Source organism: Phreatobacter sp. GW821-FHT04C01, from assembly GCF_059420385.1.
Genome location: NZ_JBWKTP010000006.1, coordinates 57,672 through 113,953, shown reverse-complemented (window position 1 = coordinate 113,953; position 56,282 = coordinate 57,672). Strand labels below are relative to the sequence as shown.

Annotated in this window: 52 protein-coding genes (2 of these 52 cut by a window edge); 38 read left to right on the top strand and 14 right to left on the bottom strand. The window is 67.0% G+C overall.

All coding sequences use genetic code 11. The features are described 5' to 3' along the window. A protein-coding gene (locus AC07WJ_RS22675; RefSeq protein WP_494936931.1) for a sensor histidine kinase crosses the window boundary here: on the top strand, positions 1-928 show its 3' end. Its footprint begins 1,205 nt before the window's first position; only the last 928 of its 2,133 coding nucleotides appear in the window; its start codon lies off the left edge, out of view; it ends in the stop codon at positions 926-928. A 38-nt stretch (positions 929-966) separates the two neighbouring features. Then, a complete protein-coding gene (locus AC07WJ_RS22670) occupies positions 967-1,371 on the top strand; it encodes a response regulator (protein WP_494936930.1) in 405 nt (134 codons plus the stop codon). A gap of 75 nt (positions 1,372-1,446) precedes the next feature. On the opposite strand, the gene AC07WJ_RS22665 is transcribed toward AC07WJ_RS22670, so the two are convergent. Then, positions 1,447-2,280: an AraC family transcriptional regulator gene (locus tag AC07WJ_RS22665; RefSeq protein ID WP_494936929.1), complete on the bottom strand. Its 834-nt coding sequence runs from the start codon at positions 2,278-2,280 to the stop codon at positions 1,447-1,449. Between the two features lie 222 nt (positions 2,281-2,502). Between AC07WJ_RS22665 and modA the strand changes: the two genes are divergently transcribed. The 3 genes from modA (at position 2,503) to AC07WJ_RS22650 (ending at position 5,630) form a co-directional block, all read left to right on the top strand. After that, positions 2,503-3,291 carry a molybdate ABC transporter substrate-binding protein gene (gene modA, locus AC07WJ_RS22660; RefSeq protein WP_494936928.1) on the top strand — a complete coding sequence of 263 codons (789 nt, stop codon included), beginning with the start codon at positions 2,503-2,505 and terminating at the stop codon, positions 3,289-3,291. A 38-nt stretch (positions 3,292-3,329) separates the two neighbouring features. Beyond that, on the top strand, positions 3,330-4,442 hold the full coding sequence (modC, locus tag AC07WJ_RS22655) for a molybdenum ABC transporter ATP-binding protein (protein WP_494936927.1): 1,113 nt from the start codon (positions 3,330-3,332) through the stop codon (positions 4,440-4,442). Between the two features lie 156 nt (positions 4,443-4,598). Continuing rightward, positions 4,599-5,630, top strand: coding sequence for a hypothetical protein (locus tag AC07WJ_RS22650; RefSeq protein ID WP_494936926.1), 1,032 nt, complete (start codon positions 4,599-4,601; stop codon positions 5,628-5,630). 16 nt (positions 5,631-5,646) lie between these two features. On the opposite strand, the gene AC07WJ_RS22645 is transcribed toward AC07WJ_RS22650, so the two are convergent. Beyond that, a complete protein-coding gene (locus tag AC07WJ_RS22645) occupies positions 5,647-6,060 on the bottom strand; it encodes a winged helix-turn-helix domain-containing protein (RefSeq protein ID WP_494936925.1) in 414 nt (137 codons plus the stop codon). Positions 6,061-6,232: 172 nt separating this feature from the next. On the opposite strand from AC07WJ_RS22645, the gene AC07WJ_RS22640 reads away from it, so the two are divergent. The 4 genes from AC07WJ_RS22640 (at position 6,233) to hemF (ending at position 11,194) form a co-directional block, all read left to right on the top strand. Continuing rightward, positions 6,233-6,598: a DUF2946 family protein gene (locus tag AC07WJ_RS22640; RefSeq protein ID WP_494936924.1), complete on the top strand. Its 366-nt coding sequence runs from the start codon at positions 6,233-6,235 to the stop codon at positions 6,596-6,598. Between the two features lie 74 nt (positions 6,599-6,672). Continuing rightward, the gene (locus AC07WJ_RS22635; protein WP_494936923.1) at positions 6,673-8,760 is read left to right on the top strand and encodes a TonB-dependent receptor family protein; all 2,088 of its coding nucleotides are present in this window, start codon (positions 6,673-6,675) and stop codon (positions 8,758-8,760) included. 423 nt (positions 8,761-9,183) lie between these two features. Continuing rightward, entirely contained in the window at positions 9,184-10,170 is a 987-nt protein-coding gene (locus AC07WJ_RS22630) for a DUF1775 domain-containing protein (RefSeq protein ID WP_494936922.1), read from the top strand. A gap of 106 nt (positions 10,171-10,276) precedes the next feature. After that, on the top strand, positions 10,277-11,194 hold the full coding sequence (hemF, locus tag AC07WJ_RS22625; protein ID WP_494936921.1) for an oxygen-dependent coproporphyrinogen oxidase: 918 nt from the start codon (positions 10,277-10,279) through the stop codon (positions 11,192-11,194). A gap of 20 nt (positions 11,195-11,214) precedes the next feature. Here the strand turns inward: hemF and AC07WJ_RS22620 are convergent, their stop codons facing one another. Next, complete coding sequence (locus AC07WJ_RS22620) at positions 11,215-11,886, bottom strand: FadR/GntR family transcriptional regulator (RefSeq protein ID WP_494936920.1); 672 nt, start codon at positions 11,884-11,886, stop codon at positions 11,215-11,217. Between the two features lie 206 nt (positions 11,887-12,092). Between AC07WJ_RS22620 and AC07WJ_RS22615 the strand changes: the two genes are divergently transcribed. The 16 genes from AC07WJ_RS22615 (at position 12,093) to AC07WJ_RS22540 (ending at position 29,837) form a co-directional block, all read left to right on the top strand. Beyond that, positions 12,093-12,887, top strand: coding sequence for a fumarylacetoacetate hydrolase family protein (locus AC07WJ_RS22615; RefSeq protein ID WP_494936919.1), 795 nt, complete (start codon positions 12,093-12,095; stop codon positions 12,885-12,887). Positions 12,888-13,003: 116 nt separating this feature from the next. Next, positions 13,004-13,978 carry a tripartite tricarboxylate transporter substrate-binding protein gene (locus AC07WJ_RS22610; RefSeq protein WP_494936918.1) on the top strand — a complete coding sequence of 325 codons (975 nt, stop codon included), beginning with the start codon at positions 13,004-13,006 and terminating at the stop codon, positions 13,976-13,978. Positions 13,979-13,990: 12 nt separating this feature from the next. Beyond that, positions 13,991-14,875 (top strand): amidohydrolase family protein, encoded by an 885-nt coding sequence (locus tag AC07WJ_RS22605; protein WP_494936917.1) that lies wholly within the window; start codon positions 13,991-13,993, stop codon positions 14,873-14,875. A gap of 90 nt (positions 14,876-14,965) precedes the next feature. Continuing rightward, on the top strand, positions 14,966-15,880 hold the full coding sequence (locus AC07WJ_RS22600; protein ID WP_494936916.1) for a TAXI family TRAP transporter solute-binding subunit: 915 nt from the start codon (positions 14,966-14,968) through the stop codon (positions 15,878-15,880). Between the two features lie 105 nt (positions 15,881-15,985). After that, the gene (locus AC07WJ_RS22595) at positions 15,986-16,375 is read left to right on the top strand and encodes a 5-carboxymethyl-2-hydroxymuconate Delta-isomerase (RefSeq protein WP_494936915.1); all 390 of its coding nucleotides are present in this window, start codon (positions 15,986-15,988) and stop codon (positions 16,373-16,375) included. A gap of 28 nt (positions 16,376-16,403) precedes the next feature. After that, positions 16,404-17,945, top strand: a complete 1,542-nt coding sequence (hpaE, locus tag AC07WJ_RS22590) for a 5-carboxymethyl-2-hydroxymuconate semialdehyde dehydrogenase (RefSeq protein ID WP_494936914.1) — start codon at positions 16,404-16,406, stop codon at positions 17,943-17,945. A 23-nt stretch (positions 17,946-17,968) separates the two neighbouring features. After that, positions 17,969-18,952: a 3,4-dihydroxyphenylacetate 2,3-dioxygenase gene (gene hpaD / locus AC07WJ_RS22585; protein WP_494936913.1), complete on the top strand. Its 984-nt coding sequence runs from the start codon at positions 17,969-17,971 to the stop codon at positions 18,950-18,952. A gap of 10 nt (positions 18,953-18,962) precedes the next feature. Then, positions 18,963-19,832, top strand: a complete 870-nt coding sequence (locus AC07WJ_RS22580) for a fumarylacetoacetate hydrolase family protein (protein WP_494936912.1) — start codon at positions 18,963-18,965, stop codon at positions 19,830-19,832. Between the two features lie 4 nt (positions 19,833-19,836). After that, positions 19,837-20,661, top strand: coding sequence for a 2-oxo-hept-4-ene-1,7-dioate hydratase (hpaH, locus tag AC07WJ_RS22575; protein WP_494936911.1), 825 nt, complete (start codon positions 19,837-19,839; stop codon positions 20,659-20,661). 7 nt (positions 20,662-20,668) lie between these two features. Beyond that, a complete protein-coding gene (gene hpaR / locus AC07WJ_RS22570) occupies positions 20,669-21,175 on the top strand; it encodes a homoprotocatechuate degradation operon regulator HpaR (RefSeq protein WP_494936910.1) in 507 nt (168 codons plus the stop codon). 61 nt (positions 21,176-21,236) lie between these two features. Then, positions 21,237-22,883 carry a thiamine pyrophosphate-dependent enzyme gene (locus AC07WJ_RS22565; protein WP_494936909.1) on the top strand — a complete coding sequence of 549 codons (1,647 nt, stop codon included), beginning with the start codon at positions 21,237-21,239 and terminating at the stop codon, positions 22,881-22,883. Positions 22,884-22,966: 83 nt separating this feature from the next. Then, the gene (locus AC07WJ_RS22560) at positions 22,967-23,938 is read left to right on the top strand and encodes a tripartite tricarboxylate transporter substrate-binding protein (RefSeq protein WP_494936908.1); all 972 of its coding nucleotides are present in this window, start codon (positions 22,967-22,969) and stop codon (positions 23,936-23,938) included. Positions 23,939-23,942: 4 nt separating this feature from the next. Further along, positions 23,943-25,601, top strand: a complete 1,659-nt coding sequence (locus AC07WJ_RS22555; RefSeq protein WP_494936907.1) for an alkaline phosphatase family protein — start codon at positions 23,943-23,945, stop codon at positions 25,599-25,601. A 124-nt stretch (positions 25,602-25,725) separates the two neighbouring features. Then, the gene (locus AC07WJ_RS22550; RefSeq protein ID WP_494936906.1) at positions 25,726-27,153 is read left to right on the top strand and encodes an amidohydrolase; all 1,428 of its coding nucleotides are present in this window, start codon (positions 25,726-25,728) and stop codon (positions 27,151-27,153) included. Between the two features lie 313 nt (positions 27,154-27,466). After that, positions 27,467-28,783: a DUF3422 family protein gene (locus AC07WJ_RS22545; RefSeq protein ID WP_494936905.1), complete on the top strand. Its 1,317-nt coding sequence runs from the start codon at positions 27,467-27,469 to the stop codon at positions 28,781-28,783. 73 nt (positions 28,784-28,856) lie between these two features. Next, a complete protein-coding gene (locus AC07WJ_RS22540) occupies positions 28,857-29,837 on the top strand; it encodes an aldo/keto reductase (protein WP_494936904.1) in 981 nt (326 codons plus the stop codon). Between the two features lie 33 nt (positions 29,838-29,870). On the opposite strand, the gene AC07WJ_RS22535 is transcribed toward AC07WJ_RS22540, so the two are convergent. From AC07WJ_RS22535 to AC07WJ_RS22520, 4 genes are all read right to left on the bottom strand, one after another. Then, positions 29,871-31,286: a 2-hydroxycarboxylate transporter family protein gene (locus tag AC07WJ_RS22535; protein WP_494936903.1), complete on the bottom strand. Its 1,416-nt coding sequence runs from the start codon at positions 31,284-31,286 to the stop codon at positions 29,871-29,873. Between the two features lie 227 nt (positions 31,287-31,513). Then, on the bottom strand, positions 31,514-31,843 hold the full coding sequence (locus AC07WJ_RS22530; protein WP_494936902.1) for an NIPSNAP family protein: 330 nt from the start codon (positions 31,841-31,843) through the stop codon (positions 31,514-31,516). Then, positions 31,840-32,364, bottom strand: coding sequence for a cupin domain-containing protein (locus AC07WJ_RS22525; protein WP_494936901.1), 525 nt, complete (start codon positions 32,362-32,364; stop codon positions 31,840-31,842). Before AC07WJ_RS22525 ends, AC07WJ_RS22530 begins: the two co-directional genes overlap by 4 nt. 12 nt (positions 32,365-32,376) lie before the next feature. Further along, positions 32,377-33,717 carry an NAD(P)/FAD-dependent oxidoreductase gene (locus tag AC07WJ_RS22520; RefSeq protein WP_494936900.1) on the bottom strand — a complete coding sequence of 447 codons (1,341 nt, stop codon included), beginning with the start codon at positions 33,715-33,717 and terminating at the stop codon, positions 32,377-32,379. Between the two features lie 338 nt (positions 33,718-34,055). Between AC07WJ_RS22520 and AC07WJ_RS22515 the strand changes: the two genes are divergently transcribed. The 5 genes from AC07WJ_RS22515 to AC07WJ_RS22495 all read left to right on the top strand — a co-directional run bounded on the left by AC07WJ_RS22515 (position 34,056) and on the right by AC07WJ_RS22495 (position 40,100). After that, on the top strand, positions 34,056-34,904 hold the full coding sequence (locus tag AC07WJ_RS22515) for a VOC family protein (RefSeq protein ID WP_494936899.1): 849 nt from the start codon (positions 34,056-34,058) through the stop codon (positions 34,902-34,904). Between the two features lie 128 nt (positions 34,905-35,032). After that, positions 35,033-36,634: an ABC transporter substrate-binding protein gene (locus AC07WJ_RS22510; RefSeq protein WP_494936898.1), complete on the top strand. Its 1,602-nt coding sequence runs from the start codon at positions 35,033-35,035 to the stop codon at positions 36,632-36,634. A gap of 34 nt (positions 36,635-36,668) precedes the next feature. Further along, positions 36,669-37,646, top strand: a complete 978-nt coding sequence (locus AC07WJ_RS22505; protein WP_494936897.1) for an ABC transporter permease — start codon at positions 36,669-36,671, stop codon at positions 37,644-37,646. After that, entirely contained in the window at positions 37,609-38,481 is an 873-nt protein-coding gene (locus AC07WJ_RS22500) for an ABC transporter permease (protein ID WP_494936896.1), read from the top strand. The genes AC07WJ_RS22505 and AC07WJ_RS22500 overlap by 38 nt, the downstream gene beginning before the upstream one ends. Next, on the top strand, positions 38,478-40,100 hold the full coding sequence (locus AC07WJ_RS22495; RefSeq protein ID WP_494936895.1) for an ABC transporter ATP-binding protein: 1,623 nt from the start codon (positions 38,478-38,480) through the stop codon (positions 40,098-40,100). Before AC07WJ_RS22500 ends, AC07WJ_RS22495 begins: the two co-directional genes overlap by 4 nt. Before the next feature lie 36 nt (positions 40,101-40,136). Here AC07WJ_RS22495 and AC07WJ_RS22490 read toward each other — a convergent pair whose 3' ends face one another. From AC07WJ_RS22490 to AC07WJ_RS22480, 3 genes are read right to left on the bottom strand one after another with little or no spacing between them, the layout of a single operon-like run. Beyond that, entirely contained in the window at positions 40,137-41,639 is a 1,503-nt protein-coding gene (locus AC07WJ_RS22490) for a tripartite tricarboxylate transporter permease (RefSeq protein ID WP_494936894.1), read from the bottom strand. A 13-nt stretch (positions 41,640-41,652) separates the two neighbouring features. After that, positions 41,653-42,108, bottom strand: a complete 456-nt coding sequence (locus AC07WJ_RS22485) for a tripartite tricarboxylate transporter TctB family protein (RefSeq protein ID WP_494936893.1) — start codon at positions 42,106-42,108, stop codon at positions 41,653-41,655. Between the two features lie 27 nt (positions 42,109-42,135). Continuing rightward, positions 42,136-43,113 (bottom strand): Bug family tripartite tricarboxylate transporter substrate binding protein, encoded by a 978-nt coding sequence (locus AC07WJ_RS22480; RefSeq protein WP_494936892.1) that lies wholly within the window; start codon positions 43,111-43,113, stop codon positions 42,136-42,138. 205 nt (positions 43,114-43,318) lie between these two features. On the opposite strand from AC07WJ_RS22480, the gene modB reads away from it, so the two are divergent. The 3 genes from modB to AC07WJ_RS22465 all read left to right on the top strand — a co-directional run bounded on the left by modB (position 43,319) and on the right by AC07WJ_RS22465 (position 46,097). Continuing rightward, positions 43,319-44,014 (top strand): molybdate ABC transporter permease subunit, encoded by a 696-nt coding sequence (modB, locus tag AC07WJ_RS22475; RefSeq protein WP_494936891.1) that lies wholly within the window; start codon positions 43,319-43,321, stop codon positions 44,012-44,014. Between the two features lie 130 nt (positions 44,015-44,144). After that, positions 44,145-45,461 (top strand): nicotinate phosphoribosyltransferase, encoded by a 1,317-nt coding sequence (gene pncB / locus AC07WJ_RS22470; RefSeq protein WP_494936890.1) that lies wholly within the window; start codon positions 44,145-44,147, stop codon positions 45,459-45,461. Between the two features lie 135 nt (positions 45,462-45,596). Next, complete coding sequence (locus AC07WJ_RS22465) at positions 45,597-46,097, top strand: Uma2 family endonuclease (protein ID WP_494936889.1); 501 nt, start codon at positions 45,597-45,599, stop codon at positions 46,095-46,097. Here AC07WJ_RS22465 and AC07WJ_RS22460 read toward each other — a convergent pair whose 3' ends face one another. After that, positions 46,098-48,431 carry a bifunctional salicylyl-CoA 5-hydroxylase/oxidoreductase gene (locus tag AC07WJ_RS22460; RefSeq protein WP_494936888.1) on the bottom strand — a complete coding sequence of 778 codons (2,334 nt, stop codon included), beginning with the start codon at positions 48,429-48,431 and terminating at the stop codon, positions 46,098-46,100. Between the two features lie 260 nt (positions 48,432-48,691). Here AC07WJ_RS22460 and AC07WJ_RS22455 point away from each other — a divergent pair, with 260 nt between their 5' ends. Genes AC07WJ_RS22455 through AC07WJ_RS22435 form a run of 5 tightly spaced genes read left to right on the top strand, consistent with a single transcriptional unit; the run spans position 48,692 to position 53,588 of the window. Beyond that, positions 48,692-49,444: an SDR family NAD(P)-dependent oxidoreductase gene (locus tag AC07WJ_RS22455; RefSeq protein WP_494936887.1), complete on the top strand. Its 753-nt coding sequence runs from the start codon at positions 48,692-48,694 to the stop codon at positions 49,442-49,444. A gap of 10 nt (positions 49,445-49,454) precedes the next feature. Further along, on the top strand, positions 49,455-50,285 hold the full coding sequence (locus AC07WJ_RS22450; protein WP_494936886.1) for an enoyl-CoA hydratase family protein: 831 nt from the start codon (positions 49,455-49,457) through the stop codon (positions 50,283-50,285). Between the two features lie 3 nt (positions 50,286-50,288). Continuing rightward, the gene (locus AC07WJ_RS22445) at positions 50,289-51,485 is read left to right on the top strand and encodes an acyl-CoA dehydrogenase family protein (protein WP_494936885.1); all 1,197 of its coding nucleotides are present in this window, start codon (positions 50,289-50,291) and stop codon (positions 51,483-51,485) included. Positions 51,486-51,496: 11 nt separating this feature from the next. Next, a complete protein-coding gene (locus AC07WJ_RS22440; RefSeq protein ID WP_494936884.1) occupies positions 51,497-53,137 on the top strand; it encodes a benzoate-CoA ligase family protein in 1,641 nt (546 codons plus the stop codon). Between the two features lie 4 nt (positions 53,138-53,141). Continuing rightward, complete coding sequence (locus AC07WJ_RS22435; RefSeq protein ID WP_494936883.1) at positions 53,142-53,588, top strand: RidA family protein; 447 nt, start codon at positions 53,142-53,144, stop codon at positions 53,586-53,588. Between the two features lie 333 nt (positions 53,589-53,921). Here AC07WJ_RS22435 and AC07WJ_RS22430 read toward each other — a convergent pair whose 3' ends face one another. The 3 genes from AC07WJ_RS22430 to AC07WJ_RS22420 form a co-directional block, all read right to left on the bottom strand. Next, the gene (locus tag AC07WJ_RS22430; protein ID WP_494936882.1) at positions 53,922-55,103 is read right to left on the bottom strand and encodes an aminotransferase class V-fold PLP-dependent enzyme; all 1,182 of its coding nucleotides are present in this window, start codon (positions 55,101-55,103) and stop codon (positions 53,922-53,924) included. After that, positions 55,100-56,170, bottom strand: coding sequence for a tryptophan 2,3-dioxygenase family protein (locus AC07WJ_RS22425; protein WP_494936881.1), 1,071 nt, complete (start codon positions 56,168-56,170; stop codon positions 55,100-55,102). The genes AC07WJ_RS22430 and AC07WJ_RS22425 overlap by 4 nt, the downstream gene beginning before the upstream one ends. Positions 56,171-56,240: 70 nt before the next feature. Further along, positions 56,241-56,282 carry the end of a RidA family protein gene (locus tag AC07WJ_RS22420; protein WP_494936880.1) on the bottom strand. Its footprint extends 420 nt past the window's final position, so only the last 42 of its 462 coding nucleotides appear in the window; its start codon lies beyond the right edge, outside the window — the gene reads right to left on this strand; the stop codon is at positions 56,241-56,243.

The following is a 56,282-nucleotide window of genomic DNA, read 5'->3' as shown; positions in this document are numbered from 1 at the left end:
GGAGATGCGCAGGCTGTCGCCCGACGACCTGATCCATCCCGACGACCTGGCCCGGGTCCAGGCGCTCACCCATGCGATCGGGCCGGCCAATCCGTCGGCATCGAGCATCCATCGCCTGCGCCACAAGGATGGCCACTGGGTCTGGGTCCAGAGCAATTACAGCTTCATGGCGCAGGTCGGCCCGGGCGAGCCGAACATCATGGCGGTGGTGCGCGACGATACCGAACGGCAGTCGCGTGAACTCAAGCTGCGCCATTCCAACGAAGCGCTGCAGCAGTTCTCGGCGATCGTCTCGCATGACCTGCAGGCGCCGCTGCGCCATATCAACATGTTCTCGGACCTGCTGCAGGCGCGCGTCGGCGATCTGGACGCCGAGACCACCAGCTATGCCCGGCGCATCATGGCGAGCGCCGAGCGCATGCAGCGCCAGATCCGCAGCCTGTTGCTCTACACGCAGGTCGCCTATGCAACGGTAAAATCGGAAGCCGTGTCGCTGGAGCGCGTGGTTGCCGAGGCGACGGCCTTGCTCGACACGCAAGTCCAGGAGACCGGGGCCAGGATCGAGGTCGTCGACCATCCGGTGATCTGGGGCGATGCCGATCTCCTGGTCACGCTGTTTCAGAACCTGATCGCCAATGCGCTCAAATATCGCAGCGACGCCGCGCCCGAGATCACCTTCTCGGCGCAGCCGTCAGGACAGCAATGGGAGATCGCGGTCCAGGACAATGGCCTCGGCATCGACCCGCAATATAGCGAGCGCATCTTCGAAATCTTCCGGCGCCTGCACCGGGACGAAAGCCGCTATCCCGGCATGGGCCTCGGCCTGGCACTCTGCCGGCGCATCGTCGAGAGCCACGACGGCCAGATCTGGCTGGATACTGGCTATTCTCAAGGTGCGCGATTCCTGCTTACACTCCCGCGCCGTTGATATCAGAGGTCGCATGTCCGGCGCGGCCGGGAGCAGTGATGGATCTTCACAAGAGACGTCTTCTCATTGTGGATGACGATGCCGACGAGGTGTTCTTCGTCGAAAACGCATTCAAGGGAGCTTCGACTCCCGTGGAAATACGACATGCCGAGAGCGGCGAAGCGGCGCTCGCGGAAATCAAGAGCTTCAATCCCGGCCTTATCCTGCTCGACCTGAACATGCCCGGCATGAACGGTCACGATGTGCTGCGCGCGATCAAGCAGGATGACGATACCTGTGGGCTTGCCACCGTCATCTTCAGCTCGTCGGAACGGCGCTCCGACATCGACGCCTGCTACCGCAACAATGCCAACGCCTATGTGGTCAAGCCACGCTCGTCCGACGGCTACCGCGAGCTCGCCGAGAACATCAGCAAATTCTGGTTCGAAACCGCCCGCCTTTGAGGTTGGGCGGTCTCGTGCCGGGGGCTCTTCACCGCGGGGCGGCGCCAGGTCGGGCGCCGTCGTTTGCTCCGCCGATCAGGTCTTGATCGGAATCCAGATCTCCAGCCCGCCCATGCCGGTGCGCGGGTCGAACGTCTCGCCGTAACGTTCGAAATCCGCCGCATCGGCGGCCTCGTGACCGGATTCCGGCAGCCATTTGCTCCAGATCGTGTGAACGGTCCGGCGTATGGTCGAGATGTGGTCGCGGTGCGCGAACACGGCATAACGCTGCGCCGGCACTCGCACCCGCTCGAAATCCCCGGGCAGGCTCGAGAAATCGGTGACTTCGACGCCGCAGAGATAGTCGAAATTGCCGTCTTCGTCGCTGTTGTGGCAGACCCCGTAGCAGATCTGTCCGATCTGGCCCGGGACGTGGCCGATATGCGGCCCGAAGCGTTGCCACTGGCTGGGAATGGCCTTGCTGCTGTCGCAGCTGTAGCGCGCGCCGAGGCCGGCGATGAGCATCGGCCTGCCGTCCTCGATGCGCGGCGGTTCGAGATGGGTGAGGAGGGTCTCGTTCATTTTGATCGGCTCCACCAGAGGGATGTCGTCGAGATGGCGTCGGCCGCGGACCAGTTCCGGGGTTGTTCCGAACTGGTCGCGAAACGCCCGCGTGAAGGCTTCGTGAGAGCCGTAGCCGGCGTCGAGGGCCACCGTGAGGATATCGGGCGCACCCGCGGCGAGAGACCGGGCCGCCTCGCTCAGGCGGCGGGCGCGCAGGTAGCGCACCGCCGATTGGCCGGTTGCGGCGACGAAAGCGCGGGTCAGGTGGAAGCGCGAAACCCCACCCACGTCCGCGATGTCGTCAAGCCCGATATCGTCCGAGAAATGGCCTTCGATGAACCAGAGGGCTTTTTCGACGGGGGTCATGGCAACTCTCATGCGAAGCACGCTGCCGGTGATAGGCGCATCGGACGGGGCTGGTTTGATCGTTCTTGCGCAGGCCGGGGCGGACGCATTGAAACCCGCCGTCAGGCCTGCGCCAAGACCGGCGCGCCTGCGTCGATGCGCGCCTGGGTCGATCGAACGGATCGGCTCGACCGTCGCGCTATATTCTATTAGCTATAGCGCGGATCACCAATGGAGCCCTTCATGCCGCATCGTCCTGGCCGCCGCGCCGTCTTCGCCTTGCTTGCTGCCCTTGCTCTCGTCTGCGCCCGGCCGGCCTCGGCCCAGGAAGCGCGGCCGGTCCTGGTCTTCGCCGCCGCCAGCCTGCAGACCGCGCTCAATGCCATCGCGACCGAATGGCAGAAGGAAACGGGCAAGCGCGCCACCTTTTCCTACGCCGCATCCTCCGCGCTGGCCCGGCAGATGGAGCAGGGCGCACCGGCCGATCTCTTCGCCTCGGCCGACCTGGAATGGATGGATTGGGTGCAGCAGCGCAACCTGATCCGGCCGGCCACCCGGCAAACATTGCTCGCCAACACCCTGGTGCTGATCGCGCCGGCCACCACCACGACCGACCTGAAGATCGCGCCGAACTTCCCGCTCGCCGCCGCGATCGGCGATTCGCGCCTGGCCACCGGCGATCCGCGTGCTGTCCCGGTCGGTCGTTATGCCCAGGCGGCGCTGACCGCACTCGGCGTCTGGAACGACGTGCAGCCGCGCATCGCCGGTGCCGACAATGTCCGGGCGGCGCTGGCGCTGGTGGCGCGCGGCGAGGCCCGTTTCGGCATCGTCTACGCGACCGATGCCAAGACCGAGCCGCGGGTGAAGGTGGTCGACACCTTTCCCGCCGGCAGCCATCCGCCGGTGCTCTATCCCTTCGCCCTGACCGCGTCCTCGGCCCATCCGGATGCCAGCGCCTTCATGACCTACTTGCGTTCTCCGGCCGCGATCAGGATCTTCGAGGCTGAAGGGTTCTCGATCGTCAGGAACTGACGGGGAGCCGGCGTGACTGGGATCGGAATGGCAACCGCATGATCGACTTCGATTGCCGGCTCGACCGTTCCGATTTCCATTTCGCCGCGGCTTTCGCGGGCGACCGCGGCATCACGGCCCTGTTCGGCCCCTCCGGCTCGGGCAAGTCGACCGCCATTCGCCTGATCGCCGGCCTGGAGCGGCCGACGAGCGGGCGCATCGTGGTCGATGGTACCGTGCTGGTCGATACCGCGCGCGGCGTCGCCATGCCGCCGCATGCCCGCCGGGTCGGCCTGGTTTTTCAGGATGCGCTGCTGTTTCCGCATCTCTCGGTCCGGTCGAACCTGACTTATGGCCGCTGGTTCACCGCCAAGGCGGAACGCAAGATCGCGTTGGAACCGGTGGTCGAGGTGCTCGGCATCGGTCATCTGCTGGACCGCCGGCCGGGCACGCTGTCGGGCGGCGAGCGGCAACGGGTGGCGATCGGCCGGGCGTTGCTGACCTCGCCCCGCCTGCTGCTGATGGACGAGCCGCTCGCCTCGCTCGACACCGGCCGCAAACTGGAAATTCTTCCCTTCATCGAGCGGTTGCGCGACGAGTTCGCCATTCCGATCGTCTATGTCAGCCACGCGGTCGAGGAGGTTGCGCGGCTTGCGTCCAAGGTGGTCAAGCTCGATCGCGGCCAGGTCGTCGGCGCCGGCAGCCCGGCCGAGGTGCTGGCGCCGACCTCGCTCGCCGATACCGCCGCACGCTTCGACGCGGTGTCCTTCGTGACCGGAACCGTGCTGCGCCAGCTGCGCGATTTCGGCGTCACCGTCCTCGGTCATCCCGCCGGCGAGATCACCGTACCGGGGCTGATCGAGCCGGGCGCCGCGCCGGTGCGCGTCGCCATCCGCGCCACCAATGTGACGCTCGCGGTCGGACGGCCCGGGCAGGTCAGCGTGCGCACCATGCTCGCCGGCCGGATCGTCAAGATGGAGATCGATGACGGCCCCTTCGCGCTGGCCACCATCGCCTTGACCGGTGGTGAGCAGCTGATCGCCTATGCGACGCGGCTGGCCATGGACGACCTCGGCCTCGATGTCGGTGACGACGTCACCGCCCTGGTCAAGGCGGTGGGGATCGACGAACGCAGCGTGCCCGGGCTGAAGCTGGTCGGCCACCCCGAATAGCCCAGGGCCCGATGCCGTCTGTCGGCGGGGCCACGCGCCTGCGACATGCCAGCATCTGCATTCGCGCTGGCTCATGGTTAACCGATCGTCAATGCTTGCCCGCTCTGATGGCTGGCATTGGCCGATTCAACCTCTTGGCGCGGAAGGCCCGAGGCCGTGGCGAACATCATTTCAAAGAGCTTTTATAGCGCCGCGTTCAGCCGCGGCCCGACCGGTGCCGCGGCCGAAGCCGGTGCCAAGGCCGCCGGCAAGGCCGGCGCCAAGCCGGCGACAGGCGGCGGCCAGGATGCTTCGGTGCTTCTGCTGGGCTCGGCAGATACGGAGCGGCAGGCCGGGGCCTATTCCCTGTTCGGGTCGTCGAAGGCCTTGTCGGAAGCGCAGAAGTCGTCGCGCGATCTGCTGGCCAAGCTCGACCAGATGCGGACGTCTGCGGTCAGCGATCGCAAGGCCGCGGCCCAGCAGAAGCTGGAGCTGGCGCGCCAGAAGCTGCAGATGCTGCGCATGATGGGTGGCGATCCCAAGACGATCGCGCGGCAGGCCAAACAGATCGCCCAGGAGATCAGGGAAGCGGCCAGGGAATATGGTGCCGCGGTCCAGTCCGGCGGCGCCGCCGCCCTTGGGACGGGGGCCTCGGAGGCCCCGCCGGCACCTGCCGAGGCGGCGGCGGCCAAGGGCAGCGAGGCGGCGGCCGGCGCCACCGATCAGGCCACCGGCGCCGAAGGCCAGGCGCAGACGGCGAAGCCGGCCGAGACGGCGCAGGCCGGCCAGGCCGAGACGGGACAGCCGGACCAGGGGGCGGCCGACAAGGGCGCAGCCGACAAAGGCCCGGTCGACAAGGCGACCGCTCGCGAGGAGGCGGCCAAGGCCTATCAGGACATGGCCGCGAAGCTCGGCCAGAAGGGCGCCGCCAGCACGGCGGAGCGCGAGGTTCTCGACAAATTCAAGCAGGCGGCCGCCGAGGCCAAGCGGCTGATCGAGGACGCGGTGCGCAAGCTGCGCGCCCGCAACGCCAACGATCCCGACGCGCGCGAGGCCGAGAAAGCCAAGAACGCCATGCTGAAGCAGGTCGATGAGCTCGGTGATACCATGCGCGCGGCCGAAACCGGGGCCGATGCGGCGGCGCCGACGACCGCCGGAGTGGGCGCTGATGCCGCGATCGCCGCCCCGGTGATCAATATCCTGGTCTGAGGCGCTTCCCGCCGGATCAATCCAGCACGATATCTGCGTCGAACGGCGCCATCTCCTCCTGGATGGCTGCGAGCGTCCTTGCCTCGATCCGGCGATAGGCGGTGACCAGGGCACGGCCGAAGGTGGTGAGCTGTGCGCCACCGCCCTGTGCGCCGCCGGCGGCCGTCGTGACCACGGGCTGGGTGAACATCTTGTTGACCGCGTCGACCAGGACCCAGGCGCGCCGGTAGGACATGCCGAGCTCGCGGCCGGCCGCCGAGATCGAGCCGGTCCGTCCGATCGCCTCCAGCAGGTCGATCTTGCCGGGCCCGAGCCGCAGGGCCTCGCCGAACACGATACGCAGGCGCGGCGTGAGCTGTGCGACGACCGCCCCGTCGGCGGGCTGCCGCTTCGGCTTGATCGGCACGATGGTGTCCCGCTTCGCGCGCATCTCCCGCTCCTCCTGTCGCTGGTGCCCGGGCAAGACCATCATAGCTGCGACAATGCGCCCGCGGCGATGGACTTTCCACGGACCTCGCCGGCGATTGACTCGCCTCGGCAAGCGGCGCTACTCGTCGCTTATGGGTTTTCTTCGGGGCGATCGATTTCGGGTCGGCCGCAACATGCTTGTTGCGGCGCTGACCTATTTGATCGCGGCGACCGGTTTCCTCGGCGCCATCAACCGGACGGCCCATGCGATGGAGGCCAGCCAGGCCGGCTTCGTCATCATCTGCACCATGGACGGTATGAGCTTCGTGCCCGGCGATGGTCCCGACGGCGGCAAGCGCGTCCATCAGTTCCAGCATTGCGTGCTCTGCAGCACGGCGATCCCCGCGACGGTGACGATCGCCGACGCGGTCGTCACCGATGTCGCCGAACCCGTGACGGTTCGCGCGCCGGTCCGTGTCTATGAGCCGGCCTTGCCGGCCTATGCCTTTATCGGCTGGACCGGCACGAGACCGCCACGCGCCCCACCTGTCGTCGCCTGATCACTTCGTCGTCGCGTTCGCCCGGCCAGGCCGATCGAACGCCGTGATCCCATCAGCGTCGAACAGTTCATATCATGTCCAGGTCTTCCAGGGCGGCCGTCGCGGCCATTGTCCTTTTGCAGTCCCACCAAGCCTTTGCGCAAGGTTCGGCCAATATCACCGAGCTGCCGGTCATCAATGTCGAGGCGGCCAGGACCGGTGAAGGCGGTTCGCTCACCGCGCCCGCCGTTACCGAGCAGCGCCGGCGGTTGAACGAGACGGCCGGTTCGGTCGGTTTCGTCGATGCCGAGAGCTACAAGAACAGCTATGCCGCGACCATCAGGGACGCGCTGAACCAGACGCCTGGCGTCTTCGCGCAGAGCCGCTACAGCCAGGAAATCCGCCTCTCCATTCGCGGCTCCGGCATTGCGCGGGCTTTTCACACGCGCGGCGTCGAGATCCTCCAGGACGGCGTGCCGACCAATCTGGCCGATGGTTCCGGCGACTTCTACCAGATCGATCCGCTGGCCCTGCGTTCGGTCGAGGTGTTCCGCGGCGGCAATGCCCTGCCGTTCGGCGCCTCGACGCTCGGCGGCGCGATCAATTTCGTGACGCCTTCAGCCTATACCGCCACCGCCCCGAACAGCTTCCGCGTCGATGGCGGCAGTTTCGGCACGGTGCGGGCGCATGGCGAGATATCCAGGGTGATCGGCCCCTGGGACTTCGCGGTCAGCGGCACCTACACCCATTCCGACGGCTGGCGTCAGCACGAGCAGCAGAACCTCGGCCATTTCAATGCCAATGTCGGCTATCGCTTCTCCGAGCGGGTCGAGACGCGGTTCTATTTCGGCGCCTATTACACCGACGTGAAGCTGCCGGGCTCGCTGACCTACGGCCAGGCGATCTCCAGCCCGCGCATGGCCAATGCCAGCGCCGTCTCGGGCGACCAAGCGCGCAACACCTATGTTCAGCGGCTGGCCAATGTCACCACGATCCGGCTCGATGTCGGCCAGATCGACATCACCAGCTGGGCCATCCACAAGCAGCTCAACCATCCGATCTTCCAGGTGCTCGACCAGGACGGCTGGACCTACGGCATTTCACCGCGCTTCACCGGTTCGTTCAGCATCGGCGGCTTCCGCAACGACCTGGTGGTCGGCGCGCGCATCTTCGCCGGCAACAACGCGGTTCAGCAGTTCCAGAACATCGGCGGCCAGCGCGGCGCGCTGACGGTCAATGGCCGGCAGGTCGCGTCCAATTACGAAAGCTGGTTCGAGAACCGCTTCTTCTTCCTGCCGCAGCTGGCCCTGACCTTCGGCGCCAAGGCCTTCTCGTCGGAGCGCAGCTACACCGCCCAGGGCGGCCTGCCGGGCAATCCGACGGCGGTGAACGCCTCGATGACCTATGGCGGCATCAATCCGCGCATCGGCCTGCTCTATGAATGGGCCAGGGACATCCAGGTCTTCGCCAATGTCACGCGCAGTGCCGACGTGCCCGATTTCACCGATCTGACCCAGACGGTCGGCGCGACCAATGCCTTCGTGCCTTTGAAGGCGCAGACGGCGACGACCTTCGAGATCGGCACGCGCGGCACCTATGACCGCTTCTCCTGGGACGTCACGGCCTACCGCTCGGATGTCCGCAATCAGATGCTGCAGTTCAACACCGGCTCGGGCATCCCGGCTTCGACCTTCAACGCCCCGCAGACCCTTCTGCAGGGCATCGAGTTCGGCGCCAGTGTCGATCTGGTGCGCAACCTGACCGGCAATGACGACAAGCTGACGCTGCGCCAGATCTGGAACTATTCGGATTTCCGCTTCGTCAACGACCCGGTCTACGGCAATAACCGCATTCCCGGTGTGCCGCAGCATGTGCTGCGCACGGCGCTCACCTATAGCCATCCGGCCGGCTTCACCGTCACCCCGACGGTGGATATCGTGCCGGAAGGTGCTTTCGTCGACTATCGCAATACGTTCAAGGTCGCTGGCTACGCTCTGCTCGGCCTGCAGGCCACCGCCAGGCTGGCAAACGGCGCCAACCTGTTCCTGGATCTGCGCAACCTGACCGACAAGCGCTACGTCAGCGATTTCGGTCCGGTGGTTCAATACAATGCCGCGACGACCGCCGCCTTCTATCCCGGCAGCGGCCGGAGCATCTATGGCGGGGTGCGCTACCAGTTCTGACGATGTAATAACAGTCATGTCTGCCGGGCGGTATCATCCGTGCCGGCAGGCCCCATCATCGAAGCGAAACCGACGCGATGCGGCAGTCCAGCACCAGTGAACTCGAACGGGTCGGCCTCGACGAACGGCCGATTCGTCGTCTGGCGTCGCCGTTCCGGCTGCGCCTCATCCGATCGCACGGGCGATCGAGGTCGATGGGCCGGCCCTACGGCCAGCCGTCCCGCCAGGCTTCGTCTCCGGTCGGAACGGCCGGCGGTCCGAGTTCGTCCACAAATCCCACGGGGCGGACCTGGCCGACTGACCGCCGATCAGGCCGCTTTGGCCATACCACACCGTTGCCACCCCATTTCGCAAGGTTCGGCCCGGGCGTCATGACGCTCGCCGCACGAGCCCGTTTTTCGCTTCGTTGAAGAGGATGATCCCATGACGATCGCTCTGTTGTCGCCCCGCCCGCTCAGGATGCTGGCATTGATCGGCCTCGGCCTCGCCGGCCTGGTTTCGGCGGCGCAAGCCCATGTCACGCTGGAGCGCCGCGAGGCGACGGCGGGCACCAGCTATCGCGGCATTCTCGCCGTGCCGCATGGCTGCGGCCGCGAGGCGACGACCGCCATTCGCGTGCAGATCCCGGAGGGCCTGTTTTCGGTGAAGCCCATGCCGAAGCCCGGCTGGACGGTCGCGACCACGGTGAAGCCCTACGCCAAGGCCTATTCCTCCCATGGCCGCGAGATCCGCGAGGGCGTCAGCGAGATCCTCTGGTCCGGCAACGCGCTGCCCAATGATTTCTTCGACGAATTCGTCTTTGTCGGCCAGGTCGATCCGGCGGTCGCCGGCGGCACCACGCTCTATTTTCCTGTCATCCAGACCTGCGCCAATGGCGAGGAGCGCTGGATCGAGACGCCGACGGCCGAGCGCACCGCGGCGAACCTGCGCGCGCCGGCCCCGGCCTTGCGCGTCCTGGCGGCGGCAGCGGCGCCGGCAGCGGCCCAGGCCGCGCCGGTCTTCGAGCGGGCGGGCCTGCGCATCGAGGCGCCCTGGTCGCGGGCCACCCCCGGCGCGGTGCGCGTCGGCGCCGGCTATCTCAGGGTGACCAATACGGGCACGACGCCGGACCGGCTGCTCGGCGGCAGCACCAGCGTGTCCGACCGCCTCGAGGTTCACGAGATGAGCACGGCCAACGGCGTCATGAGCATGCGCAAGCTCCAGGACGGCCTGGTCATCGAGCCGGGCAAGACCGTCGAACTGCGCCCCGGCGGCTTGCACATGATGTTTATCGGCCTGCATCGGGCGCTCGCCGAGGGCGAGACCTTCAAGGCGACCCTGACCTTCGAGAAGGCCGGCACGGTCGAGATCGAATTCCGCGTCGGCGGCATCGGCGCGGCGGGTCCGGCCGACGAGCATCGCCATCACTGAGACGGCCACAACTGTTTCTCGGCACGCCTGTCCCGCTTGGGGCAGGCGTTTCGGCGAGACCTCTTGACCTCTTGAAGATCGCCGGGCCGAGGACTAGACCCCGGGCATGAACAGCGCACGCCCCGATCCCTCGCCCTTGCCCGCCGATCTCGAAGACCGCAAGGCCCGCTCGAAAGCCTGGTTCGAAGCCTTGCGCGACGACATCATCGGCGCCTTCGAGGCGATCGAGGACGACCTGCCGGCCGATGTCGCCCATGCCGATATGGCGCCCGGGCGCTTCCTCCGGAGACCTTGGAACCGTACCGACCATTCCGGCAAGCCCGGTGGCGGTGGCGTCATGGCCATGATGACCGGCCGTGTCTTCGAGAAGGTCGGTGTCCATGTCTCGACGGTTCATGGCGAATTCGCACCGGAATTCCGCGGCCAGATCCCCGGCGCCGCGGAGGATCCGCGCTTCTGGGCCTCGGGCATTTCGCTGATCGCCCATTTGCGCAATCCGCACGTGCCGGCGGTGCATATGAACACCCGCATGGTGGCGACCACGCGCGCCTGGTTCGGTGGCGGCGCGGATCTGACGCCGGTGCTCGATCGCCGCCGCAACCAGCAGGATCCGGACACCGTCGCCTTCCATGCCGCGCTGGAAGCGGCCTGCGCGCCTCATCCGGTGGCGGACTATCCCCGCTACAAGGCCTGGTGCGACGACTATTTCCACCTGAAGCACCGCAACGAGCCGCGCGGCGTCGGCGGCATTTTTTTCGACTATCTCGATTCCGGCGACCGCGACGCCGACTTCGCCTTCACCCGGGATATCGGCCGCGCCTTCCTGAGCGTCTATCCGGCCTTGGTGCGGGCGAATTTCACCACCGCCTGGACGGAGGCGGACCGCGAGGAGCAGCTGATCCGGCGCGGCCGCTATGTCGAGTTCAACCTGCTTTATGATCGCGGCACGATTTTCGGGCTGAAGACCGGCGGCAATGTCGAGAGCATCCTCTCGTCCATGCCGCCCATGGTGAAGTGGCCATGAGAGCCGGCGGGCCGGCCTGATCAGCCGCCGCTCAATTGCCGCTCGACGCTGGCGAGATGAACCTGCATGGCCCTCGCCGCATCATGGGGTTGGCGCGTCTCGATCGCGGTCAGCAAGGCATCGTGCTCGGCGAAGGAGTGGTGGTCGGGGGGAGGGCCCTCGACCCGCGGCCTGAGCCTGGTCCAGGTCACCGCCCGCCTGATATCGCTGATCAGGTCGTAGACCGCCAGCAGCACGGCATTGCCGGCGGCTTCGGCGATCCGCCGATGGAAGCGCGCGTCGGCAAGCTCATATTGCCGCCAGGAATGGGCGGCGCGGCCGGCCAGGATGAAACCGCGGAGGTCGTCGATCTCGGCGGCGCTCGCGTGCAGCGCGGCAAGCCGCGCCAGTTCCGGCTCGACGGCAAGCCGCGCCCGCATCACCTCGACCGGATTGGTGATCCGCGCCAGCGTGGCGACATGGTCCATGGCCGAGCGCGGCCGCTCGCCGAGAAAGGTCCCCTTGCCGACATGGCGCCAGAGCTGGCCTTCGGCCTCCAGCGCGGCAAGCGCCTTGCGCAGCTCGGCGCGCGAGACGTCGAGCACGGCGGCAAGGTCGCGCTCGGGCGGCAGCCGGCCCTGCGGCCCCATCTCGGTCTGGGCGAGATAGGCGCGAAGCTGGGTGAGTATGCCCCGTTCGACGGCTTGGCTCATGGCTCGGGTCCGTTGGCGACCAATGGCGTGTCGCAACCAATAGCAAATTGGTCTAACCATCACCAGCTGCGTCCGAGACCGTCCTGGTTGCGCTGAGGTGGCTTGCCGGCATCGCCGCGCAGCGCACCAATCGAGTAATTGGTTGAACGCAACCGATTGTCGTGATTGACTGCGCGCCAATCAACACGCCAGGGAGGAAAAGCGTCATGGCCTCGTCACGCCGCACATTCGTCACCGGTTCAGCCGCCGCCGCCGCGGGGCTCGCGGCCGGCGCGACCGCGCCCGCCGCGGCGCAAGGGGCGGCCGCCAAACCGGCTTTTCCCGTCGCCGTCACCACCATTCCGATCGTCGGCTCGGCCGAGGTCTTCCCGGTGCGCCGGATCTATTGCATCGGACGCAACTATGCCGCCCATGCTCGCGAAATGGGGTCGGATCCCAGTCGCGAGCCGCCGTTCTTCTTTCAGAAGCCGACCGACGCCATCCAGCTGGTGCCGGCCAATGGCGTCGTCGATCATCCCTATCCGACCCTCACGCGCAATTATCACTACGAGGTCGAGCTGGTCGCGGCGCTGAAATCGGGCGGTCGCGATATCCCGATCGACAGGGCGCTGGAACATGTCTTCGGTTACGCGGTCGGCCTCGACATGACCCGGCGCGACCTGCAGCGCGCCATGGGCGACGAAAAGAAGCCCTGGGAGATCGGCAAGAGCTTCGACCGCTCGGCGCCGATCGGGCCGATCCATCCAGCGGCCCAGATCGGCCATTTCACCGATGGCGCCATCTCGCTCAGCGTCAACGGCACGGTGAAGCAGAACGCCACGCTGAAACATATGATCTGGTCGGTGGCCGAGCAGATCTCTCGGCTGTCGGCGGCCAACGAGCTGTTCGCCGGCGACATCATCTATTCGGGCACGCCGGAAAATGTCGGCCCCGTGGTCAAGGGCGACGTCATCCTCTGCAAGATCGAGCGTCTGCCCGACTTGTCGATCAGGATCGTCTGACCGGCACCTCCGGGCGCCGGGGCGACAAGCACGATCCGACCGGCGGGGCACGTATCCTGCCGGCGGAGGAGGAAACAGCGCGGCGGCTCGGCCGCCATTGCATTTGGGGGGAGTTCATGCCGCTTCGTCATTTGGCCGCCGGCTTGGTGGTCCTCTGGGCCACCATGGTTTCGGCTTTCGCCCAGACGTTTCCATCCCGGCCGGTGACCCTGATCGTGGTCTTCGCCGCGGGCGGCCCGACCGACGTGCTCGCGCGCATCGTGGCCGAGCATATGAGCCGCACGCTCGGCCAGTCGGTGGTGATCGAAAATGCCGCCGGCGCCGGAGGGACGCTCGGCGGCGCGCGTGGCGCCCGGGCGGCGCCCGACGGCTATACGCTGACCGTCGGCAGCCTCGGCAGCCATGCCGCCGCGCCGGCGCTCTACAAGGCCATGCCATATGACCCGCGCGAACTGGAACCGATCGGCGTCATCGCCGGCACGCCCGGTTATGTCGTCGTGCGGCGCGAGTTTCCGGCACGGACCTTCCAGGAGTTCCTGGCCTATCTCAGGGCCAATCCGGGCAAGGTGACCTCGGGCCATGCCGGTGTCGGCTCGACCCCGCATCTGGGCTGCCTGTTCCTGGAATATCTGACCAAGGAAAAGACCTTGGCCACGCCTTATCGCGGCTCGGGGCCGGCGATGAACGACCTGGTCGCCGGCCATATCGACGCCATGTGCGACCTGGCGCCGACCGTGGTGCCGCAGATCCAGGCCGGCACCATCAGGGGCCTGCTGGTGGCCCAGCCGGAACGCCTCGCCGTGACGCCCGACGTGCCGACCTCGCGCGAGGCCGGGCTCGAGCCCTATCTGTTCACCGGCTGGAACGCCATCTTCGCGCCGAAGGACACGCCGAAACCGGCGCTCGATGTGCTGTCGCGCGCGCTGATGGCGGCCCTGGCGGACGAGGACGTTCGCCGGCGCATCCAGGAGATCGGCTCCTTGCCGCCGAAACCGGAGGAGCGGACGCCTGACTATCTGCGCAATCTCGTGCGCACCGAAGTCGACCGCTGGGCGGCGGTGATCAAGGCCGCCGGCGTCGAGCCGCAGTAGATGGATCCCGTGATGAGCGACACCGAGATTCCGGTCTGCGCGGCCTATGATCCCTCGCCGCATCAGCCGAAATGGCCGGCGCCCGCCAAGGCCTGCGATACCCACGCCCATGTCTTCGGGCCGGTGGAGCGCTACGCCTATTCGCCGAGGCGCGGCTACACGCCGCCCGACGCGCGCCTTGCGGCCTACCAGCACCTCCACGCCGTGCTCGGCATCGAGCGGGCGGTGCTGACCCAGCCGAGCGTCTATGGAATCGACAACCGGGCGATCCTCGATGTCGTCGCGAGCGATCCGAAACGCTATCGCGCGGTGGTGGCGGTCGGGCGCGAGGTCACCGACGCCGAGCTGAAGGCTTTCGCCCGGGCCGGCGCGACCGGCATCCGCATCAATCTGGTCGACAAGGGCGGCATGCCCTTCGACAGCTGGAGCGATTTCGAGGCGGTGGCGAAACGCATCGCCGATCTCGGCTGGCATGTCGAGTTCCTCGTCCATGTCCATTCGTTCGACGATCTGGTGCCGAGGCTGAAGCGCCTGCCGGTCGACAGCGTCATTGGCCATATGGGCTACATGCCGACGCGCGAAGGCCCGGCCAATCCGGCCTGGCAACGCTTCGTCGACCATGTCGCGGACGGCCGCTGCTGGGTGAAGCTGACCGGGCCCTATCGCATCACCGGCCTGGCCGAGACGCCTTATGCCGACGTTGTGCCCTTCGCCCGGGCCCTGGTCGCGGCCCGGCCCGACCGCATCGTCTGGGGGACCGATTGGCCGCATCCGGCGGCCAAGGTCGCCATGCCCAATGATACCGACCTGTTCGATGCCCTGCTCGACTGGGTGCCGGATGCGGCCGAACGGCATGCCGTGCTCGTCGACAATCCTGCCAGGCTCTATGGTTTCTGAGCCGATGCCGGCCGCGCAAGAGGAGGCCTCGCCATGCCGAGACGACCGACATCCCGCCGCGTCTTCACGTTTGGCACTCTCGGAGCGGCCATGATGGCCGGGCGCGCCGATGCCCAGACCGGCCAGGCCCGGCTGGTGCTCGGCACGGCGACACCCGGCGGCGGCTTTCCGCTGTTCGGCGCCGCGGTCCAGGCTGCCGTCATGGCGGCCGATCCGGGGCTGACCATCGAGACCATCAACACCAAGGGCAGCACGGAGAACGTGCCCTTGCTGGAGGCCGGCCGCATCGACCTCGGCCTGGTCACCGGCGAGGTGGCCTATGAAGCCATGGCCGGCATCGGCCGCGCTCCGGCGGCCGTCAAGGTCGCCGCGGCGATGTATCCGACGGCCGGCATGTTCATTGCCCGTGGCGACACGCCGGTCGCCGCGATCCGCGATCTCGTCGGCAAGCGTGTCGTTTTTGGCGCCCGAGGCTCCGGCCTGGTCGTGCTGGCGCGCTATGTCCTTGATGGCCTCGGCCTTGATCCCGATCGCGATTTCGACCCGGTTTATCTGGAGCGCGCCGGCGACGGTCCGGCCATGGTGCTGCAGGGCCAGGCGCAGGCGCTCTGGGGCGGCGGCATCGGCTGGCCGGGGTTCGAGGCGGTGGCCAAGGGACCGAAGGGCGCTCGCTTCATCGTGCCCGACCGCCTGGAGATCGATCGGATCGTGGCCAGGCACGCCTTCCTGAAACGCCTTTCCATGCCGGCGGGCGCCTATCCCGGCATCACCACGGCTCTGCCGTCGGTCGGTTCCTGGAGCGTCATCCTGGCGCGTGCCGATCTCGACGAGGCCCTGGCCTTTCGTTTCGCCAAGGCGCTGCATCAGGCCGAGCCGGCGCTCGGCGCCCGCCTTGCCCAGGCGCGGGAGACGCGGGCGGCGAATACGGTCGCCGCCGCGCCCCGTCCGGACATGATTCATCCGGGCGTCGCACGCTACCTCCGCGAGACCGGGTTGGCGGGCTGAGCGAAGCCGCCGCGCAAGGGCGCGCCGATCAGCCGGCGGGGGACTTGCGACAAACAATTTAACACGTTAATGATGCCGGCAAGGAAGAGCTCTGGGAGGAGCGCCATGCCGCATGTCGTGATCGAATATTCGGCCAATCTCGACGGCCTCGTCGATTTCGAGGCGCTGATCGAGGCGGTGCGTGTGGCGGCGGTCGAAACCGGCGTCTTCCCGCTCGGCGGCATCCGGGTGCGCACCCATCGGGCCGTCCATGCGGTGATCGCCGACGGCAATCCGGCCCATGCATTTCTCGATGCGACCTTGAAGATGGGCGCCGGGCGCGACCTCGAGACCCGGAAGCGGGCGGGCGCCCATGTCTTCCAGGCCTTGTCGAAGGCGCTGGATCCGGCCTTCGCGAAAACCACCGTGGCGCTGTCCTGCGAGATCCGCGAGATCGATCCGGATCTCAACTGGAAGCGCAACACGATCCATGACGCGCTGAAGAAGAGCGCCTGATCCCAGACGTCCGAACGAGGAACGCACGATGGCTGCTCCGGTCGCCGATCCCAAGGCCGCATTCGCCGCGCATCAGGCGCGCGCCGAGACCCTGCTTGCGCGCGTGAAGGCCGAAGGCATCGGCCACCACATCGCCGGCAAGCGGGTCGAGTCCATCTCGGGGAAGACTTTCACGACCACGTCGCCCATCGATCGTTCTGATCTGGCCGAGGTCGCGCGCGGCGACGCCGCCGATATCGACAAGGCGGCGGACGCCGCCGCCAAGGCCTTCAGGTCGTGGCGCAATCTCGATCCGGACAAGCGCCGCTCCATCCTGCACAAGGTGGCCGACGTGATCGAGGCCCATGCCGACGACATCGCGCTGCTCGAATGCGTCGATACCGGCCAGGCCCATCGTTTCATGGCCAAGGCGGCGGTGCGCGGCGCCGAGAATTTCCGCTTCTTCGCCGATCGGGCGCCGCAGGCGCGTGACGGCCTGAATCTGCCGACCAAGGACCATTGGAACGTCACGACCCGCGTGCCGATCGGCCCGGTCGGGGTGATCACGCCCTGGAACACGCCGTTCATGCTGTCGACCTGGAAGATCGCGCCGGCGCTCGCGGCCGGCTGCACGGTCGTCCACAAGCCGGCGGAATGGTCGCCGGTGACCGCCGATCTCTTGCCACGCCTGCTGCTCGAGGCGGGTGTGCCCGAGGGCGTTCTCAACACCGTCCATGGTTTCGGTGAGGACGCCGGCAAGGCGCTGACCCAGCATCCGGCGATCAAGGCCATCGGTTTCGTCGGTGAGAGTTCGACCGGTTCGGCGATCATGGCGCAGGGTTCGGCGACGCTGAAGCGTGTCCATTTCGAGCTTGGCGGCAAGAACCCGGTCATCGTCTTCGACGATGCCGACATGGAGCGGGCGCTCGATGCCGCCGTCTTCATGATCTATTCGCTCAACGGCGAGCGCTGCACCTCCTCGAGCCGCCTGCTGGTCCAGGAGCGCATCGCGGCGGAGTTCTCCGCGCGCATTGCTGAACGTGTTAAGAAATTGAAGGTCGGCCATCCCCTGGATCCGATGACCGAGATCGGGCCGCTGATCCACGAGCGGCATTATTCCAAGGTCTGTTCCTATTTCGATATCGCCCGGCAGGACGGCGCGACGATTGCCGCCGGCGGCAAGCCGTTCTCCGGTCCCGGCGGCGGCTTTTACGTTGAGCCGACCCTGGTGGTCGGTGCGACCAACGCCATGCGGGTCGCCCAGGAAGAGATCTTCGGCCCCTATCTGACGGTGGTGCCGTTCAAGGACGAGCAGGAGGCGATCGCCATTGCCAATGACGTCAATTACGGCCTGACCGGCTATGTCTGGACCCGCGACATGGAGCGCGCGCTGCGCGTCGCCGACGAGCTCGATGCCGGCATGATCTGGCTCAACTCGGAAAACGTCCGCCATTTGCCGACGCCGTTCGGCGGCATGAAATCATCGGGCATCGGCCGCGACGGCGGCGACTACTCCTTCGATTTCTACATGGAAACCAAGAACATCTGCCTCGCCAAGGGCAGCCACAAGGTGCCGCGCCTGGGGGCGTGAGAAAACCTGGAGGAGGATACGTCATGCCCGTGCCGACCCACATTTTCGATCCGCCCTTCAACATCGTGCGCGCCAGCCACGTGGTGCTCGACGTCACCGACCTCACCAGGAGCCGCGCCTTCTACGAAAACGCCATCGGCCTGCATGTCGAGGATGCCGACGACGCTGCCGTCTATCTGCGCGGCGTCGAGGAGCGCCAGCATCACTCGCTGGTGCTGCGCAAGGCCGCCGAAGCGAGCTGCCGGCGCATGGGCTTCAAGCTCGGCACCGAAGCCGACCTCGACAAGGCGGCCGCCTATTTCGACAAACTCGGGCTGAAGCACGACTTCGTCACGGCGCCCTATCAGGGCCGAACCCTGCATGTCACCGATCCCGCCGGCATGCCGCTGGAATTCGTCGCCACCATGGAGAAGCGCGACATCCTGTTGCAGCAATATGACCGCTATCGCGGGGTCAGGCCGCAGCGGCTCGACCATTTCAATGTCTTCGCGCCGGAGATCCAGTCTTCGCTCGACTTCTATGCCGCGCTCGGCTTCCGCCTGACCGAATATGCGGAGGAGGATGGGCCGAACGGACGCATCGCCGCCGGCTGGATGCACCGCAAGGGCAATGTCCACGACCTCGCCTTCACCAATGGCGCGGGTCCCCGTCTGCACCACTTCTGCTACTGGACGCCCACCGCGCTCGACATCATCCATCTCTGCGACGTCATGGCGACCACGGGCTACCTGCCCAATATGGAGCGCGGGCCCGGCCGGCACGGCATTTCCAATGCCTTTTTCCTCTATGTCCGCGATCCCGATGGCCATCGCCTCGAGCTCTATACCAGCGACTATCAGACCATGGATCCGGATCATGAGCCGATCCGCTGGTCGCTGCGCGATCCGCGCCGCCAGACGCTGTGGGGCGCGCCGGCACCGCGCTCCTGGTTCGAGGAGGGCACCTTGTTCCATGGCACTGGGCTGCGTGACGCCGCTTTCGCCGCCAATGTCGTGATCGCGAGCTGAGGAGACGGTGATGACCGAACGCGGACGGCTGGTGAGCTTCAGCGTCGACGGCAAGGTCCGTTTCGGCGCGGTCACCAACAAGGGCGTCGTCGATCTGACCGAGCGGGCAGGGGAATATCGCGACCTCCGCCAGGCGATCGAGGAGGGGGCGCTTCGCCGCCTCGCCGATATCGGCGAGCGCCATGTGGCCGATCACGCGCTGGAGGCAGTGACCTTGCTGCCGCCGGTCCCCAATCCCGAAAAGATCATTTGCGTCGGGGTCAACTATCCCGACCGCAACGCCGAATATAAGGACGGCCAGGAGGCACCGCCCTTCCCGAGCCTGTTCCCGCGCTTCGCCCGCTCGTTTACCGGCCACGGCCGGCCGCTGGTACGGCCCAAGGCTTCCGACAAGCTCGACTACGAAGGCGAGGTGACCATCGTCATCGGCAAGGCCGGCCGCCACATCGCCGAGCGTGACGCGCTCTCGCATATCGCCGCAGTGACGCTCGCCAATGAAGGCACGCTGCGCGACTGGGTGCGCCACGCCAAGTTCAACGTCACACAGGGCAAGAATTTCGACAGCTCGGGAGCCATCGGTCCATGGATCGTGCCCTTCGCCGATCCGGCCCAGATCGCCGATATCGGGCTGACCACCCGGGTGAACGGCGAATTGCGCCAGGATGACCGGACCAGCCGGATGATTTTTTCGTTCAGCTATCTCATCGCCTATATCTCGACCTTCACCACGCTGGTTCCCGGCGACGTCATCCTGACCGGCACCCCGACCGGGGCCGGCGCGCGCTTTGATCCGCCGCGCTACCTGAAGCCCGGCGACCACATCGAGGTGACGGCTGAGGGCGTCGGCACATTGTCCAACACCGTCGTCGACGAGGCCTGAGCCGATGCCCGCGATCCAAGCCCCCGTTTTGAATGCCGAGCAGATCAGGTCGGCCGCGCTCAGCCTCGACGAGGCCGAGCGCTCGCGCCGCCAGATCCGCCAGCTCTCCCAGCAATATCCCGAGATCACGCTGGCCGATGCCTATGCCATCCAGGACGCCTGGGTCGACAAGAAGCTCAATGACGGCCGTTCGGTGATCGGCCACAAGATCGGCCTGACCTCCAAGGCCATGCAGGCCGCACTCGGCATCGATACGCCGGATTCGGGCTACCTGCTCGACGACATGCTGTTCGCCGATGGTGGCGAAGTGCCGACCGACCGTTTCATCGCCACCCGTATCGAAGTGGAGCTCGCCTTCGTCATGAAGGTGCGGCTGGCCGGGCCGAACTGCTCGCTGTTCGATGTGATGAACGCCACCGACTATGTTGTGCCAGCATTGGAAATTCTCGACACCCGCATCGAGCGCGTCGATCCCGTCACCAAGGCCACCCGCAAGATCGCCGACACCGTCGCCGACAACGCGGCCAATGCCGGGATCGTGGTCGGCGGCCGGCCGTTCCGGCCCAATGACGCCGATCTGCGCTGGGTTTCGGCGATCCTGACCAAGAATGCCGCGGTCGAGGAAACCGGCGTCGCGGCCGGCGTGCTCAACCATCCCGCCCATGGCGTCGCCTGGCTGGTCCGCAAGTTGCACCAACACGAGCGGTGTCTCGAACCGGGACAGGTTGTCCTGTCCGGATCTTTCGTTCGCCCCGTCGAGGCCCGCAAGGGCGATACATTCCAGGCCGATTTCGGGCCGTTCGGCACGGTCGGCTGCTACTTCGCGTGAGGCGCCGATGAATGATCATGTCATCCCTCCAGCCGCAACCCGGGTACGCCTGCGCGGCTTTTCGCGCTCGCTGCCCATGTCGCTGCTGCGGGCCCGCGAGGCGGTGATGCGTCATTTCCGCGTGTCGCTGCGCGGCTACGGGGTGACCGAGCAGCAATGGCGCGTGCTGCGCGCGCTGTCCTCGGTCGGCGAGATCGAGATCAGCGATCTCGTGCGCTCGACCTTCCTGCTGGCGCCGAGCCTGTCGCGCATTCTCAGGGATCTGGAAGCACGCCAGCTGATCATCCGGCGGACGCCGGCGAGCGACCTCCGGCGCAGCCTGATTTCGATGGCGCCGGCCGGCATCGCGCTGATGGAAGTGGTCGCCCCGCATTCCGAGGCGATCTATGCCGAGATCACCCGCCGCTTCGGGGCCGAGCGGCTCGCGCTGCTGCAGGACATGCTGCGTGATCTGGAGGACGAAATGACCGCCTTCGGTCCGCTCGACGCGGATCTGGACGACGCCGAGCATTGACGACGCGCCGCTGAGACAAGGCCGCTGATGGCCGCGCCGACGGCCAGCCGAGGAGCATTGCATGACACGCCGCATGACAGGGGGCGAGGCGATCGTCTCGGGCCTGATCGCCAATGGCGTCGACACCGTTTTCGGTCTGCCTGGCGCGCAGATGTATCCGCTGTTCGACGCCTTGATCCAGGCCGGCGACCAGATCCGCACCGTCGGCGCGCGCCACGAACAGGCCTGCGGCTACATGGCTTTCGGTTATGGCCGCTCCACCGGCAAGCCTGGGGTCTATTCGGTGGTGCCGGGCCCGGGCGTGCTCAACACGACGGCGGCGCTCGCCACCGCCTGGGGTTGCTGCACGCCGGTCGTTTGCCTGACCGGCCAGATTCCCTCGGCCTTCATCGGCAAGCGTCGCGGCCACCTGCACGAGATCGCCGACCAGCTCGGCACGCTGAAGTCGGTGGTCAAATGGGCGGCGCGCATCGAGCGCGCGGCCGATGCGCCGGAGATGGTGGCTGAGGCCTTCCGTCAGGCGCAATCGGGCCGGCCCGGTCCGGTCGCGCTCGAAATGGCCTGGGACGTGATGGCCGGGACCGGGGACGTGCCCGCGGCAAAGGCCGCCGTCATCGACATCGATCCGGCCCCCAACGCCTCCGAGATCGAACGGGCGGTGGCGCTGATCCGCGCCGCGCGTTTCCCCATGATCATGACCGGCAGTGGCGCCCAGCACGCCTCCGCTGAAATCGGCAGGCTGGCCGCCGCCATCGGCGCGCCGGTCGCCGCCTTCCGCGGCGGCCGGGGCGTGGTCGACGAGGCGGGCGACCATGGCATCTCGTCTTATGCCGCCTTCAAGCTCTATCCCGAATGCGACGTGCTGATCGGCATCGGCACCCGGCTGGAAATGCCCACCATGCGCTGGGGCAACATGATGCAGGTGATCGACCGGCCGGCTCCGCCGCCGCATGTCATCCGCATCGATATCGACCCCGAGGAGATGACCCGCCTGGTGCCGCATGCCGGCATCGTCGCCGATGCCGCGGATGCTGCGGCGGCCTTGGTCGCGGCCCTCGCCGGCCATCGCGCGGTCGACAACGGCGTGCGCATCGCCAAGGCCAGGGCCGAGGCCGCCGCCGAGACCGCGGTGGTCCAGCCGCAGATGGATTATCTCGCCGTCATCCGCGACGTGCTGCCCGCCGACGGTCTGCTGGTCGAGGAGCTCTGCCAGGCCGGTTTCACCAGCTATTTCGGTTATCCCGTGCGGACCCCGCGCAGCTATGTCTCGACCGGCTTCCAGGGGACGCTCGGCTTCGGTTTCCAGACCGCGCTCGGCGTCAAGGTCGCCCATCCCGACAAGCCGGTGGTTTCGATCACTGGCGACGGTGGTTTTCTGTTCGGCGTCCAGGAACTGGCGACCGCGGTTCAATATGGCATCGGCCTCGTCACCGTGCTGTTCAACAACGAGGCCTATGGCAATGTCCGGCGCGACCAGGAGCAGCGGTTCGGCAACCGGCTGATCGGCGCCGACCTGGACAATCCGGATTTCCTGACGCTGGCCAAGGCGTTCCGGTTGGACGGTCACCGCGTCCATTCGCCGGCCGAGCTGAAGCCGGTGCTTCAGGCCGCGATCGCCTCCGGCCGGCCGGCCTTGATCGAGGTGGTCGTGCCGCGCGGCAGCGAGGCCTCGCCCTGGCCGTTCATCCATCCGGTCCGGTCCTACTAGCCCGATCCGTGCTTGCGCCCGGCCGCCAGGTGAGGGAGGTTTCCCATCGGGCCGAAGCGGGGAACACCGCGACAGGGGGGGCGATGACCGGACCGCTTGACCGTCTGAGCCGGCGCGCCGCGCTTGGCCTCGCCGCCGCAAGCCTCACCGCCGGGCCGCTGCGCGCCCAGTCGCCGGTGCGCATCATCTCAGGCTTCGCCGCCGGCGGCTCGCAGGACGTGCTGGCGCGCATCCTGGCGGAGGAGTTCCAGCAGGCGCTGGGTGTCGGCGTGGTGGTGGAAAACCGCACCGGTGCGGCCGGCACCATTGCCGGCGAGGTGGTCAAGGCGGCCGCGCCCGACGGCGGCACTATCCTGGTCGCCAATATCGTCACCATGTCGCTGGCGCCCTTCTCCTTTCCCGGCCTGAAATACGACCCGGTGAAGGATTTTGCGGCGCTCGCCAAGACCACCGAATTCCCGATCGCGCTGGCGACCGGCGCGATGACAGCCACGACCAGCTTCGCCGACCTCTTCGCCTGGGCCCGCGCCAATCCCGAGCGCGGCAATATTGGCGTGCCGGCGGCCGGCAGCCTGCCGCATCTCTTCGCGGTCCGGCTCGCCGAGACCACCGGCCTGAAGCTGACCGTCGTGCCTTATCGTGGCGGCGCGCCGATCGCCCAGGACCTGATGGGCGGCCAGCTCGCCATGGGCTTCGGCGCGGCGGCGGATTTCTCCGAACTGCACCAGGCCCGACGGATCACCATTGTCGCGACCTCCGGCACGGCCCGGCACCCTTCGCTCGCCGAGGTCCCGACATTCGCCGAGAGCGGCGTGAGCGGGCTCGATTCCAATGGCTGGAACGGCCTGTTCCTGCCGGCCGGCACGCCGCCGGCACTGGTCGAGCGCTATCACGGCATCGTCGCCGCGGCGCTCGCCAAGCCCGCCGTGCGCGATCGCCTGATCCGGCTGGGCTTCCTGGTCACGCCCTCGACGCCGCAGGCCATGGCGCACCAGATGGCCGAGGAAATGCGTGTCTGGGGCCCGACCATGACCGAACTGATGAAGCCACGCTGACCTCATGTCCCAATCTGATCCAGCCGAGCCGGGCGCGCCGGCAGCGAAAAACGTTCTGTTCATCATGTGCGACCAGCTCCGGTTCGATTACCTGAGCTGCGCCGGCCATCCGACCCTGGCGACGCCGCATATCGACGCCCTGGCGCGCCGCGGGGTCCGGTTCACCCGGGCCTATGTCCAGTCGCCGGTCTGCGGGCCGTCGCGCATGAGTTTCTATACCGGCCGCTACATGCGTTCGCATGGCTCGAACTGGAACAACTTCCCCTTGCGGGTCGGCGAGCCGACGCTCGGCGAGCACCTGAAGCGCCTCGGCGTGCGCAACGTTCTCGTCGGCAAGACCCATATGAAAGCCGATGACGAGGGCATGGCCCGGCTCGGCATCGACCCGAATTCGGTAATCGGGGTCGAGGCGGCCCAATGCGGTTTCGAACCCTATGAGCGGGACGACGGGCTGCATCCGACCCGTCCGGGAGCCGAAAGGCCACGCTATGACAGCTATCTCGAAGCCCAGGGTTTCCCGGCGCGCAACCCCTGGGAGGATTGGGCCAATTCCGGGGAGAGCGCCGACGGCGACAAGCAGAATGGCTGGCTGCTCGCCCATGGCGACAAGCAGGCACGGGTGCCGGACGAGCATTCCGAGACGCCCTACATGACCCGCCGCGCAATGGATTTCATGCGCGAGGCGAAAGCCGACGGTCGGTCCTGGTGCCTGCATCTCTCCTATATCAAGCCGCACTGGCCCTATATCGCGCCGGCGCCCTATCACGACATGTATGCGGCCGGCGACGTCCAGCCGGCGATCCGGTCGGATGGCGAAAAGCAGAACCCGCACCCGGTCTACGGCGCCTTCATGGACATGCGGGTGTCGCGCAATTTCGCGCGCGACGAGGTCCGTCGCCGCGTCATCCCCGCCTATATGGGTCTGATCAAGCAGATCGATGATCAACTGGGCCTGCTGTTCCGTTTCCTCGACGACGAAGGCCTGACCGACAGCACCATGATCGTCTTCACCGCCGATCACGGCGACTATCTCGGCGATCACTGGCTCGGCGAGAAGGATCTGTTCCACGAGATGAGCGTCAAGGTGCCGCTGATCGTGGTCGATCCCGCGCCCGAGGCCGACGCCACCCGCGGCAGCGTCAGCGAGGCCTTGGTCGAAGCGATCGACCTCGCGCCGACCTTCATCGATTATTTCGGCGGCACGGTGCCCCGGCACATTGTCGAGGGCCGCTCGCTGATGCCGCTTCTGCTGGGGCAACCGGTCGCCGGCTGGCGCAAATTCGTCATCTCGGAATATGATTATTCCATGCAGGACGTGCGCCGGACGCTGGGCCGGAACGCTTCCGAATGCCGGTTGTTCATGCTGTTCGACGGCCGTTTCAAATATGTTCACGCCCCGGGCTTCCGGCCGATGCTTTATGACCTGGCGGCCGACCCGAACGAGTTTCGCGATCTTGGCGACGATCCGGATTTCGAGGCCGAGCGTGTCCGGCTGAAGGAGTGGCTGCTCGGCTGGGCGCTGACCGACCACAACCGCATCACCATGCCGGACGGCAGGATCGAGGCCTATAGCCCGGCGGCCCAGCTCAAGTCCGGCATTCTGATCGGCTATTGGGACGAGGCCGAGCTGGCCGCCGCCCGCAAGGATTTCGGCCTCGGCTAAATTCGCCGGGCTAGCGGAAAATCCGGATGCGCGGGCGGCAAGCCTGCGCGAGCCTTGCCGGTCTGCGAGGGGCTTGATCCGGTCCGACGGGATCGAACGAGGCTCCGATCACCGGGAGGCCGCCATGGCTCGTTTCCTCTGGAAGCCGACACCTCAGCAGCAGCGCTTCGTCTCCGAGGCGGTCGATCCCACGGTGATGAGCCGCCGCAGCCTGCTGGCGGGCACCTGCGCCTGCTGCGCGGCCTTGGCGGCAGGAACGGGTGCCGGTCCCGCCTTGGCGCAGGCCCCGGCGCTCCAGGCGGGGGCTGTCAGGCCGATCCATGGCCGGCTCGACCAGGCCGCCGGCGCCATCGAGGCCAGGATGATCGCCTGGCGCCGCGACATTCATGCCAATCCGGAGCTCGGCAATCAGGAGGTCCGCACCGCGGCCCTGGTCGCCAAACATCTCAAGGAGCTCGGCTACGAGGTGCGCGAGGGCGTCGCCAAGACCGGCATCGTGGCGCTGCTGCGCGGCGGCGCCGGTGACGGACCGGTGGTGGCGCTGCGCGCCGACATGGACGCGCTGCCGGTGGCCGAAGAGGTCGACCTGCCCTTCGCCTCCAAGCTGCGCACCCAATGGGGCGGCGAGGAGGTCGGCGTCATGCATGCCTGCGGCCATGACTGCCACGTCGCCATTCTGATGGCGGCCGCGGAGGTGCTCGCCGGCATGAAGAGCGAGCTGCGCGGCACCATCAAGCTCCTGTTTCAGCCGGCCGAGGAGGGTCTGCCGAATTTCGAGGTGGGCGGCGCCCGCGTCATGGTCGACCAGGGTGCCATGGCCGATCCGAAACCCGACGTGGTGTTCGGCCTGCACGTCTCCAGCGCCATGCCGGTCGGCATGATCGGGTTCCGGCCCGGCGCCACCATGGCGAGCTCCGACAGTTTCCGCATCCAGGTGTCCGGCCGCCAGACCCATGGCGCCATCCCCTGGGCCGGCGTTGACCCGATCGTCATCGGCTCGGCCATCGTGTCGAACCTGCAGACGGTGGTCAGCCGCGAAACCAATATCTTCACCGATCCGGCGGTGCTCACCGTCGGCGTGTTCAAGGGCGGCGTCCGGCGCAACATCGTACCCGACCGGGCCGAGATAGAGGGCACGCTGCGCACCTTCAACGCCGAGCAGCGGCTGACCATCATGCGTCGGGTCAAGGAGATCGCCGAACATACCGCCGAGGGCATGCGCGGCAAGGCCGAGGTGATCTGGGACCCGACCGGCTATCCGCCGCTGATCAACAACGTTGCCCTGACCCAGGCCTCGGCGCCGACGCTTGCCCGCGTCACCGGCGGCAAGGCGATCCAGGTGGAACGGATCAGCGCCAGCGAGGATTTCCCGTTCTTCGCCAATGTCGCGCCGGGCTTCTTCTATTTCGTCGGCGTGACCGGTCCGGACGTGCCGCTGGCCCAGGCCGCGCCCAATCATTCGCCGCGCTTCCGGGTCGACGAGAAGGGCCTTCTCACCGGCCTGCGCGCGACGCTGCACCTGGTCGCCGACTATACCAGGATGGATACCTGAGCCGAGTGGTTCGGTGGAGGCTCTCGGCTTTGCGCATGCCGGGCTTCGAGGTTCGGGCGTGAACCACCACTCTTCACCTCTCGCCGGCGGGGAGAGGTGAGGGCGGTGGTTCAAGCGCCGCCTGCATAGGATGACCAGCGGCGTGCGATTTCATTCGGCATTCCGACCTCAGCTCATCGCGCTCCAAGGTTATCGGCATGCACGTCTCGCGGCCTGCCGCTCCGTCATCCCTCCGTGATGCACCGGAGGGCCATTCGTCACGCCGGCTGGATAGTCTTGAGGCCCTGATCGCAGCCAACCGGTGATGAGCCCCGTGACCTTGGCATTGCCCGAGATCGAACAGCACCCGCTTCGCCGCCAGGTCCTGGACGAGTTGCACGCCCGTCCGTTCCAGACGATCGACACGCCACGCCGCCTGTTTCATCAGGCCTTCGCCACGCGCGCCATGCCGGTGGCCGACGAGCGCGCGGCATTGGCTGCCTGGTGCGAGGCCACCGGCACGGCAGCCCCGCTGCCCGACGCCAATTTTCACCGCGCGAACCTTGCCGCGGGGCGGCTCCGCTGGGAGCGTCACAGCGAGTTTTCCACCTATGGCTGGGATATCGCCCAGATCGGGTCCGAGCCGTTTTCCTGGCCGGTCGGCGAAGCCTCGCCGCTCGGCGCGGCACTCGCGGCTCCCGGCCCGTTGCTGGTCGCGATCGACCTCGCTGTCGTCAAGGGCGATAGTCTCGCGCCCGAATGGGCCGCGCTGTTCGATCCGGTCTCGCTCTGTGTCTCCGCGGTGCATGACGGCGCCGCGCTGATCGTCACCGACTTTCGCCAGGACGCTCGCGGCGCCACCCGCATCCTGGTGATCGATCGTGCGCTCAATCCGTCGCTCGCCGGCGCGCTGGTCCAGCGCTTGCTGGAGGTCGAGACCTATCGCTGCTTCGCCTTGCTCGGCCTGCCGGAGGCGCAGCGTGCCGCGCCGATCGTCGGCCGCATCGAACAGGAACTGGTGCGTGTCGCCCTGCGCATGACCACCACCACCGGGCTCGACAGCAATGCGGCGCTGCTCGAAACCCTGGTCGCCCAGGCCGCGGAACTGGAGGCCGAAGCGGCGGTGTCGAGCTTCCGCTTCGGTGCCACGCGCGCTTATGACGCCCTGGTCCGGGCCCGGCTCGGCGTCATCGGCGAGATGCCGGTCGACAGCTTCTCGACCTGGATCGGCTTTCTCGACCGCCGGCTCGCGCCGGCGGTGCGCACCTGCCAGACGGTCGCGGAGCGCCAGGCCGAGCTGTCCACCAAGCTGGCGCGTGCCTCCAATCTGCTGCGCACCCGGGTCGATATCGAGATGGAGCAGCAGAACAAGGCACTGCTGCAATCCATGGCCGATCGCGGCCGCATGCAATTGCGCCTGCAGCAGACGGTGGAGGGGCTCTCGGTCGCCGCCGTTTCCTACTACGTGCTCGGGCTGCTCGGTTATCTCTTCAAGGGGGCCAAGGACGCGCATCTGGTCACCCTCGATCCGACCGTTGCCACCGCCGCGGCCTTGCCGCTGGTGGTGCTGGCCGTGGCCTGGCTGGTTCGCCGCATTCGCCGCTCGCATGGCGATCCGGACGGCGCGGGCGAAGCGGGCAAGCATTCCTGACCGCTGCCCGCGGGCGTTCTCCCGCGCCGCGGCCTCGGCTATTGCTGAGCACGTTGAGATGAGGAGCACTGCCATGGACTATGTGAAGCTCGGCCGCACCGGCCTCGACGTGTCCCGCCTCTGCCTCGGCTGCATGAGCTATGGCGCGCCTGAGCGCGGCAGCCATCCCTGGTCGATGAACGAGGAGGCGAGCCGCCCCTTCATCCGCAAGGCGCTCGACCTCGGTTTCAATTTCTTCGACACCGCCAATGTCTATTCCGACGGCTCGAGCGAAGAGATCGTCGGCCGCGCACTGAAGGATTTCGCCCGGCGCGAAGAGGTCGTCATCGCGACCAAGGTGTTCAACCGCATGCATGCCGGTCCGAACGGCGCGGGCCTGTCGCGCAAGGCGATCATGACCGAGATCGACGCGAGCCTGCGCCGCCTCGGCACCGACTATGTCGATCTCTATCAGATCCACCGGTTCGACTATCATACGCCGATCGAGGAGACGCTGGAGGCGCTGCACGACGTCGTGAAAGCGGGCAAGGCGCGCTATATCGGCGCTTCCTCCATGCATGCGTGGCAATTCGCCAAGGCGCTCTACGTTTCCAGGCTCAACGGCTGGACACGCTTCTCGACCATGCAGAACTATCTGAACCTGCTCTATCGCGAGGAGGAGCGCGAAATGCTGCCGCTCTGCCGCGAAGAGGGCATCGGCGTCATCCCGTGGAGCCCGCTCGCCCGCGGCCGGCTGACCCGCGACTGGGACGAGGCGAGCGCCCGCTCCGAGACCGATGAATTCGGCAAGACGCTTTATGCCGCGACCGCCGAGGCCGACCGGAAGGTGGTGGAGGCGGTGACCCGGCTCGCCCAGGCGCGCGGCCTGCCGCGGGCCCAGGTCGCGCTCGCCTGGGTGCTGCACAAATCAGGCGTCACCGCGCCGATCGTCGGCGCCACCAAGCCGCATCATCTCGACGATGCCGCGGCGGCGCTGGCGGTGAAGCTCAGCCCGGAAGAGGTTGCCGATCTCGAAAGCGCCTATGTGCCGCATGCGGTGACGGGCTTCAAATGAGGCCAGCCGGGCAGGGCGGCCCGGCCGCCCGGCTCATTTGAGATAGCCGAGGATCAGCAGCACGGTGGTGACCGTGATGGCGCCGCCGATCCGGGTGGCGATCTGGGCGAAGGGCATCAGCTGCATGCGGTTGGCGGCCGTCAGGATCGCCACGTCGCCGGTGCCGCCCTGGCCGCTGTGGCAAGCGTTCACGATGGCGGTTTCGATCGGGTACATGTTCATCGCGCGGCCGACGAAAAAGCCGGTCGCCATGAGCGTGACGACGGTCGATGCGATGGTGATGACATTGGAGAGGTGGAAAGCCGCCACCAGCTTGTCCCAGGGCGTCAGCGACACGCCGATGGCGAACAGCAACGGATAGGTCATCGTCGTCTGGACGAAGCGGAAGACGATCAGGCCGCCCTGCTGCAGATGCGGCGAGACCGCGCTGGTGAGTTTCGCCGCGACCGCCAGGAACAGCATGGCGACCGGCGCCGGCAGGCCGAACAGGTGATTGCACAGCACGCCGAGCAGGTAGAGCGTGATCGCGGTCAGCCCCGCCGCGGCGATGGTGCCGACATCGATGCTGCTGCCGATGCCATGTTCGCCTTCGACCCGGTCCTGTGCCGCGCTCAGGTCCATGTCGTCATGTTCGCTCGGCTGCAGGCGTCCTTCGCCGGTCAGGTGCGGGTATTTCTTGCCGACGAAATTGAGCGTGCCGGCGAGCAGGATGGCGGTCAGGCTGCCGAGCATGACCGGCGGCAGGACCTGCGCGAAGACCTCGCCCTGGGGAATGTTCAGGATGGTGGCATAACCGATCGACAGCGGGATCGCGCCTTCGCCGACGCCGCCGGCCATGATCGGCACCACGACATAGAAGAACGTGTGATAGGTGCCGAGGCCGAGCAACGTCCCGACCGTCGTGCCGACGATGGCCGCGGCGATCGAGCCGAGGCCGAGCGGGATGAAGATCTTCAGGAAGCCCTTGATCAGCACCTGCCGGTCCATGCCGAGAATGCTGCCGACGATGATGCAGGCGATGAAGATATAGAGAAAATTGGTCGCCTTGGTGAACTCGATGATCGAGCTTTCGATCTTCGGCGGGATCAGGTGGTAATAGGCCAGCGCCGAGGGGATGAAGGTGGCGAAGATCGCTCCTGCCCCGATGCTGCGCAGGATCGGCAGCCGCTTGCCGATCTCGGCGCAGGTGAAGCCGCCCAGCACCAGCACCACGATCATCGTCGGCCCGTCGGATTTGATCTCGCCGGTATAGGTGAGCGCGGCGATGATCCCGAGCAGGAGAATGTAGATGGGAAGGGGGATGATCCCGATGCGGAAGTCGACGATCCGCCACCAGCCTTCCGGCCAGAACCTTGCCTGGGCCGCGTGTTCCTGCAGATTTCCGCTCTGAAGCGCCGGTCGTGGAGCGCTCACCGGCTCATGGCTCACGCCTGGATTGTTCGCCAGCATCCCTGCCTCCCGGCTGCATTCTTGGCCTTGGGCGGCATTCGGCATTGACTGCTGCCGACGCGGGATGTGCGAGGTCAGCAGGATTTGCGCGTGCCGTCGTCTTTCGCGCTGATGGTATGGCCCCGAAGCTGACAATAGGCTGTCAGATGGGTGGTATTAGCCGGCACCCGCTTTTGTGGCATTGAGGGGCCGCCGCCAGCGCCGGGCGCGATGGCGGCAGCCGGACCTCACCGGATCGGCGAAAACCGCGTCGGCCGGAGGAAGCGGTTCTGCTGGGTGTCGATCAGGCCGTCGACGCGCTTCAGGTAATCCTTCCAGCGCGGGTCGGCCATCATCCGGTCGCGCCGCGCCTGGCGGTCGTCGAGGCTCTGGTAGGACCAGAGCGCCACGACATGGTTGAGCTCGCCGACCTCGGAGATGAAATAGCCGTGGAAGGTACCGAGCAGCTCGAGCTGGATCGGCAGGCCGTGCTCCTCGTAGAGCGCGACGAATTCGGCGGTTCGGCCGGCTTTGATCCGGTAGTCGCGCTCTTCGACGATCATGCCTTGGACAATCATGGCTTGGCTCCGGGATTATGGCTGGCGTCGGTCCAGCCGAACACCGTGCGCCGCTCGATCTCGGCGACATTGTCGGGACGCGGGAAGGGCTCGGGCGCATGTTCGCCCGGCGTCCGCGGCCGGCCGATCTGAGCGAAGAAATCCTCCAGCCCGCCCGGCATCATGAACCAGACGAAGGTAAGTGGTTCGGCCTCCGGATTGACGAAGCCATGCTTGCGGTCGAAGCCGATGAACACCGTCGAGCCGGTTTCGATCGGCTGGTCGACGCCATCGATGCGCGCGAAGCCGCGGCCGGCGGTGACATGGATCACCTCCTCGTGCCGGTCATGGGTGTGCTCGCGGATATGGCTGCGCGGCGCCACCGTCTGGGTGCCCATGGCGAAGCGCGCCGCGCTCTCGATGGTCTGCGGGTTGAGGATGCACTGGACGAAGCCGTTGGCCGGCACCGGCTGCCAATAGCTGGGCGCGGCATCCGGGCCGAAGACCTTGACCTCGCCGGGTGGGTTGCTGGTTTCCGTCATGGCGGAGTTCCCTCAAATCTCTTTGGCGTCGAGGTGACGATAGAGCGGCAGGGCGAAGGGCGCGATACGCCGGATGATCGCCTGGAACGGCTGGGGTTTCGGTTCCGACAGCGGCAGGCCGAGCTTGTCGATCGCCACCGCCTGGGTGGCGCGGGCCAGTTCCCGGCCGAGCGAGATGGACAGGGCGACCGCCCGGCCGTTGCAGCCGGCCCAGGCATAACCGTTGGGGCCGAGCCGGTGCACGCGCGGGAAGCCCGGCACCTGCGGCTGCAGCAGGTTGTCCGGGGTCATGCCGACATAGCCGGACCAGACGAAATCGAACTCGACGTCGCCGAGCTGCGGCCAGAGCTTCTTCAGGCGCTGGGCGACCTGCGGGCGGAGATTGGCGCCGCCTGGCCCCGGCAGCATGGAGGCGCCGCCGGTGACCAGCCGGTTGCGCGCGTCCCAGCGGGCGAAATAGAGCTCGCGATGGGTGTCCGACATGGCCTGCCGGTCCGGGATGACGGTCTTGGCGATATTGTCGCTGACCGGCCGGGTCGCCATTTGCCAGGATAGCACCGGGATCACCTCCTGGGCGATCTCGGGCGCCAGGTTCTGCTCGAACTCGCCGGTATAGGCATTGGTGGCGAGCACCAGGGCACGCGCCGTCACCGTGCCCTTGGCGGTCTTCACGATCCAGCGGTCATTGGCATAGGTCATCGCGGCGGCCGGCGAGCGGGCATAGATCGTCGCGCCGAGCTTCAACGCCACCTCGGCGAGACCGCGGGCCAGCGCCAGCGGATTGACGTGGCCGCCGGTGCGGTTCCAGAAGCCTCCGAACCAGGCGTCCGAACCGAGCATCCTGGCGGTCGCGTCCCGGTCGAGCAGCTCGACCGGCGCGCCGATGTCGGACCATTCGCGCACCCGCTTCTCGGCGATCTTCATGCGGCCCGGCGAATGCACCGGCTGCACCCAGCCGGCCTGTTCCGCCTCGGCCGGGATCTCGTATTTGCGCACGACGTCGAACAGATACTGGGCGCTGTCGCGCAGCACCGCGTTGAACCGCTCGCCGGCCTCGCCGTGGCGTTTGACCATGGCCGAGGGGTCATGGCCCGAGAGCGTCGGGATCACCTGGCCGTTGTTGCGGCCCGAGGCGCCCCAGCCCGGCTCGGCGGCTTCCAGCACCGTCACCTCGACGCCCATTTCACGCAGGTGAATGGCGGTCGACAGGCCGGTGAAACCAGCGCCGATCACCACAACATCCGTGCTGATATCGCCGTCGAGCGCGGCGAGCACCGGGCCGGGCGGGGCGGTCGCGGCCCACAGCGAGGGCGGCCAGCTGACGGAGGGCGTGGCGGGCGGGGACTGAGGCATGGAAGTTCTTCCGTTCTTATGACTATGATGCATGAAAGCCGCAGGCGGGTCTGGCCACAAGACCGCCGGCTGCATGGCGGGTTCCGGTCGGCCGCAGCGCGGAAGCGCCTATCACTGGAAATCACGATAACAGGATATATATTCTACATTTTGGCCTATATGTAGAATATTTTGAACTATTTGTTCTATCTGAATGACCACTATTGAAATAAAACACTCCTGCGAGCTATGTCTGTGATGCGGTGGTGATCGCGCGGCTTTGCCGTGCAGGTGCCGTTGCGCATTGGGGTGGCTTCGGTTGAACTTGCCCCGTCAGTTCATTGAGGAGAGGGCGAGCCATGCCGCTCAAGCATATTCTCGGCGCCGACCATGTGGTCATCACGGTCCGCGATCTCGACGCGTCGGCGGCGCAGTGGAAACGCCTCGGTTTCACTGTCTCGCCGCGCGGCACCCATTCGCCGCAGATGGGGTCGGGCAATTACACCATCATGTTCGGCGTGGACTATCTGGAGCTGCTCGGCATCCTGGCGGAAACCGACCAGAACAAGCCGACGCGCGAGTTCCTGGCCAAGCGCGAGGGCATCGAGCGCACCGCTTTCACCACCGATGACGCCGCTGCCGGCGCGGCCGAGCTGAAGAGCCGCGGCCTCGAGCCGCTCGGCCCGGTGCATTTCGGCCGCCCGGTCGAGCTGCCCGGCGGCGGTACCGGCGAAGCCCGGTTCAACGTGTTCCGCTGGCCGCTGCTCGAGAACCCCGGCGGCATGCGCATCTTCGCCTGCCAGCATCTGACCCGCGAGACGGTCTGGATTCCCGAGCTGCAGAAACACGCCAATGGCGCGACCCGCATCGTCCGGGTCGAGATCCTGAGCGCCGATCCGAAGGCCGCGGCCGAGCACCTGAGCCGCCTGATCGACGAGCCGGTCAAGGCCGAGGCCGACGGCGTCTATCGCGTGCCGTCGGGCGGCAAACGCGCCGACTTCCTGTTCTACACTCAGGCGACGCTTGCCAAGCGCTATCCGGAAGCGGTGCGAGAGGGCGCGACCTCGGAAAGCGCGGTGGCCATCGTGCTCGGCACCGACGATCTCGCCAAGGCGAAGGCGGTGCCTGGCGCCGTCGCCCATGACGGCGCGGTCAGCATTCCCGCCCATGCCGCCAATGGCGTGATCGTCAGCTTCGTCGCCGGTTGAGCCGCCGATTCCAAGGGCATCGTGCCGCAATGCGCGGCACGATGCGGATGTGAGCAAATCCTCGATTGACGGGCCCCCGCCCGTCTCGCATCGTTGACCCTGATACCGCCTGTTGCAGGAGACCGTTCATGGACTTCACCCGCCGCGCCGCGCTGATGACCAGCGCCGCCATCGCCTCCAGCGTGCTGTTTCCGGAGCGCTCCTTCGCGCAGGAGACGCCGCGCAAGGGTGGGGTCTTCTCGGTTCACTACGCCGCCGAGCAGCGCATGCTGAACCCGAGCCTGCAGGCCTCGACCGGCGTCTACATCATCGGCGGCAAGATCCAGGAGGCGCTGGTCGATCTGGATGCCCAGGGCCAGACGGTCGGCGTGCTCGCCGAGAGCTGGGAATCCTCCCCTGATGGCCGGACCATCACCTTCAAGCTGCGCAAGGGCGTCACCTGGCACGACGGCAAGCCGTTCACTTCGGCCGACGTCCAGTTCACCGCCATGGAGATGTGGAAGAAGATCCTCAACTACGGCTCGACGCTGCAGCTCTTCCTGACCGCCGTCGACACGCCGGATGCCTCGACCGCGGTGTTCCGCTACGAGCGGCCAATGCCGCTCAACCTGCTGCTGCGCGCCCTGCCGGATCTCGGCTATATCTCGCCGAAGCATCTCTACGAGAACGGCGACATCAGGCAGAACCCGGTCAATCTGGCGCCGGTCGGCACCGGTCCGTTCAAGTTCGTCCAGTACGAGCGCGGCCAGCACGTCATCGCCGACCGCAACCCCAATTACTGGCGCCCGGACGCGCCCTATCTCGACCGTATCGTCTGGCGCGTGATCACCGACCGCGCCGCCGCCGCCGCCCAGCTCGAGGCCGGCCAGCTGCACTACAGCCCGTTCTCCGCCCTGTCGATTTCCGACATGGCGCGGCTCGGCAAGGATCCGCGCTTCATCGTCTCGACCAAGGGCAATGAGGGCAACGCCCGCACCAACACGCTGGAGTTCAACTTCCGGCGCAAGGAACTGGCCGACATCCGGGTGCGCAAGGCGCTCGCCCATGCCATCAACGTGCCCTTCTTCATCGAGAATTTCCTCGGTGCCTTCGCCAAGCTCGGCACCGGCCCGATCCCCTCGGTTTCGACCGACTTCTATCCGGGCGCCGACACGCCGCAATACCCTTACGACAAGGCCCTGGCGGTGAAACTGCTCGACGAGGCCGGCTTCAAGGCCGGCGCCGGCGGCACCCGCTTCTCGCTGCGCCTGCTGCCCGCCCCCTGGGGCGAGGACATCTCGCTCTGGTCGACCTTCATTCAGCAGTCGCTGTCGGAGATCGGCGTGCGCGTCGAGATCGTCCGCAATGACGGCGGCGGCTTCCTCAAGCAGGTCTATGACGACCATGCCTTCGATATCGCCACCGGCTGGCACCAGTACCGCAACGATCCGGCGGTCTCGACCACGGTCTGGTACCGTTCCGGCCAGCCGAAGGGCGCGCCCTGGACCAATCAGTGGGGCTGGACCGACGAGACCATCGACAAGATCATCGACAGCGCGGCGACCGAGGTCGATCCGGTGAAGCGCAAGGCGCTTTATGCCGACTTCGTCCGGCGTGCCAACAGCGAACTGCCGGTCTGGATGCCGATCGAGCAGATCTTCGTCACCACGATCAGCGCCAAGGCGCGCAACCATTCCAATACGCCGCGCTGGGGGTCGTCGTCCTGGCACGATCTCTGGCTGGCGGCCTGATCCTGAATGGTCCTGTGTCGAACGGCTTGATCCGATGCGTATTCTGGTACTCGCGGGGCGGCGTCTTGCCGCCTCGATCCCGACCCTGATCCTGATCCTGATCGGGGTCTTCCTGCTGTTGCAGTTCGCCCCGGGCGACACGGTCGACGCGATGATGGCGCAGATGGGCGGCGGCGACGCGGCGACCGCCCAGGAGCTGCGCCGCTTTTATGGGCTCGACCTCTCGGTTTCGGCCCAGCTCGGCAATTACCTCTGGCGCCTGGTGCGCTTCGATCTGGGTTTTTCCGCGATCTACGGCAAGCCGGTGGCCACCGTCATCGCCGAGCGCCTGCCGGCGACCATCCTGCTGATGACCGCGTCCTTGTCCTTCGCCTTCTTCTTCGGGCTGGTTCTGGGCGTCATCGCCGCGCGCGGCGTCAACAAGTGGCCGGATACGCTGATCTCCAGCCTCGGCCTGATCTTCTATGCGACGCCGTCCTTCTGGTTCGGACTGATGGCGATCGTGGTCTTCTCGATCTACCTGCAATGGCTGCCGGCCGGTGGTCTCGAAGACATCACGGTGGCGCAGACCGGCATCTGGCGAACCATCGACATCGCCAGGCATCTCGTATTGCCGACCCTGACGCTCGGCCTCATCTTCCTGGCGATCTATCTGCGCATCATGCGTGCCTCCATGCTGGAGGTGCTCAATCTCGACTTCGTCCGCACCGCCCGCGCCAAGGGGCTGGACGAGACGAGCGTGGTGGTGCGTCATGTCCTGCGCAACGCGCTCCTGCCCATGGTCACCCTGATCGGCCTGCAGGCCGGCACCATGCTCGGCGGTTCGGTGGTGGTGGAGAGTGTCTTCTCGCTGCCGGGCCTCGGCCGGCTCGCTTATGAATCGGTGGTGCAGCGCGACCTGAACACGCTGCTCGGCATCATCTTCGTCTCGGCGCTGCTGGTGATCGCGGTGAATTTCTTCGTCGACCTCATCTATGCCCGGCTCGATCCGCGCATCTCGACGGAGGGCTGAACCGGTGGAGTTCCTCAGGCACTATTTCCGCAGCCCGCCGGCGGTCGTCGGTCTTCTGCTGCTCGCGGTCATCCTGGGCATGGCGGCAACCGCCGGCTGGCTTTATCCGCGCGATCCCCTGAGTCTCGCCGGCCGACCGCTGGTCTGGCCGTTCGAGAATCCGCGCTTCCTGTTCGGCACCGACAATTCCGGTCGCGACATCGCCGCGCAGATCTTCCACGGCGCGCGCATCTCGCTGCTCATCGGCCTGGTCGCCACCAGCATCGCGGTGGCGATCGGCGTGGTGATCGGCTCGGTCGCCGGCTATTACGGCGGCCATGTCGACAACATCCTGATGCGGGTGACGGAAGCTTTCCAGACCCTGCCTAATTTCCTGCTGCTGCTGGTCCTGGTCGCGGTGTTCGGTTCGACGCTGACGACGGTGACGGTCGCCATCGGCGTGGTCTCCTGGCCGGCGCCGGCACGGCTGACGCGGGCCGAATTCCTGTCGCTGCGCAACCGCGAATTCGTCCAGGCCGGCCGCACCCTCGGCCTCAAGGACATGAAGCTGATCTTCGGCGAGATCCTGCCGAACGCCCTGCCGCCGGTGATCGTCTATGCCAGCGTCGTCATGGCGGTCGCCATCCTGCTGGAGAGCTCGCTCGCCTTCCTCAAGCTCTCCGATCCCAATGTCGCATCCTGGGGCAACCTGATCGGCCTCGGTCGCGACGTCCTGCGTGTGCAGTGGTATGTCTCGGCGATCCCGGGCGTCGCCATCCTCGTCACGGTGCTCGCCGTGTCGCTGGTCGGCCAGGGCCTGAACGATGCGCTGAACCCGAGGCTCAAGAGCCGATGACCGCGCTTCTCACTCTGGACAATGTCAGCGTCAGCCTTCCCGCCGGCGCCGACCGCTCCCATGCGCTGAAGGACGTGACGCTGGCGGTCTCGGCCAACGAGATCCTTTGCGTCGTCGGCGAGTCCGGCTCGGGCAAGTCGATGACCGCCAATGCGGTCATGCGGCTTCTGCCCGGTGGTGTCGCCATCGATGGCGGCCGCATCCTGTTCGATGGCCGCGACCTCGCCAATGTCGGCGAAGCCGAGATGCGCCGGGTGCGTGGCGCCGGCATCGCCATGATCTTCCAGGAGCCGATGACCGCGCTCAATCCTTTGCGCAGCATCGGCGACCAGATCGGCGAGATGTTCAAGGTTCATACCGACCTGTCCAAATCGGAAATCGCGGCGCGTGTCCTCGGCCTGCTCGAGGAGGTGCGCATTCCCGATCCGAAACAGGCGGCACGCGCCTATCCGCACGAACTCTCGGGTGGCCAGCGCCAGCGCGCCATGATCGCCATGGCGCTGGCGCTCGACCCGAAAGTGCTGATCGCCGACGAGCCGACGACCGCGCTCGACGTGACCACCCAGGCGCAGATCCTGGAGCTGATCCGCGACCTGCAGCGGCGCAAGGGCACCGCCGTGCTGTTCATCACCCATGATTTCGGCGTGGTGGCGGAGATCGCCGACCGGGTCGCGGTCATGCAGCATGGCAAGCTGGTCGAGGAAGGGCCGACCGACGCCATCCTCAACCGGCCGCAGCACGCCTATACCAAGCAGTTGATCGCCGCCGTGCCGCCGCTGGCGGCGCCGCCGGCCCGGCCGCTGTCGGCCGAGGCGATCATGACCATCGAGAACGTCTCCAAGACCTATCGCAATGGCGGCTTCTTCGGTCGCGGCGCCCGTGTCACCCATGCGGTCAAGGAGGTCTCGCTGACCTTGCCGCGCGGCGGCACGCTCGGCATCGTCGGTGAATCCGGCTCGGGCAAATCGACATTGGCGCGCTGCCTGGTGCGGCTGATCGACCCCGACAGCGGCAAGATCGTGCTCAACGGCCGCGACCTCGCCGGCCTGACGCGCGAGGAGATGCGGGTCGAGACCCGCCATATCCAGATGGTGTTCCAGGACCCCTTCGCCTCGCTCAACCCGCGGCGCAAGGCCGGCGAGCTGGTGGCCCAGGGGCCGATCGTCCACGGCACGCCGCGTGCCGAGGCGCTGGCGCGCGCCAAGGAGCTGTTCGCTTTGGTCGGGCTCGACCCTTCGGCCACCGACCGCTTCCCGCACGAGTTTTCCGGCGGCCAGCGCCAGCGTATCGGGCTTGCCCGGGCGCTCGCCCTGCGCCCGGACGTGCTGGTTGCCGACGAGCCGGTCTCCGCGCTCGACGTCTCGGTGCAGGCGCAGGTGCTGAAACTGCTGGCGGAGCTCCGCCAGAAGCTCGGGCTTTCCATTGTCTTCATCACCCATGACCTGCGTGTCGCCGCCCAGGTCTGCGATCTCGTCGCGGTCATGAAGAGCGGCGAGGTGGTCGAGGCCGGGCCGATCGGCAAGGTCTTCGGCGATCCGCAGCACTCCTATACGCGGGCGCTGCTCGCCTCGATCCCCGGCCGGGATTTCGGCATCAAGCGCGAGGCGGTCGCGGTCTGACCGGACCGGGCGCGGGGGACGGTTCGCCGCCCCGTGTCAGTCTTCCTGGAACGCCACCTCGCGCGTCTTGCGGATCGCCGGCAGCAGCACGACGACGACCATGACGAGGCTGGTGGCGAGCAGCCCCGCCGAGATCGGCCGTTCGAGGAAGATCATCCAGTCGCCGCGCGACAGGATCAGCGAGCGGCGGAAGTTCTCTTCCAGCATGGGCGCCAGGATGAAGCCGAGGATCAGCGGCGCCGGTTCGCAGCCGATTTTCGGCAGCACGTAACCGATCACCCCGAACACCGCCATGATCACGATGTCGGTGGCTGAATTGGTCACCGAATAGACGCCGATGCAGCAGAACACCAGGATGATGGCGTAGAGCCAGCGATAGGGGATGGTCAGAAGCTTCACCCACAGCCCGATCAGCGGCAGGTTGATGATGACCAGCATGAGGTTGCCGACCAGCATGGAGGCGATCATGCCCCAGAACAGGTCAGGCCGGTCGGTCATCACCTTCGGCCCCGGCACGATGCCATGGATGGTCATGGCGCCGAGCATCAGGGCCATCACCGCATTGGGCGGAATGCCCAAGGCCAGGAGCGGGATGAACGAGGTCTGGGCGCCGGCATTGTTGGCGCTTTCCGGCCCGGCGACGCCCTCGACCGCGCCCTTGCCGAAGCGCGAGGGATCCTTGGCGACCTTCTTTTCAAGCACATAGGAGGCAAAGGAGGCGACCAATGCGCCGCCGCCCGGCAGGATGCCGAGCAGCGAGCCGAGCAGCGTGCCGCGCAGCACGGCGGGCACCGAGCGGCGGGTTTCCTCGCGGGTCGGCCACAGGCTGGTCAGGGCCTGGCGATCGGGCCGGCCGGCGTGCTTTTCCAGGTTGCGGATGATCTCGGCAATGCCGAACAGGCCCATGGCGACCGGCACGAAGCCGACACCGTCGGCAAGCGCGGGGATGTCGAAGGTGAAGCGTGTCTGGCCGGACGCATTGTCGGTGCCGACCAGGCCGAGGAACAAGCCGAGCCCGACCATGGCGATGGCGCGGACCACCGAGCCCTGCGCCAGCACCACCGCGGCGACCAGGCCGAACACCATCAGCGCGAAATAGTCGGGCGAGCGGAACGTATCGGCGATCTTGACCAGCGGACCGGAAAAGGCCGCGATCACCAGGGTCGCGAAGCAGCCGGCGAAGAACGAGCCGAGCGCCGCGATGGTCAGGGCAGCCCCGGCACGGCCCTGCTTGGCCATTTCATGGCCGTCGATACAGGTGACCACCGACGAGCTCTCGCCCGGGATATTGACCAGGATCGCGGTGGTCGAACCGCCATATTGCGCGCCGTAATAGAGCCCGGCGAGCATGATCAGCGCGGCGATGGGTGGCAGCGTGAAGGTGATCGGCAGCAGCATGGCGATGGTGGCCACCGGGCCGAGGCCCGGCAGCACGCCGACCAGGGTGCCGAGCAGCGCGCCGATCAAGCAGAACAGCAGGTTCTCCGGCGTCAGGGCGATGCCGAAGCCGAAGATCAGATTGGCGAAGACATCGGTCATGACGATTGGCCGATCATGGCATGAACACCGGGATCGGCAGCCCGAGCGCACGCACGAACAAGGCCCAGGCAAAGACCGCCATGACGAGGCCGAGCACCAGGCCGGTGCGCCAGCCATTGTCGGGCGCGGCGAAATTGGCGACGCCGACGCTGGCGATGATCGCGACGATCAGGCCGGCCGTGTTCAACAGCGCGGCGAACAGCAGCACCGAGCCGATGATCAGGATCAAGGGCCGCCAGGCGACCGTCGTGTCGGCCTCCTGCGTGGTCCAGGGCGAGCGAAGCGCCAAAAGCAGGCCGATGCCGCAGAGCAGGAAGCCGAGCAGGCGGGGGACATAGCCCGGGCCGACCCGGCCGGCGCGGCCGAGCGGATAGTCGGAGCCGACGAACAGGGCGAACAGGCCCCAGGCGAGAAACATCAGGCCGGCCCAGAGATCGGCCCGCCGCAGGTAGGGAACAAGGCGTTGCATGGCGGGTCCGGGCGCTCAGCCCTCTCGTCAGTCGACGGACGCGCCGGAGCGGCGCACGACGTCTGCCCAGGCGCTCCGGTCGCGGCGCACCGTGTCGCGGAATGCGGCCATGCTCTCCCAGCGCGGGGTATTGCCGAGTTCGGCGAGCCGGGTCCGGATCTGCGGGATCTCCAGCACCTTCTTCATGGCGGCGTTGATCCGTTCGGCAATGGCCGGATCCAGGCCCTTCGGCCCGAACAGCCCGAACCAGATGAAACTCTCATAACCCTTCAGGCCGGCCTCATCGATGGTCGGGATGTCGGGAACGGCCTCGACCCGCGTCGGCGTGGTGACGCCGAGCAGCCGCACCCGGCCGGCGCGGTACTGGCCGAGCACAGACTGGACCTGGTTGAAGATGCAGCAGGCTTCGCCGGTCACCACGGCCTGCAAGGCTTCCGGGCCGCCGCGATAGGCGACATGCACCATGTCGAGGCCGGCACGGGCGTTGAATTCGGCGAAGGCGAGGTGGGTGCCGGTGCCGTTGCCGGTGGAGGCGAAATTGAACTTGCCCGGATTGGCTTTCACCTTGGCGATGAACTCCTCGATCGTCTTGGCGTCGATCACTTGCGGGTTGATCGCCAGCACGTTCGAGACATTGAGGATCGGGGTGATCGGCGTGAAGTCGTTCTCGACATCGAAGGAGAGCCGCCGGTAGAGCGCGGCATTGATGCCATGGGTGCCCGAGGTGCCGAGCAGCAGCGTGTGGCCATCGGGCCGCGCCTTGGCGACCAGGTCGGAGGCGATATTGCCGGCGGCGCCGACACGCTGCTCGAGCACGAAGGTGGCGCCGAGCTCGCGCTCCAGCGGCTCCTGCACCAGGCGCAGCACGATGTCCGGCCCTGAACCCGCCGAAAAGCCGGAGACGATGGTCACGGGCTTGGACGGCCATTGCTGCGCCGAGGCGGAGGTCGCAAGCGCCGTGACGGCCATGAGCGCCGCGGCGCGAAGGAATGTCTTGATCATCATCGGCGGCTGGACCTTCTGGGGCGCGATACTCGGATCATGCAGAACTGGGCCAGCGGCGCAACCGATTGTCGCATGTATCGCGGGCCTGACGCGCCGCCATCCGCATCCCGGGCCGCAGCATCGGTCGAGGGCGCCGTCGCACCGCACTCTCGCCCCGGCGCGCCCGGCCGTCTAACATGGCCGGATCAGCATTGGGGGGCAGGGCATGTTCGCGGTGACGGCGGAAGAATGGGTGGCGATCGAACTGTCGCTCAGGGTGGCGCTGTGGGCGACCGTCGCGGCGCTGCCGCTCGGTATTTTTCTCGCCTGGCTGCTGGCGCGCAAGCAATTCTGGGGCAAGGCGATCCTCGACGGGCTGATCCATCTGCCGCTGGTGCTGCCGCCCGTCGTCACCGGCTACATGCTGCTCCTGACCATGGGCCGGCGCGGGCCTGTCGGCGCCTTTCTCTTCGACAATTTCGGCATCGTCTTTTCGTTCCGCTGGACCGGCGCGGCGCTCGCCTGCGCGGTCATGGGCTTTCCGCTGCTGGTGCGGGCCATCAGGCTTTCGATCGAGGCCGCCGACGTGAAGCTCGAACAGGCCGCTTCGACGCTCGGCGCCGGCCCCTTCAGCGTGTTCTTCACGGTCACCTTGCCGCTCGCCTTGCCGGGCATCCTCGCCGGCATGGTGCTGTGCTTTGCCAAGGCGCTCGGCGAGTTCGGCGCGACCATCACTTTCGTCTCGAACATTCCCGGCGAGACCCAGACCATTTCGGCGGCGATCTACACCTATACCCAGGCCCCGGGTGGCGACGGCCCGGCGCTGAGGCTGACCATCATCGCCGTGGTCGTGGCGCTCGCCGCGCTCGTCGTTTCCGAATGGTTCGCCCGGCGCGCCGGCGCGCGCATCCAGGGCATCTGAGCCGAACCGGCGGCAAGCTGTCCGGCAGGGACGCAGCTGCCTTGCGGTAAATGGCGCATCGGACCAGTGTTCAGGGCCGAGCCGGCCTTGCTATGGTCCCGGCCCCTTCGTCCTCGCGCCTGAGCGTCCCATGGTCGACATCGCCACCCGCGTCTACAATCACACGTGGAAGCTTGACCCGATCATTCGGTCGCTGCTCGATTCCGATTATTACAAGTTCTCGATGCAGCAGCTGATCCGGCGCTTCTATCCGGATGTGACCGCCACTTTCGCGCTGAACAACCGCACCAAGACCGTCCGGCTGGCCGAGGTCGTCGACGAACGCGAGCTGCGCGAACAGCTCGACCACGCGCGCAATCTCAAATTCACCCAGCGCGAACTGATCTGGCTCGCCGGCAATACCTTTTATGGCCGCGAGCGCATTTTCGGGCCGGATTACCTGGCCTATCTCAAGGACTTCCGGCTGCCGGACTACGAGCTGACCAAGCGCGACGGCCAGTACGAGCTGCGCTTCGCCGGCAACTGGGCCGCCACCACCATGTGGGAGGTGCAGTCGCTCGCCATCGTCAACGAGTTGCGTGCGCGCGCCACCATGCGCACGCTGTCGAAGCTCGAGCTCGACATTCTCTATGCCAATGCCAAGGCCAAGGCCTGGGACAAGATCAAGCGCCTGCGCCGGCTGAAGGACGAGGTCGGCAGCCTCAAGATCTCCGATTTCGGCACCCGCCGCCGCCATGGCTATCTCTGGCAGCAATGGATGATGGAAGCGCTGGCCGATGCGCTCGGGCCGGATGTCTTCACCGGCACCTCCAACATGAAGCTCGCCATGGATCTCGGCCTGGAGGCCATCGGCACCAATGCCCATGAGCTGCCGATGGTCTATGCGGCGCTCGCCAAGACCGATGCCGAGCTGCTCGCCTCGCCCTACCGGGTGCTGGAGGACTGGGCCCGCATCTATGACCAGAACATGCGGATCATCTTGCCGGATTGCTTCGGCAGCGAGCATTTCCTGGCCCATGCGCCCGACTGGGTCGCCGACTGGACCGGCGCGCGGCCCGATTCCAAGGAGCCGATCGAAGGCACCGAGGAACTGATCCGCTGGTGGACCGCCAAGGGACGCGACCCCAAGAAGAAGCTGGTCATCCTCTCCGACGGCATGGACATCGACTCGATCGAACAGACCGCCCGCCACTTCAAGGACCGGGTGCGCATCGGTTACGGCTGGGGCACCAATCTCACCAATGACTTCAAGGGCTGCATGCCGAACGGCGATGCCGACGCCCTGGCGCCGATCTCGGTGGTCTGCAAGGTGATCGAGGCCAATGGCCGGCCGGCGGTGAAACTCTCCGACAACCCCCTGAAGGCGACCGGCCCGAAGGAGGAGATCGAGCGCTATCGCCGCATTTTCGGCATTGCCGGCATGAAGGCCCAGGCCGTGGTGGTGTAAGCCATACGCCGGGACCTACTTTCTGGTCGTCCGGTGGTACGATCGGTCCGAGGAGGTCACGTCATGGACGTGATGGTCACCCAGGGAGCCGAGGGCTTGCCGCGACGGGCATTCACCGTCGACGATGCCTTCCGCATGGTCGAAACCGGCATCATCAGCCCGGACGAGCGGCTCGAACTGATCGAGGGAGAGTTCGTCCCGATGAACGCCAAGAACAATCACCATCAGCGCGTTCAAAACCGTTTGAACCGGCTTTTGGCCAAGATCGTTCCTGACGATCTGGACGTCGGTATCGCGCCGACGCTGCAATTGTCGGAGACGACTTATGTCGAACCCGATTTTGTCATCTATCGCGACACCGACGCCAAACGGCTCGGCCCCGACCGCGCATTGCTGGTCATCGAGGTCTCGGATTCAAGCCTTGGTTTCGACCTCGGACGCAAAGCGGCCTTGATGGCCCGGGCGGGCATCGCCGACTTCTTGGTGATCGACGCGCAGAAGCTAGCGACGACGGTGCATCGTGATCCCGGTGCGGATCGCTATCGCAGCGTCGAGACGCTGACCGCCGCGCAATGGCTCGCGCCCCTGGCGGCAGAGCTTGCCGCCGTCCGGTTCAAGCTCGCCGATCTCGCCTGATCACTCCGCGGCGGCCTTCTGGTCGAACGCGGCCTGGGCGTGCCGCTTCGGTTTGGCCGCGACCTTCAGGGCCTCGAGGTCGGCGCGCTCCTTCACCGCGTTGCGCATCGCCTGGTCTTTGCCCGGGGCATATTGCTCGGGCTGATAGGTCTCGACGCCATACCAGGCCGCGGCCTTCAGCATGAAGGAGGGATCGGCCAGATGCGGCCGCCCCAGGGCCACGAGGTCGGCCCGGCCGGCGGCCAGGATCGTGTTCATCTGGTCGGCTGTCGTGATGTTGCCGACGCACATGGTGGCGACGCGCGCCTCGTTGCGGATGGCATCCGAGAAGGGCGTCTGGAACATGCGGCCATAGACCGGCCGGCTGTCGGTCGATGTCTGCCCGGTCGAGACGTCGATGAGATCGGCGCCCGCTTCCGCGAAGGCCCGGGCGATGGCGATCGAATCCTCTTCCGATATGCCACCTTCCGCCCAGTCGGTCGCCGAGATGCGCACCGACATGGGTTTTTCGCGCGGCCAGGCGTCGCGCATGGCGCGGAACACCCGCAGCGGAAAGCGCAACCGGTTCTCGACGGATCCGCCGAACGCGTCGGTGCGCCTGTTGGTCAGCGGCGACAGGAAGGAGGCGATGAGATAACCATGGGCGGCGTGCAGCTCCAGCATGTCGAAGCCGCAGCGGATGCCGCGTTCGGTCGCCGCCACGAATTCCCCGACGATCCGGTCCATGCCGGCGGCATCGAGTTCGGCCGGCACCTGGCTGTCGGGGTAATAGGGCAGCGGGGAGGCCGAGACGACCGGCCAGGCGCCCTCGGCGAGCGGCCGGTCCATGCCCTCCCACATCAGCCTTGTCGCGCCCTTGCGGCCGGCATGGCCGAGCTGCAGGCAGAGCTTCGCGCGGGAATGGGCATGGGCGAAATCGACGATGCGCGTCCAGGCCTGTTGCTGCGCGTCGTTCCACAGGCCGGTGCAGCCGGGTGTGATGCGCGCATCCGGCGCCACGCAGGTCATCTCGGTATAGACGAGGCCGGCGCCCCCAATGGCGCGCGCGCCGTAATGCACCATGTGCCAGTCGATGGGCACGCCCTCGACCGCCGAATACATGCACATGGGCGAGACGACCGCGCGGTTCTCGATCGTCATCTCGCGCAGTCTCAACGGCTGGAACAGCGGCGGGCGCGGAGCCATGTGGTCGGCGCCCGGCACGCTCTCCGCGAACATCCGGTCGGCGGTTTCGATGAAGTCGGGCGCGCGCAGGCGCAGGTTGTCATAGGTGATCGCCTTGGAGCGGGTCATCAGCCCGAAGGCGAACTGGCGCGGGTCCATGGTGGCGAAGCGTTCGACATGTTCGAACCAGACCAGCGACACGTCGGCGGCGTGCTGGGTGCGCTCCACCTCCTCGCGCCGATCGGTTTCGTAGGCGGAGAGCGCTTCCTTCACCGTCGCCCTGGCCTTCAGCGCGTCGAACAGCGCGATCGAATCCTCCATGGCGAGCTTGGTGCCGGCGCCGATGGAGAAATGGGCGGTCCCCTTGGCATCGCCCAGCAGCACCACATTGTCCTTCACCCAGCGCCGGGTGCGGATCATCGGGAACTGCCGCCAGAGCGAGCGGTTGGTGGTCAGCCCGTGGCCGGCCAATTCCTCGGCGAAGACGCCTTCGAGGAAGCGTGCGGACGCCTCTTCGTCGCGCTGGTCGAGGCCGGCGCGGATAAAGGTGTCGGGATCGGTCTCGATCACCCAGGTCGAGCGGCCGGGCTCATATTGATAGGTATGGGCAATGAAGATGCCGTGCTTGGTCTCGCGGAAGAAGAAGGTGAAGGCGTCGAGCGGGCGGGTCGAGCCCATCCAGGTGAACTTGTTGGGGCGCAGGTCCACCTCCGGCTGGAAGTGCTCGCGGTTCGTCTCGCGGATGCGCGAATTGATGCCGTCGGCGGCGACCACCAGGTCGTAGTCCTTGAAGGCCGCGAGGTCCGGGTCGACCTCTGTCTCGAACCGCAGATCGACGCCGAGCGCCCGCGCCCGGTTCTGCAGCAGGATCAAAAGGGTCTGGCGCGAGCAGCCGCAAAAGCCGTTGCCGCCGATCCGGTGGACCGTGTCCTTGAAGTGGATTTCGATGTCGTCCCAATAGGCGAAATGCTCGGTGATCGCCCGGTAGCTTTCGGCGTCGTAGCGTTCGAAGATATCGAGGGTCGCATCCGAGAACACCACGCCGAAGCCGAAGGTGTCGTCGGCCTTGTTGCGCTCGAACACCGTGATGTCGGCGGAGGGGCGCCATTTCTTCATCAGGCAGGCGAAATAGAGTCCGCCGGGTCCGCCACCAATCACTGCGATCCGCATGGTGCGCCTCCTCGATCAGGTTGCCCGCAGGCTCGCCGAAAAGCCGGGCCATCGCTGCCGGCGGCCGTCCGCCAGGCTCGGTTGCAACGTCCAAATTACTTTAAGCCTAAAATAAATTTGGACAAGCCGGCCTATGCCCCCTTGCCCAAATTTATTTGAAGCTTAAAACATTCGGGCAAGAGGTCGTGATGGTCGTTCCCATGCCCGTTGATGATTCATCCGCCGATCCTTCGACCATTGGGCGCTCTCCGGGTCGCCTCTTGGCCGGCAAGCGCGCGCTGGTGACCGGTGGCGGCCGTGGCATCGGTCGCGCCGTGGCGCATGGCCTCAGCCAGGCCGGCGTCCACGTCACCGTACTCGGCCGCACCGAGGCGAGCCTTGCCGAAACGGTTGCGGCCGGTGATGCCGCCGCATTCCTCATCGCCGACGTCACCGATCCGGAGGCGCTCGAACGCGCCGTCCGCGTCGTAGAAGCCGCCGGCCCGATCGACATCCTCGTCAACAATGCCGGCCATGCCGAGACGGTCCCGGCCAAACGCCTGGAGCGTGGCCATTTCGACCGCATGATCGCGCTCAATCTGACCTCCGTCTTCGACGGCATCCGGCTGGTGCTGCCGGCCATGCTGGCGCGCGGCCGGGGCCGGATCGTCACCATCGCCTCGACCGCCGGCCTCACCGGCTATCCCTATGTGTCCGCCTATTGCGCGGCCAAGCACGGCGTGGTCGGGCTGACCCGGGCGCTCGCAAGGGAAGTCGCAACCTCCGGCGTCACCATCAATGCCGTCTGTCCGGGCTTCACCGAGACCGACCTCGTCGCCGGCTCGATCGAGACCATTGTCGCCAAGACCGGCCGGACGCCCGACGCGGCGCTGGCCGACCTGACCCGTTCCATGCCCATTGGCCGCCTGATCAAGCCGGAGGAGGTGGCCCATGCCGTCCTCTGGCTGGCGTCCGACGAGGCGGCCGCCGTCACCGGCCTCGCCTTGCCGGTTTCGGGCGGCGAGATTGCCTGAGGAAACGCCCATGCACACGATCCCGCATCGCCAGCGCCTGACCGACTGGAAAGCCACGCACTTCCTCTGGGAGGTCAAGGGCAAGGTCGCCACCATCACGCTGAACCGGCCGGACCGGAAGAACCCGCTGACCTTCGAAAGTTACGCCGAGCTCGGCGACCTGTTCCGGGCCTTGGCCTTCGACACCGAGATCAAGACCGTGGTCGTCACCGGTGCCGGCGGCAATTTCTGCGCCGGCGGCGACGTGTTCGAGATCATCGGCCCGCTGACCGAGCGCGACATGCCCGGGCTCCTGCAGTTCACCCGCATGACCGGCGAACTGGTCAAGGCGATGCGTGCCTGCCCGCAGCCGATCATCGCGGCGATCGACGGCATCTGCGTCGGCGCCGGCGCCATCATGGCCATGGCCTCCGACCTGCGCATCGGCACGGCGAAGGCCAAGGTCGCCTTCCTGTTCAACAAGGTCGGGCTCGCCGGCTGCGACATGGGGGCCTGCGCCATCCTGCCGCGTCTCATCGGCCAGGGGCGGGCTTCCGAGCTGCTCTATACCGGCCGCATGATGGGCGCCGAGGAAGGGCTGGCCTGGGGCTTTTTCAACCGGCTCGCCTTGCCCGAGGCGGTGCTGGCCGAGGCGACCGCGCTCGCAGACGAGATCTCGGCCGGCCCGACCTTCGCCAATGGCATCACCAAGCGCATGCTGCACATGGAATGGACCATGTCGGTGGACGAAGCGATCGAGGCCGAGGCCATGGCCCAGGCGATCTGCATGGACACCCAGGATTTCCGCCGCGCCTTCGATGCTTTCGCGGCCAAGCAGAAGCCGGTTTTCGAGGGGAATTGAGCCATGCTGGCCGCCGACCTTCTCGCCCTGCCGTTTTTCGACGACGAGCACCGCGCCTATGCCCGGCGCTTGAGCGAATGGGCCGGGCAGGCCATTCCGCCGCTGGTCGATCACCATGACGTCGACGGCTCCTGCCGCCGGCTGGTGACCGCCATGGGCGCGGCCGGTTTCCTTAAGGGGTGCGTGCCCGGCGACCAGGGCGGCCTGCGCGAAGCGCTCGACGTCCGCACGCTGTGCATCACCCGGGCGACGCTTGGCTATGTCGACGGCCTGGCCGATTTCGCCTTCGCCATGCAGGGCCTGGGCACCGGGCCGATCTCGCTGTTCGGCACGCCGGAGCAAAAGGCCGCGTGTTGTCCTTCGGTGCGCGACGGCGGGGCGATCGCCGCCTTCGCCTTGTCCGAGCCGGATGCCGGATCCGATGTCGCGGCGCTGACCACCACCGCGACGCCGGTTGCCGGCGGCTATCGTCTCGACGGCCTGAAGACCTGGATCTCCAATGGCGGCATTGCCGATCGCTACGTGGTCTTCGCCCGCACCGGCGAAGCGCCGGGCGCACGGGGACTGTCGGCGTTCATCGTGCCTGCCGACACTGCCGGCCTGACCATTGCCGAGCGCATCGAGGTGATCGCGCCGCATCCGCTGGCAACGCTCAAATTCGACAATTGCCTGGTGCCGGCCGAGGCGCTCATCGGCAAGCCGGGCGACGGCTTCCGGATCGCCATGGCGACGCTCGACGTGTTCCGGTCGACCGTTGCCGCGGCGGCCCTCGGCATGGGCAACCGGGCGCTGCATGAAGCCACCGAACGGGCGGTGAAGCGGCAGATCTTCGGCGCGCCGCTCGCCGATCTTCAGCTGACCCAGGCCGCGCTCGCCGATTCCATCGCCGAGCTCGAAGCCTCGGCTTTGCTCATCTTCCGTGCGGCCTGGGCCAAGGACCAGGGCAAGGCGCGGATCACCAAGGAGGCGGCGATCGCCAAGATGGTCGCCACCGAAAACGCCCAGAAGGTGATCGATCGCGCCATCCAGGTGTTCGGCGGCCTCGGCGTCAAGAAGGGCGAGAAGGTCGAGGAGCTCTACCGGGATATCCGGGCGCTGCGCATCTATGAGGGCGCGACCGAGGTCCAGAAGATCGTCATCGCCCGTGCCCATCTGGCCGAGCGTGAAGCCCATGCGCATCCGACCAAAGCCGCCGTTTAGGGAGATCGCTGATGTCCGCATTGTCAGCGCATGTCGACGACTTCGCCGCCCGCGGCCTGCCGCCGGCCGAGCTCCAGCCGGTCTTCCTGTTCGACCGGCCGGAGCTGCAATATCCGGAGCGCATCAATTGCGTGACGGATTTCGTCGACAGCCACGTGGCGGCGGGTAACGGCGGGCGCATCGCCATCCTGGCGCCGGGCGGCCTGACCTGGACCTATGCCGACCTGCAGGACCAGGTGAACCGCATCGCCAATGTCCTGGTGCAGGGCCTGGGTCTTGTTCCCGGAAATCGCGTGCTGTTGCGGGCGCCGAACAATCCGATGATGGTCGCCGCCTATCTGGCGGTGATCAAGGCCGGCGGCATCGTGGTTGCCACCATGCCGCTGCTGCGCGCCAAGGAGCTGACCGTCATCATCGCCAAGGCCGAGATCGGCCTGGCTTTGTGCGACGACCGGCTGACCGACGAGCTGGCCAAGGCGGCGGCGCAGACGGCGCCGCTCAAGCGTATCGTCAGCTTCGCCGAGCTCTCCGGTCTCGCGGCGGACGCTTCGCCGGCCTTCGACGCCGTCGATACGGCGGCGACCGACATTTGCCTGTTCGGTTTCACCTCGGGGACGACCGGCACGCCGAAATGCACCATGCATGGCCATCGCGATCTCCTGGCGATCTGCGATGCCTATGGCCGGAATGTGCTGAAGCCCGGCGCCGATGACCGCTTCATCGGCTCGCCGCCACTCGCCTTCACCTTCGGGCTGGGCGGGCTCGTGCTGTTCCCGTTCCGGGTCGGCGCGTCCACCGTGCTTCTGGAAAAGGCGCCGCCCGGCGAACTTCTGCCGGCGATCGCGGCCTTCAAGCCGACCATTTGCTTCACCGCGCCGACGGCCTATCGGGCGATGATTCCAGCCCTCGCGGATCACGACTGGCATTCCCTCAGGAAATGCGTGTCTGCCGGCGAGGCCTTGCCGAAGGCCACCTTCGAAGCCTGGAAGCAGGCAACCGGCCTGGACATGATGGACGGCATCGGCGCCACCGAAATGCTGCACATCTTCATTTCCGCGCCCGAGGGCAAGATACGCCCGGGCGCGACCGGTCTGCCGGTGCCGGGCTACGAGGCCAAGGTGATCGGCAAGGACGGCGAGGATCTCGCGCCCGGCCAGCCCGGCCGCCTTGCCGTGCGCGGCCCGACCGGCTGCCGTTATCTCGCCGACGAACGCCAGAGCCGCTATGTCATCGACGGGTGGAACGTCACCGGCGATACCTATGTCGTCGATGCCGACGGCTATTTCTGGTACCAGGCGCGCAGCGACGACATGATCGTCTCGGCCGGCTACAACATTGCCGGACCGGAGGTCGAGTCCTGCCTGCTGAGCCACCCGGCCGTCGCCGAATGCGGGGTCGTCGGTCAGCCGGACGAGGAGCGCGGCACCATCGTCAAGGCCTATGTGGTGCTCAAGCCGGATGTCGCCGGCACTCCGGCCCTTGCCGAGGAGCTGCAGGCCTTCGTCAAGGCCGAGATCGCGCCTTACAAATACCCACGCCTGATCGCTTTCGTGGACCAATTGCCCCGTACCGAGACCGGCAAGCTGCAGCGTTTCGCGCTGCGTGAGATCGCCGCGCGCGATGCCGCTTCAAGCCGCACAGCGGCGGAGTAAAGACATGACCAAGCCGAAGACCCCTGTGATCCCGTTTCCGCTCGCCGACGAGGATGAACGCCCCGTGACCCTCAATCCCAAGGGCTGGCCGGAGCCGCGCGGTTATGCCAACGGCATGAGCGCCAAGGGCCGTCTCATCGTCACCGGCGGCGTGGTCGGCTGGGACGTGATGGGCAATTTCAAGCCGGACTTCGCCGCCCAGGCGCGCCAGTGCTTCGAGAACATCCGCGCGATCCTGGCCGAGGGCGGCGCCAGCCCGCACCATGTCGTGCGCCTGACCTGGTATGTCACCGATGTCGAGGAATACCTCGCCCATCTCAGACCGCTCGGCCAGGCCTATCGCGAGATCTTCGGCCAGCATTATCCGGCCATGGCGGTGGTGCAGGTGGTCAGGCTGGTGGAAAAGGCCGCCAAGATCGAGATCGAGGCGACCGCGGTGGTGGCGGAATAGGAGCGTTCAGGAGCCAGCGGCAGAGCCGAGTTTCACCTCCCGCTTGCCGATACACACTACGTCATCCCCGGCCGAGGCGAAGCCGAGGGCAAGGGGATCCAGGGGTTGCAGTGCTGGACCTCGCCGCCGCCAGACTCGTTGAACGAAACGTGCCGAGAGCGCGGGCCCGTCGGCTCCTGGACCCCCTTCCCTCGCTGCGCTCGCCGGGGGTGACGTATTGATTTCTCCGGCAGGCGGCTTGCTGACTGACGGGGTTCAGCGCATGCCATGACCCCACACTGTGCCCGGTGCGAACGTCGTAAAAGAGCCACCCGAGATCCACGGAATCTCGTCTCAGCCGAAGGCCCGGCCGATCCGTTCGATCGCCCGGTCGACGTCGTCCGTGCTGGTGCAGATGCCGAAGCCGAAGCGCAGGCGGTCGCCGCGATGGTCGCTGTGCAGGTGCAGGGCGGCGAGCCGCGCCTCGATCTCTCCCGCGCGCTCGGTGCGGAAGGTGAGGAAATTGCCGTGCTCGGCCTGCGGGCCGAAGGGCGTGATGAGGTCGGCCCGGGTCAGGCCGGCTATATCCATGGCTTCCACGGCGTCGAGGAAGCGGGCCATCAGCGAGCGCGCGTGGTCGTGCACCATGGCGACCGTCAGGCCGGTCGCCGCCAGCCAGTCGAACACCGCGTTCAGCCGATAGAGGCCGCTCGGATCGAAGGTCGCGCCGAGGAACCGGCCGCCGTCTTCCGGGTAGCCGACCGATTTGCCGGGAGGTGCGGCGAGCGCGCCGAAATCGGCGAACCAGCCGGTGTCGCGCGGCCGGGCTCCGTAACCCGGCGGGCAATGCAGGAAGCAGCAGCCCTCGCCCGCCATGGCATATTTATAGCCGCCGGCGAGATAGAAGACGCGGCTTGCGACATCGGAAAGGTCGGTCGGGCGTGCCATGAAGCCGTGATAGCCGTCGATCACGATCAGTGTCTCGGCCGAGCGGACCGCGGCCGTCAGGTGGGTGATGTCGCCCGACGTCCCGCCCGAGGTGAAGAACACCTGGCTGACGAAAACGAGGTCATGCGGGCCATCGGCGAGGCGGTTGCCGAAGCGCTCGGCGAAACTGTCGAGCGGCTCGGCCGCGACGCGTTCGACGGTGATCAGTCCGTCTTCCTCGAGCCGCGCCATTTGTCGGCGCGCGGTGTGGAATTCGGCGTCGCTGGTCAGGATCGAGACGGGGCGTCCGGCGGGAAAGCAGGACAGGATACGGCGCAGGAATTCGTGCGTGTTGGGGGCGACGGCGATGGTGCCTGGATCCGGCAGGTGCAAGGTGCGGGCAAGTGCCACCTGGACCGCCGGGATCAGCTCGCCGAACACCTTGCCCCATTTGTCGCCGGCGAGCGCCGCGGCATCCCGCCAGCAGGCCTCCTGGGCGGCGAGCGTCACGTCGGGCCAGTCGTGATGACTGTGGGCGGCAAGATTGATCCGCTCCGGCGCAGCCGCGCGGAAGCGGGCGAAATGGGCCGTCAGGTCGAGCGCGCTCATGTCGAATAGACGAGGCCGAGGCGCGCCTGGACGCTGGCCGGGAGCTCCGGCACCGCGGCGCGCGGGATCAGGAAGGTCGAGAGCCGGAACAGGTCGGCGAAGACCCGGTGCCGCTCGGCGGTGGTGCGCAGATAGGCATGGCCCGACGAGCCGCCGGTGCCGATCTTCACCCCGATCATCCGCTCGACCATCAGCGCATGGCGATAGCGCCAGAGCGTCATGGTCTCGTCGATGTCCATGAGGGTGGCGATGAGCCGGAACGCCGGCTGCACCGCCGGCTTGTCGCGGTAGAGCGTGATGAACAGGGCCGCCTGCACGGCGGGGCCCGACAATCGCCAGCCGCCGCTGTCGTCCTCGGGATTGAAGATCGCCGCGAAGGAGGCGATCGCCTTGTCGATCGCCTTCAGCTCACGCTCGCGCTTCTCCTCGGGCATCGCCGTGTCGGCGCGGATGAAATCGGCATCGCGCGCCAGGTGTTTCTCCACCGCCTGGCAATAGGCGTCGCGGAAGCTCGCGCCGCCCCAGTCGAGGAAGGGCGTGCGGGCGAGCCACTGGTCGAGCATGGCGAAGACCGTCGGCCGGTGGCGCGTCTCGGCCAAGGCTGTCCGGTCGCCGGGCGACAGCCGCTCCTCGATCGCCTTGTCGTCGAGCGGCACGCGGGTCTCGGTGGCCAGCCCCAGCCGGGTCTCGATGGCGCGGAACTGCAGCGACTGGAAACCCGAGGCCGGCATCAGGAGGTCGCGGAAATCCAGGAAGTCGAACGGCGTCATGGTCTCCAGCACGTCGAGCTGGGCGACCGTCAGCTTGAGGATCTCGTGGATGCGCTCGAGGTCGTGAACGATGCGCGCCATGGCATCGTCCGACACCGGCACGGTGCCGAAATCCCGCTCGACCCGGTCGAGCTCATGCAGGATCTGCTTGAACCACAATTCGTAGGCCTGGTGGACGATGATGAACAGCATCTCGTCATGGGCGTCGACGCCCTCTTTCAGGCTCTCCGGCTGTTGTGACGACAAGAGCCGGTCGAGTTTCAGATAGTCGGCGTAATAGACCGGCGCGCGCGCCATGGCCGGATCCTCCGCAATGCCGGCCGTCCGGTGAACCCGGCCGGCCCCGTTTCAACCCGGTCGAATGCGATCAGTCGTGGATCTTGATGATCGCCTCGACCTCCACCGTGAT

Coding starts and splice junctions, on each gene's coding strand:
- AC07WJ_RS22670 (WP_494936930.1), top strand. CDS start 967: ATGGATCTTCACAAGAGACGTCTTCTCATTGTGGATGACGATGCCGAC.
- AC07WJ_RS22665 (WP_494936929.1), bottom strand. CDS start 2,280: ATGACCCCCGTCGAAAAAGCCCTCTGGTTCATCGAAGGCCATTTCTCG.
- modA (WP_494936928.1), top strand. CDS start 2,503: ATGCCGCATCGTCCTGGCCGCCGCGCCGTCTTCGCCTTGCTTGCTGCC.
- modC (WP_494936927.1), top strand. CDS start 3,330: ATGATCGACTTCGATTGCCGGCTCGACCGTTCCGATTTCCATTTCGCC.
- AC07WJ_RS22645 (WP_494936925.1), bottom strand. CDS start 6,060: ATGCGCGCGAAGCGGGACACCATCGTGCCGATCAAGCCGAAGCGGCAG.
- AC07WJ_RS22640 (WP_494936924.1), top strand. CDS start 6,233: ATGCTTGTTGCGGCGCTGACCTATTTGATCGCGGCGACCGGTTTCCTC.
- AC07WJ_RS22635 (WP_494936923.1), top strand. CDS start 6,673: ATGTCCAGGTCTTCCAGGGCGGCCGTCGCGGCCATTGTCCTTTTGCAG.
- AC07WJ_RS22630 (WP_494936922.1), top strand. CDS start 9,184: ATGACGATCGCTCTGTTGTCGCCCCGCCCGCTCAGGATGCTGGCATTG.
- hemF (WP_494936921.1), top strand. CDS start 10,277: ATGAACAGCGCACGCCCCGATCCCTCGCCCTTGCCCGCCGATCTCGAA.
- AC07WJ_RS22620 (WP_494936920.1), bottom strand. CDS start 11,886: ATGAGCCAAGCCGTCGAACGGGGCATACTCACCCAGCTTCGCGCCTAT.
- AC07WJ_RS22615 (WP_494936919.1), top strand. CDS start 12,093: ATGGCCTCGTCACGCCGCACATTCGTCACCGGTTCAGCCGCCGCCGCC.
- AC07WJ_RS22610 (WP_494936918.1), top strand. CDS start 13,004: ATGCCGCTTCGTCATTTGGCCGCCGGCTTGGTGGTCCTCTGGGCCACC.
- AC07WJ_RS22605 (WP_494936917.1), top strand. CDS start 13,991: ATGAGCGACACCGAGATTCCGGTCTGCGCGGCCTATGATCCCTCGCCG.
- AC07WJ_RS22600 (WP_494936916.1), top strand. CDS start 14,966: ATGATGGCCGGGCGCGCCGATGCCCAGACCGGCCAGGCCCGGCTGGTG.
- AC07WJ_RS22595 (WP_494936915.1), top strand. CDS start 15,986: ATGCCGCATGTCGTGATCGAATATTCGGCCAATCTCGACGGCCTCGTC.
- hpaE (WP_494936914.1), top strand. CDS start 16,404: ATGGCTGCTCCGGTCGCCGATCCCAAGGCCGCATTCGCCGCGCATCAG.
- hpaD (WP_494936913.1), top strand. CDS start 17,969: ATGCCCGTGCCGACCCACATTTTCGATCCGCCCTTCAACATCGTGCGC.
- AC07WJ_RS22580 (WP_494936912.1), top strand. CDS start 18,963: ATGACCGAACGCGGACGGCTGGTGAGCTTCAGCGTCGACGGCAAGGTC.
- hpaH (WP_494936911.1), top strand. CDS start 19,837: ATGCCCGCGATCCAAGCCCCCGTTTTGAATGCCGAGCAGATCAGGTCG.
- hpaR (WP_494936910.1), top strand. CDS start 20,669: ATGAATGATCATGTCATCCCTCCAGCCGCAACCCGGGTACGCCTGCGC.
- AC07WJ_RS22565 (WP_494936909.1), top strand. CDS start 21,237: ATGACACGCCGCATGACAGGGGGCGAGGCGATCGTCTCGGGCCTGATC.
- AC07WJ_RS22560 (WP_494936908.1), top strand. CDS start 22,967: ATGACCGGACCGCTTGACCGTCTGAGCCGGCGCGCCGCGCTTGGCCTC.
- AC07WJ_RS22555 (WP_494936907.1), top strand. CDS start 23,943: ATGTCCCAATCTGATCCAGCCGAGCCGGGCGCGCCGGCAGCGAAAAAC.
- AC07WJ_RS22550 (WP_494936906.1), top strand. CDS start 25,726: ATGGCTCGTTTCCTCTGGAAGCCGACACCTCAGCAGCAGCGCTTCGTC.
- AC07WJ_RS22540 (WP_494936904.1), top strand. CDS start 28,857: ATGGACTATGTGAAGCTCGGCCGCACCGGCCTCGACGTGTCCCGCCTC.
- AC07WJ_RS22535 (WP_494936903.1), bottom strand. CDS start 31,286: ATGCTGGCGAACAATCCAGGCGTGAGCCATGAGCCGGTGAGCGCTCCA.
- AC07WJ_RS22530 (WP_494936902.1), bottom strand. CDS start 31,843: ATGATTGTCCAAGGCATGATCGTCGAAGAGCGCGACTACCGGATCAAA.
- AC07WJ_RS22525 (WP_494936901.1), bottom strand. CDS start 32,364: ATGACGGAAACCAGCAACCCACCCGGCGAGGTCAAGGTCTTCGGCCCG.
- AC07WJ_RS22520 (WP_494936900.1), bottom strand. CDS start 33,717: ATGCCTCAGTCCCCGCCCGCCACGCCCTCCGTCAGCTGGCCGCCCTCG.
- AC07WJ_RS22515 (WP_494936899.1), top strand. CDS start 34,056: ATGCCGCTCAAGCATATTCTCGGCGCCGACCATGTGGTCATCACGGTC.
- AC07WJ_RS22510 (WP_494936898.1), top strand. CDS start 35,033: ATGGACTTCACCCGCCGCGCCGCGCTGATGACCAGCGCCGCCATCGCC.
- AC07WJ_RS22505 (WP_494936897.1), top strand. CDS start 36,669: ATGCGTATTCTGGTACTCGCGGGGCGGCGTCTTGCCGCCTCGATCCCG.
- AC07WJ_RS22500 (WP_494936896.1), top strand. CDS start 37,609: ATGCCCGGCTCGATCCGCGCATCTCGACGGAGGGCTGAACCGGTGGAG.
- AC07WJ_RS22495 (WP_494936895.1), top strand. CDS start 38,478: ATGACCGCGCTTCTCACTCTGGACAATGTCAGCGTCAGCCTTCCCGCC.
- AC07WJ_RS22490 (WP_494936894.1), bottom strand. CDS start 41,639: ATGACCGATGTCTTCGCCAATCTGATCTTCGGCTTCGGCATCGCCCTG.
- AC07WJ_RS22485 (WP_494936893.1), bottom strand. CDS start 42,108: ATGCAACGCCTTGTTCCCTACCTGCGGCGGGCCGATCTCTGGGCCGGC.
- AC07WJ_RS22480 (WP_494936892.1), bottom strand. CDS start 43,113: ATGATGATCAAGACATTCCTTCGCGCCGCGGCGCTCATGGCCGTCACG.
- modB (WP_494936891.1), top strand. CDS start 43,319: ATGTTCGCGGTGACGGCGGAAGAATGGGTGGCGATCGAACTGTCGCTC.
- pncB (WP_494936890.1), top strand. CDS start 44,145: ATGGTCGACATCGCCACCCGCGTCTACAATCACACGTGGAAGCTTGAC.
- AC07WJ_RS22465 (WP_494936889.1), top strand. CDS start 45,597: ATGGTCGAAACCGGCATCATCAGCCCGGACGAGCGGCTCGAACTGATC.
- AC07WJ_RS22460 (WP_494936888.1), bottom strand. CDS start 48,431: ATGCGGATCGCAGTGATTGGTGGCGGACCCGGCGGACTCTATTTCGCC.
- AC07WJ_RS22450 (WP_494936886.1), top strand. CDS start 49,455: ATGCACACGATCCCGCATCGCCAGCGCCTGACCGACTGGAAAGCCACG.
- AC07WJ_RS22445 (WP_494936885.1), top strand. CDS start 50,289: ATGCTGGCCGCCGACCTTCTCGCCCTGCCGTTTTTCGACGACGAGCAC.
- AC07WJ_RS22440 (WP_494936884.1), top strand. CDS start 51,497: ATGTCCGCATTGTCAGCGCATGTCGACGACTTCGCCGCCCGCGGCCTG.
- AC07WJ_RS22435 (WP_494936883.1), top strand. CDS start 53,142: ATGACCAAGCCGAAGACCCCTGTGATCCCGTTTCCGCTCGCCGACGAG.
- AC07WJ_RS22430 (WP_494936882.1), bottom strand. CDS start 55,103: ATGAGCGCGCTCGACCTGACGGCCCATTTCGCCCGCTTCCGCGCGGCT.
- AC07WJ_RS22425 (WP_494936881.1), bottom strand. CDS start 56,170: ATGGCGCGCGCGCCGGTCTATTACGCCGACTATCTGAAACTCGACCGG.